A 55,191-nucleotide genomic window follows, 5' to 3' on the forward strand; every position below is an offset into this window, starting at 1 on the left:
TGAGGGTAGAGCAACTGCCATTTGTGAGTCGAAGCATCGTTTTCAATTATCGGGCCGGGAGGCCAGTAACCGTCGCGTGGCGCGGGTGTGAGCGGTAAGTACACATGCGGCTGCCAGTTGCGAGTAATGAAATCACCTGCCCGCTGCGCCATCACCGCAGCGGCTTTGAAGTCGTCGGGTTGTACCAGAAATCCTTGCCGGGGATAGACGTTGCCCCACATGTTGCCCGCGAGCTGACGACCGATCTCACGGACTCCCGGTAAGAGCGACTCGGGATAAAGGCTTTCAGGGATGCCATGACGCCAGGCCAGTGAGTCCAAAGTGCTCAAGTAGTAGGACGTGAACGCAGTGGCGCCGCTGGCGCAGGCGTAGCCGGATTGCGAGGCCAGTTGTGTGGTGGCCCAGCCACCGGGGTGGCCGATGCCATCAACATTTTTGAAACGAGGCAGGTTATCGCGTTGGGTGTTCGGCGTGATCAGGTTACCGCCACCTTCCGCACCGCTGATGGGAGAGGAGAGTGCGGCCATCTCGATCCAAGGATTGGCACCGGTGGTGGCATAGATCGAGACCACCAGTTCAGGAATGAAATGACGAACCTTGGTCGAGGTTTTAACCGTGCAGCCGAAGGGGGTACAGAGTAACCAGAAGCAGATGCCGACGACTTTGTACTCGAGGCAGTCTGGAGAAAGTACGGAGGCGGTAATGCTGCCGGTATCCAGCGCCACGCTCGACCCGGATGCCAGCAGAATGCTCAGCACCAAAGGATGTAACTTCTGGGGCGAAATATGCGGGCAGGCAGCAGACATGATCCAGGCTCTGGGTGTATGGCCTGGACAGGTTCAATGATCGAAAGAGGGGTGTCAGTGAGAAAGCCGAACGCAGGATAGTCGGTTTACAGCGACCTTCTAGATCAGCTGATAGTCATTCAGCGCTCAGCGTACGAGCAAGCGTGTCAGACTCGATGAGCAACTGATCCGTTTTGATCTCGAAAATGTTGGCGAGTTTGCAGAGGACCAATAACGATGGGTTGCCTACCCCTCGTTCGATTTGACTCACGTAGGTACGATCCACCTCGGCCATGAGCGCCAATTGCTCCTGGGTGAGATTCTTCACGCGTCGCATCGAGCGGATATTTTCCGCTAGTTGCAGACGGAGCTGTTCGTAGTCTTGAGTCATGCGCGCAAACTGCGCCTTGAGGGACTCTCAATCCACGGGATATAGTCTACATTGGCTCTGATTCAGGCTTTTTTGATGCTTAAGCCGAGTGTCAGTTTTGTTTCTATGCTGCTTAGAACAGACCGAGCATTAATAAATAATCGAAAGCTAAGGTGTCTATGGACGAAAATTACGTTTCAATTCCGGCGGCGGATGGTTGCCAGAGCCTTCTGACGCCGTGGGGCAGCGAATTTGCGCCTATGATCGAACGCGGCGTGCAATGCGCCCAGGCTTGGCTCGATACTCCCGGCGAGACTCCACTGTGGTGGGAGCTGGCCCAAACACGCAAGACCTTTCCTATCGGTGACTGCCAAGATGCTTTTGAAGCCGGATTCTTGTTGAGGATTCAGCAGCGGCTTCGAGGTGCATCGCAGTAACCGGCCGCTCGATTAGAGTGCGATACTTGAGTAGATTTCCCTATGCGGGTTCTATGCCTCGCGCTCTATCGATCCGTTCAGCTACCCGGTAAGCGGCTTCCAACTCCGAACAGCCAATGTTCTGCATCAATGTCCATCGCTCTGCTTTTTCCTCAGGTTCCGTCATGGCCAGGGCGAGGTAAAGGCTGGGCGGCACGGCTCGAAACAGCGTTTCGAGTTTCTTCGACAGCACCACTCCCTCGGTATATTTCCCCGGTTCTTTGCTGGCTGAGAGCAACAAAGATTTCTGTGCAGGCGTGAGCTTCTTGAAGCGTGCTATTTCTTCGATTTCCGCGGGCGGCATGTTCAAACAAATCCACCATTCGATCATGTTCAGCATGGTCTGCGCAGCGGAAGGAAAGTCGGCAAGGTTTTGCGTCGCCAGCCAGAACCAGGCTCCGAGCTTGCGCCACATCTTGGTTCCCTTGACCACGAATGGCGCCAGCAGCGGGTTTTTGGTGATGATATGGCCCTCGTCAGTGACCATGATGATCGGTCGGCCCAGGTACTGGTCGCGCTCGGCCAGGTTGTTCACGGTGTTCATCAGGCTGATGTAGCTGATGGACATCTGGGCCTCGTAGCCTTCGCGAGCGTAAGTGGCGAGATCGACAATGGTCACATCGCTTTCGGGCCAAGGTGTGCCTTCGCGATCGAACAGTTCACCCTCGAAACCCTGGCAAAACAGGTCGATAGACTCTCCCATTTCTTGGGCACGCTCACGACGCTTCTCCGGCAAGTGCGTATCGGCGGCGACTCGCAGCAACGCGTCGCGCACGTCGCGGGTCAGTACCTGGCGAATCGCCGCGGCACAGGTCTGCGCCGCATCGAGAATGCACTCGCGGATCAGACTGCGATCGGCTCGACTCAGGCGCGCCTCTTCCTTAGCCTCGCCGCCGGTGATCATCAGCCGGGCGGTGATTTCCAGTTCGCCAAGAACATCGCGTTGGTCTTCGCGACTTGCTACCGCCTCATCGTCCAGCTCATCAATCGACAGACTCGCCACCTGATCCGGTTGCTCGACCAGGCGCCAGGCATCGGCGAACGGGGCGAGACTGACCGAGGCGCCAGGTTTTAATTGGACCTTATTGACCGACAAGCCCTGAGTTGCGAAGTAATCACCCTGCAAGCCGAATGAGTTGCCGGCCTCGACGATAAACAGGCGAGGGCGGTACACGGCCATGACCTGCATCAGCAGAGTGACCAGGGTGGCCGACTTGCCGGCGCCGGTGGGGCCGAACAACAGCAGATGGCCGTTCATGGCCCTGTCCAGACGTGATAACGGGTCAAAGCTCAACGGCGAGCCGCCACGATTGAACAGGGTTATGCCCGGGTGGCCGGTACCGGTGCTGCGACCCCACACCGGGACCAGATGCGCCAGGTGCTGGGCGAACATCAGTCGCGTGTACCAGTTGCGCGTGTCGCGGGCCGGGTTGTAAGCCATTGGTAGCCAACGCAGGTAACTGTTGCAGGCGGCGACCTCATCGCCTTCGCGTACCGGTTGCAGGCCCGCACCCAGCAGTGCGCTGGCCAGGCTGACCGAGCGCTGGTGCAATTGCTGCTCATCGTGACCGCGTACGTAAAACGCCAGGGTGCCCCGGTACAGCTTGTGCTGGCGGCCGATGATCGCGCGAGCCTCTTCAACATCCTGGCGGGTCTGGGTCGAGGCCAAGTTTTCACCGATGGCTTTGCGTGCCAGGCGGTTCAGCTGCTCCTCGAGCACATCTTGGGGTTTGACCACCAGGGTCAGACTCATCACCGTGCCTTCGGGTAACTGGTCGAACAGCGCATTGACTGCATCGCCCTTGCGGGTTTCTCCGGTGAGTTGGCCAATCGACGGTGCCCGCCGCAGTTTGTCCACCACCATCACCCGATGGGGTTGCCCATCGAAAAACCAGAGTCCCTGTTGCACATCCGAACGCGGTTCGTTGAAAAACAGCCGCTCGGCGAAGTCGTGATCGAAGGGCAGTTCCAGCGACTCGCCATCACCTGACTCCGGATAGGCCACGCATTGGTAGAAATCCTCGAGCGCTTTATCCGTGAGCCTGGGTGCCGGATTGAACCAGGGCAACAACCAAGCATACAGACCGTGGCCATCGACTCGCGCCGATTGCACCCCGCATGCCTGCAACGAAGCCACGATACGTTCGCAAGCCTGTTGCAGGGATTGCACCGGGGTAAGTCCCATCTCCTCAATGCCAGCCTCAAGCCAGCGATAGATTACCAGGCGCACCCGCCGATTATTGCCACGCCAGGGTAGGCGCGTGACGGCCTTGTCTTCGAACAGACCTCCCGGCTTGGCGATGGCCTTCAGGTGACGACGACTGAGTTCCAAAAACGTTTCGGTGAAGACCGTGCCTCGCGCGCTGTCTTGAATATAATCGGTGAGCCGCGTCAGGTAGGGGGTGAAATCGTTATCGTCCTGGCAGAAAAACTGCGCCACCCAAGGCGCTTGGTCCAGTTCGTCAAAGCTATCCTGCAGGGCGTCTTCGAGGGCATCGCGGGCTGTCACAAGCCAATCGGGTTCGCGCCCTTCAGTGCCGATGGGCAGCAACTCGAACACCGCGCCCACCGAGCGATTGTCATCCAGCAGAAAACACTGCTCGGTGTCGAGGTACTCGACCCAAGGCAGGTGATCGGTGAAGCTGGGGTTGTGCGCGTAGAGTGCAGCTTCATCGGCCAGGGTCGCGCGAGGGCGCAATGGGTTGCGCCAGGCCTTCCACGCAGAAGTGCGCTTGCCCGAATCGGCGGTACGCACTACAGGTCTTCCTGACGTTCACCCGGCAATGCGTACTGCACCCGTTGGTAGAACGGAAAGACGGTGGAGTAACCCGGGACCGGCGCTTGTTCGGTACCACTCAAATGCGGATACACGTACAGAACCAGATCGGGATTGGGCAGGCGAGGGAACAAATTGTGGATCTCGTTCGTCGCTGTGCGCGTGTACGGTTCCTGGAGAGCCACGGAGAAATCTGCCTGGTCCAGCGGACGGCGTAACTGCTCCCGAGCATCCAGCAGTTGCTGCTGAGTACCTTGCGAACCGGCGCCGTTCCAGATCTCCAGCATGGTTTGCTCGCCATGGGGCAGTAGCGTCTCCTTGTCGGTGGAGCACCCCGTCAGGACTAAGCAAAGCACGCTAATCCAGGTCAGGCAGAGAAGCATGGTTTTTTTCATGGCGAACGCTCCGGCCCTTGGGCTCGTAGTCGATGGTGATTTCATGATCGAGGTGCAGGGCGACCTGTGCAGCCGGTGGCACGTACACAGCAGCAAAGGTCTCGCCATAGAGTTTGTTGATCCACTCACGGATGTCGCTGACCCCACCACTGAGAATTGAATTCAGCGCGCTATTGCCACTACTGCTGGTGACCCCGAGCGTACTGCCGCCCGAACTGATCACGCTGCTGTTGTTCTGCTCATCCCCAAGCAAGGCGGCGACACCGGCGCCGGCGGCAGTGATCAAGCTCTGGCTGCCGAGGTACTGTTGAGCGTTTGAGCGGCGCTCACCAGCGATGCAAGGAATGCCATACGGATCGGACAGGTAACCGAGTCCGCCGCGAATCTTGTCGGTGTTTGAGCTCTGGGTGGTAGAGGCATTGCGACTAGCTACTGCCTTCGGCTGAGGCACCGTGCGGATGGTGCCATCGGTAAACACAAAGGTAATTGACTCGACCTGTCCGCGTACGCAAGACAGAGTCCAGTCACCGGACGCCGTGCCGCTCATTACAGCGCCCGCAACATCCGGCAGGTCGATGCCGTTGGCGGTCAGGTTCTCCGGACCAACCAGCACCTTGAAGGGGTAGGGATCATTCACGGTGCCGTCCACTGGGATTCGGCCGATCAGCGCGGTCATGGCTACCGAACCCATCAATGTTGCGTTTTCGGGAATGGTGTAAACCGGCTTCGCGCCTTCGGTACGCTCAGCGGAGCGTGTCTGGTCGCGTTCACCCTTGGTGACCTCGCGTAACTGCTTTTGGCTGCGGTCGATGGCATTGTCCTTCAAACCCTCCGGTGAGTTGAAGGCAGTAGGCAAACTCAGGGCGGACATGGTCTTCGTTTTGCCCTGGGCGTCGGTGGGCAGAGCATCCGAGGGCTCAATCCACTGCAGTGCATCATTGACAGAATGCTGCCGTTCGAACTGGGAGCCGTCGCCCGGCTCAAGCCCCAGTCCGATAGGCATATCCTTGTCTTTGCCGGTCAGCCCCGATAGCTGCTCCTGCAATTGCGTCAGCAGACCGCGAGCCTGACGACTGTCTTGTTCCGCTTTGAGTCGGGCCTCGTTGGTTTGTCGGCGACCTTCGTCGACCTGTTGAGTCACGCTGCCAAGCGCCGTCTGGATACGCGAATCGACACTGTTTTCCCGCTCGCGCAGACGATTGTTTTCCGTCTGAAGCGAGTCGTTGTGTTTTTTCAGGCCGAGCATGTCGCTGCGCATGGCCTTCACCTGGCCGATCAGGGTGGCGACCGTATCGCGTGGGGTATCGCCAGCAACGCCGAGCGACTTGGCTTGCTCGGCGGATAACTGAAGATTGCTTTGATCAACCGAGTGCTCTGGAGAGGGAGTGCTACTTCCCGCGACCCAGGTTTTCAGGATGATCAGCGCCACGCCCAACAGCGCAGCCGGTACCAGCCATTTGAGCAATGCGTTAGCCTTCATCACCAGCACCTCGCGCGACGGGCGGAAGTAGCACGGCGTGTTCGAGGCCGGCACCGCGAGTGACGAGGTAGGCGATCGTGGTGTCTTCTGCACTGCCGACCTGCCCGAGGAAAGCATGCTGGAAAGCCGTGGCGAACAGCTTGGCCTGAAGTCGACGTGGATCGAGTTGCACCCTCTCTGAACCACGATTGCGCAACTTCACCGCCGTCACCCAGTAATCACCGAATCGCCAGGCGGCGATGGGTGTGCTGGACACGTTTTCGGTCGGCAGCAAGGTTGGCAGTTCGCTGCGCAGCTTGAGCGGGACGCGGCGTACGCCGGGTAGGGACTCCACGGTGCGTAGCGGCGCGTACAGGCTTTGCGCAGCGTAGCGCGTCAAAGCGACTGGGATTGGCGTACGTTCTGGAAGAGGGACGCTTTTAGATTCAGCCTCAGTAGCCTGCACCGAAGCATTCTTGAGAATACGCACGGGCTCCAGCGGTTGATCGCCAGGCGTGGCTGCGATGTCCAAGAGGATGATCTCGCCCGTCGCGACCGATTGCAGTTGTAATCGCGTAGGTGCAATGGCTTCGGACGCGCGCAGGTACAGCGTGCCACCGGTTGATTGCACACGCAGTTTGCCTGTCAGAGTTGACGGCAGGCCGACTCGAACATCCTCATCGATAAAGACCACTCGTTCCTGATTGGTCACCAGCGGGACCGTGAGAGGGAGGCGTTCCCAGCGCATCAACTCGACGGCCTGCGCTGCACCTCCCCATAGCATCAGTACGATGGCGAGCCCCGGGGGAGACATCCGCTTCATGGCTCACCTCCAGGCAGAGCGATTTTTTGCGGCGTGCCCTGATAACAGTCCAGTGCCAGCCCCCACTTATTGCGTTCGGGATCAAGATCAAAACGAACTACACGTAATGGATAACGCACCACCACCCGTTTCACCGGTTCGGCGGCGTAATACTCATCCGCGTTGAGGTCGAGCTTGACCAGCCAGCTGTCGCGATCGAGTTGCTTGACCCTGAGTTCCGGATCTTCGCTATAGCCTCGACCGAGAATTTCGTAGACGCCACGCACCCGCTGGCGGAGTTCGCCGGCGGCCTTGCGGTATTCGTAGTCGCCATCGAGGAAGGTCTTGCAAGCGGGTGTCAGGTAGGACTGCAAGCTATAGATGGCGCGGCGATAATCCTGCTCGCCATCGGAGGGCCAGCGGTTAAGTTGGCCGAAGATGTACAGGGCAAATGCATAGACATTCTCCGAGGGGATGTCCCACCACTTGCGCGTGCTACCCGAACGCAGGTCCGGGGGCACATGCACGGTCAGATCAGTCGGTGCCGAGCGCCAGCCATACCAAAGTCCAGCACATACCAAGGCGAGGATTACTACAGCCAGGCGCAGACTGAGGATATGAGCCTGTTGGGCATCGACTTTGTTCCGAAATCGGCTCATGACTGCCACCGGGACAGGGCAGGGCGCAATCGGAGCGAACGGCGAACCGTCCAGGCGCCGGAGTGGAGGACCAAATTGCCGCGACCCAGGCGCCAACGGCTGGTCAGTACCCATTCGAGCTTGCGGTACAACCAGGTCTCGGGACGGGCCCGTTTGGCCCGACGCAGTAGCGTGCCACCGGCAAATAACACCACCGTCATGCCTGCGATCATGCCGGTCGGTGCCACGGCAATAGAGGCGGTGGCGATCGCTAGAGGAGCGCCCAACAGCAGACCAATGACGGCGCCGATGCCGAGCGCGACCCACATCTCATCATTGGTCAAACCGCGCAACACGGCGGGATCACGATTGAGTCGCTCAGGCAGAAAGACCAAGGTGCCGTCGGCAAGGTGTTCGATAGTGTCATTCATGTCGATCTCACAGAATCGCGGCTGCCTTGGTCAGGAACCAGATGATGATCACCACCAACAGCGCTCCGATACCAACCACCGCGCCGAGGTCCTTCCAAGTTTTGCGCTGGTTCTGCACGTCGGCATAGACGGTCAGGGAGTGCCAGGCCACACCAAGAAAAGCGAGTAGGGCGATCAGCAGGCCGAGCAGGATGCCGCCGTCGTAGGCGTAGTTTTTGATCGTCTCGATCAACCCAGAACCTTCGCCACGCGAAGGGGCTTCCATGGTGGGAAGCTCGGCAAAAGCCAAACTTGGACCGAGCACCAGCAGCAGACCGATCAAGCGTTGGCTCGTACAATCACGCAGGTTGTTTTTCAGAAGGGCAAGGCACTTGAGCATGGCGGCGATCTCCTGGATTAGGACAGGGTGAAGAACATCAGTACGAGCAGGGCGAGCAAGACGCGCGCGGCGCTGCCGCCGAAGGCTCCAAAGCGCACATTGCCAGCGGCCCAACCACGGTAGGCCGTCCACATCACCCAGGCGCACCAAAGCAAAGCCAGAACGAGAACCAGGGACACCCACAGCGTCGAACTGCTCTGTGCCGAGAAACCGGAGGCGTTTTGGAACGCTGTGATCTGGGCGTCAGTCATGCTCATGGCGAGGACTCCGCGGACGGGATGTCGAGGCGGTAATCGCCGACCAATTCAACGGGGTCGCGTGGTTGAGCGCGGGAAGGGGAGAGATAGCCCTGCACACCAAGACGGATGCGCTGTATGTCTCGAATCAGTCGGTGGTAGTCGAAGCGATAGCGATCGTTGGGTTCAGCCGTGCTGGCTGCCTCAGCTTGCGTTGCAAGGCGTTCGAGAGTGTCTAGCTGCTGCTGGACTAGGCTGAGCTGATCCTGCTCAGATGCGGCATAGCTGCTGCCATGGGCGGTAGCCAGCGAGAGCAGTAACAAGCAGCGAAAGATGGTAGTTGGCATGATGCTGGCCCATATGGATATGGGAGCAGAATCAAGTTAGAGGTTGAGTTTTTCCGTAAGAAACATGAGGTCTGATGAATCGCTTTTTCTGGGGAGCGACTGAGGGTCGCCTTTACACAAGATTGTTTAGGCTTGCCGGTATCGAAGGGGCCAGCGCACAATCAGGCAGGCGTGCCTTGGGAAGCGCCGAGGGATCGACCTGCGACACCTTAGAAAAATATTTGGCATTGAGAGTCTTGAAGCGGTCAAGAAACTCTGTGCGGGCGATCTTGTGCGACTGGGCGACATAGTCTAAGAATCATTTAATGGAAGTTAGCTGATGAGTAAGGTGTTCCTAAGTCATAACCATGCGGACAAACCTTTTACAAGGCGTCTCGCGAACGATCTTCGCCAAGCTGGTCATTCTGTTTGGATTGATGAAGCCGAAATAAACATCGGTGACTCCCTCATAGGGAAAATTCGTGAAGGTCTTGATGAAGTAGATTTTGTGGCAGCGGTTTTAAGTGAGCACTCCATTGGTAGTGTTTGGGTGCAGAGGGAACTGGAGATCGCGTCAAACCGAGAGATTGAGGAGCGCAGAGTGGTTGTCCTGCCACTGTTGGTGCAAAAAGTGGCGCTGCCAGGTTTTCTGAAAGGGAAATTTTACGCTGACTTCACCGATCCCTCGTCTTACAAACCAATGCTTGATCTTCTACTTCGCGCGCTTGGCCCTGCAACGCCGGTAGAAAAGCCCGCAGAAGCTGAGATGGAAGCTCTAAGGAGCGAACTTGCCGTCATGAAGCATGCTTTAGATGATCTTTCTAAACAGAATAAAGCTCATCAGCATTTCTCGCTGATGCATAAGAGCCCCCTACTGGCTGAAGCTGTTGACCGTGCTAACCAGAAATTTCCGAGTCATGCGCCGATCAATAACACATACGCTTTTGAGGTTGGTAACACCGTGGTAACCCTGGATTACCTGCTTTGGGGTATTGGGAAAGCCATGAGAACGGGAGCTCACGTTCTAGAGGCATTGCTTTCAATGCACAACAAGTGGCAAGAGGCTCACTGCATGATCGAAGCATATGACGACCTACTCGCTAGCTATGACTAGGAAACGCGCCGATGAGCATACAACAATCACTCCGCGATTATGAAATCGCCCTCTGCGCAGCAGCTCGCAGAGTCGTAGCGGAAGGACAAAAATGGGCGAGCGACGTACCACAGGATGCTGGTGTTTACGTTCTCTGGAAAGATGCTAGCCCCGTCTACGTGGGGGAAACCTCATCTTTGCGTTCTCGTATGCGGGACTTGACTCGCGTTGAGAACCACACTTTCGCTCGGATTACGTGCGAGCAATTCAGCATAGCGCTTGCGGACAAAGTCGGTTTGCTCGGCGTGCTATCGAAAACCTACACGCTCTCCTTCATCTTGGTGCCCTTCGGCCGAAAGGAAGTTGAGGAATTCCTGATACTACGGTGGCGTTCGAGCCTCTTCAACAAACCAACGACGAGGTTGATGAAGGGCACTCAGTACAGCTGGGTTTCTGCAATCGTATCCAGCCCGGAAGCCTCCCTGATCTAGGAAACTCAATGAAAAAACGATCAGGGTAAGCGCGGTGCGATTTTCCAAGCATGGCGGTTAATGCATCAGCCGAATTGCGAGATTTGGCCGTACCAGGGCGCTGTTTCTTGCGTCCGCGAACTGACTAGGAAAGTCTGAATGCGATATGCCGACGTCAATGGGGTGAAGTCAGAGGCGCAGCCCAAAATGCAAGCTGTATGCCGAGCTTGCGGCGGTGAGCTTGTCGCTAAATGTGGCAAACATGTAATTTGGCATTGGTCTCATCTTTCCTTGGATACCTGTGATCGGTGGTGGGAAACAGAAACGGAATGGCATCGTCGATGGAAGGATCGGTTCCCGAAGGACTGTCAAGAAGTCATTCAATACGATGCACTGACGGGTGAAAAGCACATCTCCGACGTTCGTACAGAGCATGGCGTGGTTGTGGAGTTTCAGCGCTCGACTATCGACCATTCAGAAGTGAAGGCTCGCGAGAGCTTCTACTAGCGAATGGTATGGGTGATCGATGGGGCAAAAAGTGAATTTGATTGTGTGACTTTCTCGAATATGCGCACTCATCCTGATGACGATGGGTTTGCATTTTTTCGATGGTTTGGCAGGAGCAAATTGTTTCATCGCTGGCATACAACTACCCCAGTGTTCATCGATTTTGGTGATCAGTATGGGTTTTGGCGAGTATGTAGATTCGATCCTCAAAACAATGAAGGGGTAGCGCTTCTGGTAGACCGTTCGCTGTTCATCGCGGCGTTGGCTGAAGGGACCTCAGATTTCAGTAGAAATGGTGGGCCAGCATCCGCCTCTTGATTGATAGGAAAATCGATATGAAGCGAGTTTTGCTTGGCTATACGCTGGTGATCGCACTGGTGGGCTGCTCTGATCCTAGTGAAACCTCCAGCGGTACCAGCAAATACGTTGGTGCGTGGAGCAATGAACGCAGCAGCGGAGGATTGAAACTGGTCATCGATCAAGACGGCGGTCACTTTATCGTTAAGGAGTTTTTTGCAAAAAACAATGTTGTGCTCGGGGTAAGTGTTGGTGAGATTGCAGGCGGCTACCTGAACGCCAAGACAGGAATCGGCCCCAAGATTTTTTATTCCGCGAAGGATGACGCTCTGATAATCGAGCCGTCACCCACCTTGTTCTATCGGCTATCCCAGTAACGGAAAAGATCGCCCATAACACAGTTGATTAACGTGATACGTGCAACCGCCACGAAGTGGCGAGCAGGCGATAAGGAGCACCGTGGCGGTGCCGTGCTGGTATGGAATTGCGAAGTGTACGGCTAAAAACGAACTGCGTGATCCGGCAAGCGAGCGCCCAGGAGCCTGCGCCGTGGACAAGGCGGGACTGGTCTTTCCCTATAGACGAAGGCTCAACAACTATAGGACCCAATTCTGGCGCGAACAGTCTTGAACACCTGCGCAAACACCAGCTCCACGAACAACGGAAAAAGCTGAACGAAGCACTTAAAGATATTTTTTGAACGTTGTCGCTGTGATCGCTACTACTGCTCCAAGTATTACTGCACAAGGCAAAAAAATAGCTATGGGATTGAGCGAAAAGGGCAGGGATAGGTAAATAATCCAGGGCACAAGCAATAGTGGTATCACTGCTCGTTTTGCTCGGTGATAGACGAAGCTACTCTCTCGTCCAGCACCAAATTTGCGCAGGTCGCGACGCATCAAACCATCGATAAAACCGGTGAGAGAGGCCAGCAGAAACAAGGGCGTGGCCAGGACCAGAATGGTCAGGCGCACCACGAAGGTAAAGGTCACATACACCGCCGCCAGCACAAAATCTTCAATGCTCACGTAAAACTGGTTGATCCACCCCAGAAGCTTTTGTCCATGCTCGATACCCGCGCCTGCTGGGCAAAATCCGCAAAGCCAGTCTTGACCAGTAACCATTGATTGAGAAAATCCAGTACTTGAACAATCCTTCGCCCGGGTTGTTGGAGGATGAGTGAAGCTTTGAAGTGCTCGCTGAGCCAACCCAGCTCACTATTCAGCATGACCTGGCTGTGTCGCCAACCCTGATCGCCCCAGAACAGCAGCAAACCGGCGAACTCAATGAGGATCGAAAACAGCAACGAGGCGATCAGCAAGCCAATGATGCGTAAGACCAAGCCAATAACCGAGACGATCAATCCCGGGCGCTGGATCGGTTGTGGCGGCGTGTTCTGTACGGAAGTCGCCATCCTTTACTCCATTGCGCACCGTTAAGTTGATGCTGCCACGGCGCCTGCCGAATACGTGTTTGCTGAATCAAAACCTGTAGCGGGGCGGGCTACCCCACCTGATCCAGATCGAAGTTTGTGGTTGGACCGCCACCGCTTGCGCTCCACCATTGACCCGCCTGTTCGTTATAAATGGCCCGCATCCGTTGGGTAAGCTCCTGCAGGTCCTTGGGCATAGCATCGTCGTTGGAGGGTTTTGGCAACGGCATGCGGACTTTCCAGAGCTGGCCACCGGCCTGGAGGGAGAACATCTGCCCTTTGGGCAAACTGACGATGTGCGCCGGCTCGATCAGCGGCACGCTGGTGCTGCTGACATGGTCCTGTGAGGACGACGTGAAGTCCGTGTTGGCCTCAGGATCGGAGGTGTCGGTGGCACCCGACACCAGGGTCTTGGTCAGCACGTTAACCTTGGGCAACTGCTGGGTTAGTAGTTCAGCCGTAGGAGTTTCGCGCACCCGGAGGATTTGAAGGGTGTTGAAGTTACCAATGACTTGGCCGGCCTTGGCGCGGTTACCAATGCGTGCTTCGATATCGCTGAGGGTTTGGGTATAGGCCGTCACCTGGATGCCAGCTCCGCCACCCTTGTTGATCAGTGGGATGAACTCGTCGCCCATCAACTCGTTGAACTCATCGGCATGCAGGTTGATCGGCAGCTTGTCACCGCTGCTGCCCGATGCGGGCAAACCGTGGTCAATGCCATGTTTGTAGATGTGGCCCGCGACCGAGACCAAGTCGGCGAACATGGAGTTGCCGACGGCGGCAGCCACCTCGGCATCGGTCAGTGCATCCAGGCCGACGTAAACGATGCCGCGTTTTCGGATGATCTGCATCCAGTCGAAGATCGGCCGCGGGTCATCTAAATCGGTGTAGTTGGGGGCCAGTAACTGGGCAGTCTTGCCGGTGGTGAGTTTCTCCAGCAGCGGCAGTAGCGAGGCAACGATTTTGTCGAAGTAAGTACGGTCGTAGCGTACAGCCGAACGCAGCCCGTCCATTACTGGATCAAATACCCGCTTCACCGCCAGGTACTGCTCGATGGCCACCACGCGTTTTTCGCGTCCCACCATATGCCTGGGAATATTTTTCTCGGTGAGCTTGCCTTCAAGCTGGACGATCACTTCCCATGCTTTTGGATTAGTTCTGGCGAAAAATTGCTGGGCATACTCAATGAACAATGCGTCGATGTTGACCACATGCCGTTGGATTTGCAGGTAGTCCGGACGTCGGCCCAACTCGATCAGGGCGCGGGCGATGATGTTGACGAAACGCCAGGCGAACTCGCGAAACGCCGCCGAGTTACCTTCGCCACTGAGCTGCCCAGCGATGCGCGACGCCACTTCCGAGATTCGCCCGAAACGTCCCACGGCGTTGTAGCGGGCGGAGATCTCCGGCCAACCCAGATGGAACACATAAAACTCTTTCTCCCGACCGGCGCGTTTGGCTTCTACGTACATGCGCTTGAGCAGGTCGGCATCGCCCTTCGGATCGAAGACAATGACGACCTCATGTTCGACGCGATGGATGTCTTGGGTGATGTACACCTCGGCGAGCCGCGTCTTGCCAACACGGGTCGTGCCCAGCACGAGGGTATGTCCGACTCGTTCACCCAGCGGCAGACTGACTTCCGTTTCGTCGGGCTCAACACCATGCAACAGCGGTGAGCCACCGACTGGGTGTAAAGGGCGCAACGGATTAAAGGCGCTGTCCCAGGCCGTGACACGGGCCAGTGTCGAGAGCGGAAACGGTGCATGTTCTAGGCGACGTTCGAGTCCACGTGCCAGGCGGTAACGGGTCGGTTGGTCGACGTAGTGAGCGACGGCCGGATCCTGGGCCTCGACTAAGCGCTGGGTGTGCAGGCGGGTCCAGCGAAAGCCTCGGCCCATGAACAGACGTTTGCGGCTCACCGGAATCTGCCGGCTGGTCAGTTCGTAGCGGGGCAGCCGGCGGATATTGCGCCGATAGCGCAACACCTCCCAGGCTTGTCGGAGGCGGATCAAACCGAACAGGGCGTAGGCCAGAGCCGCAATCAGACCGAGTTCGGGTGATAGCGCCACGGCCCAGGGCGAATACACGCATAACACCGCCGCGGCGACGCAGATCGCCACGGTATACAGCTCGACCGCGGGCCGGAGCTTGGACTCCATCGCATGCTCGGCCATGATCCAGACTCACTGTTCCAGTGAGGTGGCTGTGATTAAGACAGGATAGTGCTCAATTTTCAGGCGAGAGGCGATGTCGTTGCCGTTGACCGGCAGGATGGTGATGCCCGGCGCGGCTGCTCGAATTCGGGCCAGGGCTTCCGTATCGGTCACTTCGACGGCGAGGCCGGCCGCCTGCATTTCTTGCAGTTCAGTCGCACGCTGATGCAGCCAAGCCAACGATTGGGGATCCTCCCCGACAAGGAAAAATGGCTGCAAGCCCGGCATGTCCAGGGTGCGAGTTGTGATTTGGCCTGGGCTCAAGTGAGAGCTGCGCACGGGCAGTATCCAGGTTTCATCGGCAAATGCAGATAGGTCTGCATGTATGGCCCGAGCAGGCTGGGTCTTGTTGTTTATTGGCGGCCTGGAAGCTTCAAACTGGGGGCGGGTGAAACCGCCAGGCTGAACTTCTGCAAACGACAGTCCCGGCTGGACGAGCGCAGCCAAGAGCACGGCGAAGTAATACGCACTGGGAATTCGCTTCATGGTGGTGTGCCCTGTTTAAAGGAAACCTGCAGTCGTTCGAGTTGTTGAGAAAAACCGGCGCGGTAGCGCGCGGCCGGCGTTCCTCCTGCCGGGCGGTGATATCGGCCAGCAGCTGACACCCAATCACCGGTGACGGCGTGATGCTCTTGCAGCAGCGCGGCAGTTACGGCCAGATTGCGGTAGGGTTCAAGGGCTTCGCAGGGACTGGAAAAATGCTGTCCGTGATAACCCAGGTTGATTTGCCCAAGCCCCGCATCGACGCGCTTGGCGTCATACCGAGCAAGCGCCTGAAGCAAGGCGTGACAGGCGGTCTGACGATTGGCGAAACGGTAAGAGCTACCGGCAATATTCAGCGTCCAGGGCCAGGGCAGCAGTCGACCACGGAGGCGGGCGCCACTCTCCTGCAGGGCAATCGCGAACAACACCATGGAAGGGATGTTGGCGTCATGCGCCACCAGTTGATAAGCCGGAGGTGGAAGTTCGTCCGCCCGAACGGCGAGCACTGTCAGCAGGGGCGCAATAGCAATCAATCGAGACGTTGCCATTGTCCATTCACCTGTTTAAATGTGACGGGTAATGGTCTCGGGGCTCCCAGGCTGAACCAGCGACCACGGTCATGGTTCAGTGTGATCTGCCGGCGTTGGACCTTGCCCGGATCGATGTCCGCTTGCCGAGCCCAGCGACGGACGCGTTCATCCTCGCCTTGGCTGCCCACCAGATAAATATCAAGCGCCGTATCACTGCTTTGCAGACGCTGCGCTTCGGCGGTGCACGCAGGGCAATGATCTTCGACAAACAGAGCACGGCGCGGCTCTACCGGTGAGCTAGCGGCGGGCGGGGATGCCATACCCTGAATCGGCAACAGTCCAGGAAGCAGCTTGGCCCAAGCTGCGGTGTAGGCGTTTTGGTAAGCCAACTCGCGCTCGGCACGTTTGGCTTCCAGCGCTACCTGCAATTCGGCATAGCGCTGACGCTCTTGGTCGTTCTCTGCTTCGACGCCGAGTGCAGTCAGCGGATCGAGATTTGGGCTCCAGTAACCACGCGGGCCGGCTTGGATCTGTTCGAAGCGTGTCCACTCCTGCTCCGTCAGCCCCCAGCCTGCCGCCTGTTCAGAGTGCGAACGCTCCAGCGGAGCAGACTGCGTGTCCTGGGTTCGTGACGGTGTCGTGACGGGGTTGCCCAGCGCAGCGCCCGTGCTCAGCAATGAAATGAAACAGACGATGGGGCTCAGCGGAGCTCTGTTCATGATCGCTTCTCAAGGGAGGTGCACGGTCTGGTCTGAGTGAGCGTTCACCGCGAAGATAGCCGCGTTCGGCTCCAGCACCTTCAGTTGCCATGTGCCGAACTGCTCGCCGTTGTGCAGCAACTGGATATCATTGAGCGAGCGACTGTCAGGAGGTGCGACCGCCAGAAAGCGCTCGCCACCACGGGACTCGACGCTCAACACTGAAAATGGCGGCAGGAGCGGGGCAGGCTTGGGCTGAGCGGTTTTTTTCGGCTTGGCCGAGGAAGGCGTCGGTGGTGGGAGTGGTGGCTGGCTTTTGAGGTCCAGGAGTTGCTGCTCGACGTGCTCAAGTCGTGCGCGTAGCGCGATCATGTCGGGTTCGGTAGCACGGGCTGCCAGACCATCGCGCAGTTCCTGTATCTCCTGCGCCCATTGATCCAACATCGGATCGAGGGTATTGGCCTGTTGCTCACCGGTATCGACCATCTGCTTCAGGTCTTTCAGTGCGTACTGCAGCTTCTCCTGTGCATCCAAGAGGGTGCTTGAATCACGTTGCAGGGCATTTAGGGTCTGTAGGCGTTGGGCGTTCGCATTTTCCAGCTCGGTCACGCGTTGATACTGGTTATACAAGCCACCACTCAGCCCGGAGACCGCCAGACAAAGTGAGCCGACAATGAGGGTTTGAAACGTCGAGGCTTTCATGGGCGTGCCTCCGGCTGATGGGCCGCGCTGGGTGCGAGCCGCACGACGGCAGCATTTTTTAGCCGTTCGAAGCAGACCGAACGGCTGACCTCATCGACCATGAGTTGCCAGGCGGGGCCAGCCAGTACTTGTAGCGCGTTGCGAAGTGAGATCGGGCCGAGCCGGTAATGGGCGGCGGGCAGAGGCCGGGTAAACATTATTTTTACTGGTTCGGCAGCAGGGCAGAGCGAATAACCTGAGCGCTTCAGCACGTAGTGCATCGCTTCCTGTACCGAGGGATTCAGGTTGGACGGAATGCTCACGTCAACGATTTGAGCGAGAAGATCACGTTGCTCTGCCGCGGGCTCGGTGCTGACCAGCGTATAGCGGCCATAGCGGAGCTCTGTCGGGTGACTCTCTTCGGCTGTACTCCTCGAAAGCTGGGCCCGATTGGAACCACCGGTATTCTCTGGACTAGTCGGCAATGGGGTGGGGATCTGCGCCGTGCAGGCGCTCAATAAACCCAGCAGGCAGATAGGCGTGAAAAAACGCTCCATGGAAAAAACCTCATGTCAGATTCAGTGCAGAACCTGACATGAGGTGAAGGAGCGATTCAGTGAGTAAGTTGATTCAAGACGGGTCGTGTTTAAGTTGAACGCGTTGCTATTTCGTCATAAATGGCGAGCCCATCCAAGACGGCAGCGTCGGGGTCGAAAATCACTAACCTCACGTCCGCCAATGCCGCCAGATACAGTACGTTGACCAAGGCCTTCGGCGCACCGGCGTCGAGCTGTTCTTGCCTCAACGACGAGTAAGGATTGCCCTCGATCTTAACCAAATTATCGTCAGTCCAGGGCGTGCCGATCAGCTTACATCCGAAGCCATTGCAGTCTCTCAGGGCGAAGGGTTCAAACAGCAGACCGGTTGGTCCAGTGTTGAAACTGCCAGCTCGGTGTTCCAAGTAGCGCAATGCATCTTCAGTGAGGTGTGCGGTACTGATTTCCCAGGCTCGACTGTAGTGTCCCGTTTCGAAGTTTAAGCGATGGACCATGGCTTGGGCTTCTTCGAGGGAGTACAGATCGCCGACGTGATGCCGCTCGCTGAGCATTTCACCATTCACGGCGTAGATCACTTGGCGCACCAGCCCGGTGGATTGGCAACGTTCATCCAACTCATCCGGAATCGATTGGTCTTCGCTGAGTATGGCGAAATCATCGCAGAACAGGCATGGGAACAGTTCTAGCGCATCGTCGGGAAGATGAGCTTGTGAGTCGTGTACGGAGCGAAAGCAGGGAGGGCAGTCGTTCGCGTAGGTGATCAGCAGCAGCCGTTCGATAGATAGATTGTCATAGCCGCGAGCGAATGGGTTTGAGGCCCCTAGCATGGCTGGGGTTTGGGTAGTGGAGTTCATGAGTATTCTCCAGGATGAAAATGAACAAGGCGCCCGAAGGCGCCTGTGAGGGTTAAAGCCAACCGTACTCGGCAAGAGAAAGTGGGCGGCCTTCACCCACGATGAAGTGATCCAGTACGTGAACTTCGATCAACGCCAAGGCCTCCTTCAAACGTGCGGTCAAGACGCGATCTGCCTGGCTGGGTTCCGTACAACCCGAGGGGTGGTTGTGGACAAAAATGGCGGCTGCTGCGTTATGCGCTAGGGAGCGCTTGACGACTTGGCGGGGATAAACGCTGGCGCCGTCGATGCTCCCGTGAAAGAGGATTTCGAATGCCAGAGCGCGATGGCAAGCATCGAGAAAAATCACACCGAAAACCTCATGCTCTTGGGGTGCAATATGCAGTTTTAGGTACGAGGCCACGGTGTCAGGTGAAGTCAGGCCGGGGCCGCGGGTGAACAGCCGACGATCCAGAATTTGCAGCGCTTCGTCGATCAGCTGGTTTTCCTGGGCGATGCGATCAGTCTCGACATCCGAGGTTTCAATCAGCGTGAATTGGGTGCTCATGGGGTACCTCCGAAGGGAACAATCCGGGGGTACACACTCGAGGGGAGTGGTGTCCCCGAGGTGGATATAGAATGACGGGCATTGCGCGATGACGCGCTGTTTACAGCCGAGTGAATCGGTGGCGTTGTCCATGCAGGTGTGAATCGCAACCGTCGCAGGGCAATGGGGAGAAGGTTCTTATGCCACAGCCAGTTTCGGGGTCGAAGTCGGCACTGATGGCATTAGCCGAACCAGCCCAAGATCGAGGCCGGCGATGCGTTTCTCGATCTCATCCGTCATGTAGTAGAGCGATAACGTGCTGTAGTCCTCGTAAGCCGTAGCGAAGAGGCAGTCGTCGCAAAGCCAGAAGGATTCCATATTGGTTCTCCTGTGCGGATTGAAGAAAAGGCGCTCGATTGAGCGCCTTGATGTAAACATCGTGGAATTGTTCAGGCGGACTGAACAGCACGTGTGGCGACACGGCGGGCCGTGCGGGGAGTGGGTGCAGATTCAGGTTCAATCCTGGATTCTGTTAGGTTTTCGGAATCCTCAGCTTCGGCATCGGCCAATGGTGGGGATGGCTCACTTTTTGGCGCTGGCTCAGCAGGTGCTGTTGCCTCCTGCCTGGCAGGCGCTTTGTATTCGTACGTGCCGTTGACCTTGATCCAGTCGATGTACAGCAGCCGACCTTTCAGGCTGGCGCCCGGCTGGCCTTGTTTATCGCCTTTCTCATAGAGAAATGGGTCAATCCACAGGTCGCCGATACGGAACGACAGCAAGACCTTTTTCTCGGCTTTGACGGCGTCCATATAGAGACGAATCAAGCGTTCAGCTTCGCCTCCAGCGACTTTGCAGTCGAAACGGGTGTACTCGACTGCATCGGTGGCACCGTGCAGGGCTGCGATATCGCAGGCCATGAACGGCTGGCCGCGGCGGACTTGTACTTCACGAACACGGTTGAGGTAGCCGATACCGACGGTGTGCAGATTGAAGTAAGTGGTCGCTTCATGGGATTGGTTGGTGTGGGCCATGGTGGTTCTCCTGTTTCAAGGGAAAACGGCGACGCACAGCCCCCTGAGGGGGAAGTGAGCCCCCGTCAGGGTGGGTTAGGTGAAGGCGAGCGATGAACGACTCGTCACCGGCAAGCCGATGACCATCAGAACGATGCGCCTGGGGAGTAGCGGTGCAGCAGAAGAGAATCTGCAGTAGTGGTCTGCGGACTGGGGATAGTGGGCATTCATCACCGCTGACGCGGTGATCGTGCGAGCCTCCGAATGCTGATCGCACTTGGGTAAACCACCACGAGCGTGGCGTAGCCTTGAAGGTTCAAGCTACCTGGGCTGGGCTGTCAACGACAGCGAACCACACCTTTTGTATAAGCCTGTCATAGGGGAGCGTCAAGACGCCCCAAGCCGTTTTTTTATGGCCGGAATACAGTGGAAATTACTGGACTGAAGAAAGTGAAGAATGGGCCTGGCTAGGGGCCAGGCGAGGAATAGAAAAGCCACCTTAGGCGGTCTGACGCAGTCGACAAGCTCCTCGCAAAACTTGATTTAACAGGGCCATGATTCGCCAACCGACCCTTATCGTGGCCTGGGTCGGAATACGCTGGCACGCATCCGCGCACAAAGGGTGCCCAGTATTTCCCCGGCGGGCTCCGGGACTGAATGCGATCGCGGTAGCGGATGACCGCTGCTGCCTGGCAGAAGCAACAGTGGTCATCCGCCACATTAATCCGGTCGAGCACAAAGCGGGAATGAAATTCCGCAGAAGAGAAGGCTCCGAACTCAGGGAGTCCGACCGAGCTACCCGGAGCGAATCGGTCTTGGGTCGCCGTAGCGATGATGCTGAGGCACTACAGCAGAGCGGGTGTGACGACGTCAAGCCAGTGTGCTGAGAGGTTATTTGCTACTGAGATGAGCGGCCAGCTGTTCGACGGTCGTCAGGATAAAGGCACGGTCGCGTTCTTGAAGGCCGCTCAGCAGGCCCGCGATCATCTGGCCCTGGTCGTTGGGGCGAGTGCTCGACTCCGTCAGCAGTTCATCCATCCGGCAGTCGAAGATGTCTGCCAGTTGCATCAGCTTGACCACGGAAAGCTCCACCACACCCCGCTCAAGGCGCGAAATGGCTTCGCTACCGATCCCCAGTCGTTCAGCCACCTCTTCCTGGGTCAGATTACGCTGGGTGCGGTGCTTCGCGATCATGCGTCCGATTTGGGCTTGGGTTGGATGTTTATGTGCCAAGTGATGAGTTCTCCAATTCAACCCGAATGGTTGAGCAAAGACCCGTTGACATGAACATCCTTAACAGTTGAGTATCGACTTATCGGGTTGTTATATTGACTGAAATACCTGTTTGTCGCGACGTGACATGTGTTCCTTCAGGAATCAGAGCCCGTAGTGACCAGTGAGACTGAGCGGTCTGATAGGACCCAATGGAGGAAAGGTTGAGCATGGATGAGCAACGCGAGAACGACATGGACTTGATCTGGGATCGAACACTGGAGCTGTTCATTAAGATCCATGATTGCCCTGATAACCCCGCACACCTCGACAGCCTTGTTCATTGGCTCAACGAAGATCCTGCTCACCTGAAAGCGTTCAACGAACTGGGGCAGATATGGATCGCGACAGGCATCGCGTTGGCCCGTGAAATCGGACAACCGCTAAGCGACTTGGAGAAGGATCAACTGCCGTTGATGATGCACTGACCCGTACATTAGCCCCCCGAAGATTCATGTGATCACCAACGGTGCGTCATGGCCGACGCGGCCCTTTGCTGATCGGCACAGTGCCTTTGCAGTTCGGGTAGTGGGAGCATGACCAAAACGGTCCTGATTTTCCCTTCCGCCTAAGCATTGAGGCGTTGCAAATGGGGCAGTGCGGTCCTGCTTCGACCGGTACCGACAAAGTGAGCGCTCCGGAGTGCTCGACCAACTGCGTAATCCAGTTCGCCTGCTTGGCAACGAATGCATCCAAGGTCAGACGTCCCGCTTCGATTTCATCCAGAGCTTGCTCCCAGATTGCTGTCATACCCGGATCCGCGACTGCAGCGGGTACCGCTTCGATCAGGGTATGGGCCGCTGCGGAGGCCGTTAACGCACGTTTTTTCTTCAGCAAGTAACCGCGATCAATCAACCCTTTGATAATGCCGGCTCGCGTGGCTTCGGTGCCGATACCGGTGGTGTCCCGAAGTTTTTGTTTCAGGCGCGGGTCGTTGACCAGCTTGGCGGCGTTTTTCATCGCCTTGATCAGATCGCCCTCGGTGAGCGGTTTGGGCCCAGTGGTGCGCATGGACTTGAGTTCGACGTCGTCCACTGCGCACTGTGTACCCTGTTGTAAGTCGGGCAATACCTGGGACTTTTGACCGGGTTCATCGTCTTCGGCGTTGTCGGAGAGCAAGCCTTTCCAGCCTTGGACGAGGATCTGTTTACCAACAGCGGTTAACCGTTCTTCGCCACACTCCAGTTCGACCTGAGTTCGATCAAACTCGTGATACGGCAGAAATTGCGCGAGGTAGTGGCTACGAATCAATTCGTAGACTTGGCGCTCTTGTTCAGACATCCGCCCAAGGTTCGCCGGTTCAGTGGTGGGGACGATGGCGTGGTGCGCGGTGATCTTGGCGTCGTTCCATGCTCGTGAGCGCAATGATCGATCGACGCTTCCGAGCGCTGGGCGTAACGAGGGATCCATTCTGAGCAGGGCATCGAATACTGCGGCTACCTCGTTGAACATGTTTTCTGGCAAATAACGGCAATCGCTGCGCGGATAGCTGGTGGCTTTGTGGGTTTCATACAAGGCTTGGGCGATGTTCAGGGTTTCCTGAGCGCCGAGTCCCAGCTTGCGTGAACAGACTTCTTGCAGTGTGCTTAGGTCGAAGGGCAGGGGCGGCGCTTCGCGCAAATGCTCAGTCTGCAACGAGACTACGGTGGCGGTCTTTCTGCTAGAAATCGCTTGGACGGTCTGACTGGCAAGCGCCTGCTGCAGGCAGCGACCGGCTTCGTCACGTCCTGAGCTTGGCGGTATCCACGACGCGATGAATGGTTGCCCCATTGAAGACAGGTGCACATCCACCACCCAGTACGGCACAGAGACGAAGCTGGCAATCGCGCGGTCTCGTTCAACCACCAAACGCAAAGTGGGCGTTTGGACGCGCCCAACCGACAGCACGCCGTCATAGCCCGCCCGCCGTCCTAGGAGGGTAAACAAACGACTGAGGTTCATACCAATCAGCCAATCGGCGCGGCTGCGGGCGAGGGCTGAGTGATAGAGCGGGAAGGTCTCCTGACTTGACTTCAGCGACGATAGTGCTTTACGAATCGACGCCTCGTTGAGTGCGGATAACCAGAGGCGCTCAACAGAGCCACGATAGTTGCAGAGCTCCAATAACTCGCGGGCAATCATTTCACCTTCGCGATCGGCGTCGGTGGCGATGACGACGGTGGTGGCTTCGCTGAGCAGCTGTTTGATGATTTTGAACTGCGCGACAGTCTTGGATTTGACCTCAACCCTCCACTGCGCGGGAATGATCGGTAGATGATCCAACGACCAGGTTTTGTACTGATCGCCATAGGCTTCAGGTGGGGCCGTTTCCAGTAGGTGACCGATACACCAGGTGACGGTTGTCTCGCGTCCGATCAAGCAACCATCGCCACGTCGGCTGGCTCCGAGAACCTTGGCGATGTCACGACCTTGGGAGGGTTTCTCGCAGATAAAGAGACGCATAGAACTGCTCCGGGTTGAGTTCGAAGCAGCGTTGTTGGAAACAGCAGTGGCGAGCTATGAGAAACCTGAATGGCAGGTTCCTCATATTAGTCGGTGAGGGCAATCTTGATTGGGGGCGAGGCTAGTACCTTGTAGTCACGTGGACCACAGTGCTTCACGAGCAGCGAGTAATGACAGGCCAGGAACTTCGCGCAAAGGCGCAATCTTTATGCCTCAAGTCAGTCATGCCGATGGTGGCTGCCCTCTGCGCTTTTTGGACTTTGACGCAGGCGAGCTGGCCTGGTCTGTAGTCTGCCCGACGGGAGCCGCAGACGAGGCTGATTCACTTGAGCGATCCCGCATGACCACGTTCTGCACGCGATGAGGCAGGATGCCGACACGACGCGCCTCGATCTTGAAGGTGACCCGCGCATTATCTTCACTGTCCTCCCACTCATCGCGCACGGTGCGGCCCTCGACCAACACGCGCATGCCTTTCTGGTACAGCGTGCTCCAGTGTTCAGCCTCGCGGTGCCAGAGCTCGACCGGCGCCCAATAGCCGCCTCGATCCTCATAGCTGCCATCGCGTGGCACAGGGTTGTCGAAGTACACATTCAGGCGCAGCAAACGCCGTGGCTCGTCATTGCCTGATGGGAACTCTTGGAACTCTGGCGCACTGCCGATGTTGCCTTCGCCGACGAAAAAAGTACTCATCGTGATATCTCCGCTGCTGGTGTGAACTGGCGCAGCAGCCGTTCGGCGCTGGCCATTTTGATCGCGCAGGTTGAAGCCTGACGGTAGAGCGAATGCACCACGCTCATCTGCAAGTTCAGTGCAATGCGCTCGCATTCGAAACGGTGCAATCCCTCGTGTACGGTTTGCGGCAAGGCCTTGTTGGAGACCTGGCGTTCCCAGACCGCAACGCCCATACGGGCGAAGTCACGGGTGCGCCATCGCAAAAAGGTGCTACCCGCGCTGGTGTTCTGCAGCACCAGTCGAATATCCAGCAGTGAGTAAGGGGATTGTCCGGCCTGCAGAGCCACAGCCTCCATCAGGCGACATAACTGCGCCTCGGTTTCCCTCGCCACCTGCACCAGATGCTCCAGCTCTCCCTTACCCTTAAATGGTTTTAAAAGGCCTTTTAGGGAGGCAGCGTGTTCGAGCTGTCGATAGGCATCCTGTGTGAGTGTTTCGAGGGGCATTGGTTGAGTCGGGATCACGGGGTTCATACTTCGTCCTCCGGCTCATCGACTGTCGCAGATGGCTCTACTGCTTCCTCTGCCAACGTGTCAGCGCCATCCTCTATCAAAGCGCCACGACGAATGAGGGGTGGCGCGAACTGGGAGCGGCGATGCCCCTCAAGGATGTCCATAGGGGGGAGTCCAAACTTCTCCATGGCCGCCAGAGCACGAGCGTTGTTCGCCGCCATGTCGTCACGGGTGACGCCTGCATGCCGATAGCGCTGCGCCTGACCGAACAGGCTGCGCAACAGGTGGGCGCCGTCGTCGATCCAGGCTTCCATGTCTCGGCGACCAATCAAGGCGGTGTGATGGGCCAACAGGGTGTGGCGCACCAGCGTGTCGTAGTCAGTCAGCAGGTAGATGGCGAGAAACCCCAATTGGCTGCCGATGTACAAGGGCAAGGTGACGGGGTGGATATTGAGGTTATCGCTCATGTCGATCTGCGTAGGCAGGTCCTGTCTGATCCGGTCCAACTGCTGGGTCAGTTCCAGCATCCCAGCCTTGGCCTGCGTCAATTTTTCTTCGAGCTGCACGATCGCCCAGTCGGCATAAGGATCGTCCTGCGCTGCGGCTTGTTTGATCAGATTGGTGACGCTGATGTAGCCGGCCATGCCCATGATCGAATGGACGCCTTCACGTGCGGTTCGACCTTGCCAGATACGGGCGGCGTGGTGGGTGTGCAGTGTCAGGGTGATGCTGCTGCGCAATGAGCCCAGGTTGAGCTGATAGTGATCGGCCACGGTGTTGTCCTCGCATAGGCTTGGACGGGAACGTTGCGACAGACGAAGGTCAAGGACAGCCGAAAAGCTGAATGCTGTCTGTTCGATTTGGTTCGAGGCGGTTGATTTTCGAGACGCTCGTCAGTGATGCCAGTGGCATCAAATCTACTGACGTCCAGGGCGTTTGCTGCGCAGCTGGCGTAGTTCATCCAGGCACGCTTGGGCGAGGGCAGAGGCGGGTTCGCCCTTTTTCCTAAGTTGGCGCGGGGGAGCGGGTGGCGGCTCTGTCATGGGTAACGATTCAGCCTGACCTGCCCAAGGGCGGAAATCGCCACTGAGCGCCCGCTGGATCAGGCCCATCAGATACGCCGCGGGTTTGCGGACGCCGCCCGCCGCACATCGCGCGCCCGCTTCGTTGAGCACCGCCTGCCGATCTGCTGGTTTTAGCTTGTTCAGCGTCACGGTGACGGCCTGCCGCTCGCTCAGACTCAGGTGCAACGGATCAGGCCAGTGCAGGTTATCCACTGCTGGGGTCGCGCGCGGTACAGTACATATACTTTCTTTTAATACAGTACAGGCGGCATTCGGATTCCGAACGGTGCCGGAAACATGGGCGTTCAGACCCGGTTCGGAATCCGAACGAGGTCCCGCATGATTCCGAACGCGGTGATCGCCACCCCGTTCGGGATCGTGTAACGCTTCATCGGGCGCCTTATCCAATCCTTGTTGTGTCCAATGCTCGCTCAAACTGTCGAGCCGGGTGGGGAGTCGACCCAAATCGATATCAGTGTCCTGACGAATCTCTTCCAAAACATGCTGAGCGACAATTCGCACAGCCTTGGTTGCATGGGTGAGGGCATGTCCGACCAGCTCCAGATAATCCTGATCCAGCTCCATGGCTTCGGCGGGTGTCAACGGCTCATCGTGCAGGACGTACAAAGAACCTTGCAGGCGTCCGCTGAACTGATCGCGGCCACGACTCACCAAGCTAAGCCAGCGCGTCAGCCTGAGCATCGTCAAGACGCGAGCGATGGTTTCACGGGAGGCTGACGTACCGTAGGGCACGCTCGACAGATAAGGCTGCAGATCTTCATAGCGCGGTGTGACGACGCCCTGACCGTGTAGCATGAGTCGAAACACCTGCCAGGCATTCCGTTCCAATGGCGTTAGCCGACTATCCAGCAGCAAGCGACGCGGCACGACTTCGTGAGATTGGCCACTGAACAAAAAGCCCGCCTGCAGTGACTGGTTGGAAGGAGGTTCACAGGTGGGGCGTGCGGGCCAACGTTCACTTAGTTGTTGGGTGCATTGCTGCAGGACACGCTGCCAGCGACCGGACGGGACAGTGTTCATGTTCCGTTGCTGTAATGGTCGATCTGCTGCCAAACGATGGTCAAGCTGATCTGTTGCTCCTCCGCCAGCATCATCATGGCGTCGAGCTGATCCTCAGCACCGTCCTGATCGCGTAGTTGGCACCAACGCTGCCAGAGTGCATGTTCCTGCGCCTCGCTCAAGTTCTGGGGACGGCCCTTACGGGTTTCTATCTTGAGCAGACGTCGACGCAGGGCGGTTTCCGAATGCGCCAAGCCGAAGCACTGATACATGATGGTACTGCTGGCACCGAGCTTGAGCGCTCGGTTGATCAGCCGCTCGTTCTGTTCGTCGCGTTCGGCCTGGTCGATCAACCGATGCAGCACCGGCGAATCAATCTTGACCTCAACCCAGGGGACGGTGGCATGGGCCAGGCGTGACAGTGTGGTCGGCGGTAAGGATTGCAACAGGTAGATCTCGTCTTCACCCAGTCCGAGGGCCTTGCAGCGTTGCAAGTTACCCAGGCGCAACTCGTGAAGGATCTGGGTCAGCATGGCCTGGTTGAGCACATTGAAGGACAGGTTCATGACAGCTCCCTTGGTGAGTCGTCTTCATGGGTAAGCGTTAAGTCGATTAGGCGCCGGGCTAAGCGAATGAGGCGATACAGTTTGATTAACAGGTAGTCGGGCAGTCGCTCCAGTCCTACGTCCACGGCGGGACGATCGGCCAGCGGGAGTTGATAGACCCCCAATAGCAGTTGCCCGAAAAGGGCTGAGGGCAATTGCTTGCGATCCTCCCAGTTCACTTCGTCTTGGGCGCGCAATAGGGCCAGGAGCAGAAGATGAACGCCCGTCGAACGAGGTGTCGCAAGATCTACCCGCTCCATATCTAGAGCAAAACCCAATCCTTGCTGCTGATCGATGATGCTCTCGGGACGTCCGGCATAGGCTGCCAGTTCCCGAGCCAGACCGGCGATGGCTAAGCGCAGTTGTTCGGGGGTATCCAGTGTTGGTGCGATGATCCAGATGTCGTCGATCGGACAGGTTGCGACGGTTTTTGTTGGTTCGGAGGCAGTGGCGCGATCAATCTGTCCGCGGATCTGCTGGACACGTGACGGAGGGCTGACTGCTGATACGACATTCGTTACGGGCAGCGTGAGCTGTTCCTCTCGCGCTGTTTCGGCCGGGGTCTTGGTTTCAGCTGATTTGGAATGCGGCTCGGAGGGGGAGGCTCGGCCGCGGGCTCATTGACGCTCTGCAGAGGGTTGCTCTCCGGGGGCGTGACGACAACGTCGGGCGCCCGGATAACCCGGTGGGTATCGCCCAGCTCAAGGGCCAACATGCGGTAGGACTGGCCGAGTAAGCGGCTCATGCGTTCGAGCAGCTCATCCTGGATTTGCTCAAGGTTGAAGGACTCTGGGTCGGCATCAAATTGCCCTAAGGTGTCGAGCCAAAACTCGGTAAACACAATGGCGTCGGATGGATAACGATTCCAGGTTCTTTCAGCCTGGCTACGCAGACCAATTAGGCGTTCAATTTTTGGTTTCCCCAACCCGGCATACAGGGTTTGTGGAATGGCGGGCAATAAATGTTCAAGAGTGTCCAGCATCCGGCTGATGTGCGACTGTGAAATGGGGTAGCCCCCACCAGCTAGGCGTCGCGCCAGCTCACGTTGTGAGAGTGTTGCGCCATCTGATTCAAGCATGGTCTTGAGTTTGGCCACTGCCTGAGCACGCTCGATGAAGGTGAGCTGACCGTGCAGATCGCTTTCGGCCAGATGACCGAGGAGGGCGCTGATTTCATCGGTCCAGGGGCGGAACAGGCAATGGATGCGGAAGAAACGCTCGTCGCGGGTTTCCTGCCACAGCTCACCAAGAATCGCCAAGCGCGTATTGCCGCCGTTGCGGATGATGAAGTGAGGTTCACCCGGGCGGCGGGTAATCGGTGGAGGTTGGTCCAGCCCGCGTTCACGGATGGAAGCCTTTATGTCGTCATAAAGCGGATTACGGATGAAGCGCGGGTTGTGCTCGTAGGGCCGCAACTGCTCCAGCGTGACCAGCATGGGGGTATCGATGATTGGATCGGATAGCCGCTCCAGTTCTGGACCCCGAGGAAAATGGTCCAGGTTTAGTTTTTCGGTAATCTCCTCCTGACTGAGCTTCTTCATTTGAACAGCCTCAGTTAACGCCGGTTATGCAAATGGTCACCGACCTCGAACTTAACGATCTCGGCTGTACCCGAACCTTCGAAATGCCGAGACAGTTCCGCGAGAAACCGACCCATGGCCGAGCGCCCACGCTGCAGGCGAAAGACCACGGTGCAATATTCCTCGCTAGGCGGATGATCTTGTCGTATGGATGGCTGAACGATGATGGGAAACTGATCCAACATCAAAAGACTCCTCGCCAAACGCTGTTGGCCTTGAGGTTGAACAAACAAAATGACCTGGCGAGAAATACCGGTTTCGGTATTCGCCTTATCGAACCTCTGCGTATCTGCTAACCCTAGAAATCGCCTCGCGCCATTCCGGAAACAACTCGATGGCCAGCGCTTGCATGGTTTTCAGCGCTGATTGCGAGCGTCGTTCATGTGACTGGCGAGTCTCGATTCGGTGGGCTGGTAGACCAAGAGAGGCGGCATTGAGGTAAGCCACTCGGTCTGGAACTGCGGTGTCTAGAACAGAAATGTTGGGAGCTCCAGCGAATGACTCGTGCAGGCCACGAATGATCATTCGCGTGTCTACTCGGATGCTATTTACCTGGTTCAGCAGTAGTCGCAACGGTGGCAGCGTAATACCCAAGTGACGAAATGGTTCGAGGTCAGTGAACAGTCTCAAAGTGCCGCGACTCAGTTCGCGGGCGGCTAGCATTTCCGGTGTGATGGGGGAGAGGGCGATATCGCAGGCGAGGATGGCCATCTCCAACAGCACGCTACGTGCGCCTTGGGTGTCGATCACAAGCAGGTCATAACGGGGGCGAAAATCGTCTAGCAAATTGCGTAGCCGTAATCGCCCGTCAGGGGCGTGTAGCAGTAATGTACTCAACTGGCCTTGAGCGTCGTTGGAGATGATGAGGTCAAGCCCCGCAATCACGGTCTTGGAAACAATCTGCGCAGGCGTTGTTAAGTTGAAAGCAATGAGTTCGTAGGCGCCAGCAACAGCCTTTTGGCTCAAGGCGTAATAGCTGGAGAGGGTGGGTTGGCTATCCAGATCGAGCAGTAGCACGCGTAGACCCGCATCCGCCAGAAGACCGCCGAGATTGGCGGCTACTGTGGTTTTGCCTACGCCACCTTTGGTGGACACCACTGATACCACGCGCATGGCATCAGGCCTGCTGCGCCAAACGCTCATTGATCCATTGCTCGATCTCCAGCGAGTCCCAGCCAACTGCGCGCAGCCCAATGCGTTTGGCTTGAGGGAATTTACCTTCCTTCATCAAGTTGTAGATGTGCGCGCGCTTGAAGCCGGTTTTTCGCTCCACCTCGTCACGCCGCATGATATGACGCTCTAGCGATGGTTGATTATCAGAAGCGTTCGGGGCGGTTTGGGATAACATGTCGACACTCCGTGGCGCTGCGTGCGCGTAGTGAGAAGTGACCAGAATTGAATAGCAAAAAAGGACGAGAGTCATTGCGCCGCAACGGGAGTGATTGCAGCGCAATCCGTCTCATTGATTTATGAGGCTGCGCTTACCAGCAGCAAATTTTTCGTCCAACGTACGCTTGGTTATGCCCGGTACGTTTTTATAGTGAGCGGTTAGCGCGTCAACGATGGCCGCTTGGGATTGGAAAACTGACAATGGTTTTCCAGACGGGGACTTATCGAGAAACAGGTTGACCATCGACCCGATAATGTTTAGATAAACGGCTTCGCTACGATCGCTGACTTTATGATTAGTCTTGAGCAAGTGATGTATGTTCTTTCTTTCTAGTCCAATGGCTTCTAGATCGCTAAGTAATTGCTCATGAGCTGCCTCCAAAGCCTTTAGTTTTACTTGCAGTGCTTCTCGATCCGCTTGCAATTCTAAGTATGTTTCAATGCTAATGCCATTTTTTTGATGGAGGGGCTCCCCAAAGAGAAACTCTGGTCGTTGATCAGGATAATATCGCGACATCCAACATTTTAGATCAGTGTGACGGACGGTTATGTGGTCGTAATTAACGGGAGTGCCAATGGCCACCGGTACGCCGAAACATCCATAAGCGAGCTCCCCATGTTGAATGGCATCGAGAATTTTTTCCGTGTTTACATGCAGGCAGGGCCACTGCGGGAAATTAGTTTTGAGCCTGCTTGGACAGTGCTGAGCCACTTCGAGTATTTCTCTTTCATAGGTGGTCAAGTTGCACCAGCGCAAGGCTGCATCAACGGGTCTGTAAAAGAGTTTTGCATAAAGGTTACAGCTTTGGTTTGCGTACATAACGAATCACTCCATTGAGATGTTTTGCTCCTTAGCTTGCAAGTGAACGTATGGTTATTTGGTGTGCTGCGAATCCCGAGTCTTAAAGAGAGGGGGTTGTCGCCACGGTTGAGATATATGATGATCGTTTCGTAATGGTGTATTTATATTTTGTATGATTGTAGAAGAGGTGATTTATTGGTGTGTTTGTGGGATTTGTTATTCGTCGTGTGAGTTCTCTTGAGCTTGGCAGAAAAAAATGGGGTTGAGGTCCGCGGCGTTGACGGGGTTGCAAGTTTTAAACCGCGAGGTTGTTTTTTTGTATAATGCTCTTATGGGCCAGATTTATCTGATATTATTATCAATGGATGCAATTTATAAAATAAAACTCTATTTTTATCATGATGCTACGTTCGCTTCTCGCAAAAATGTCAAAATATTGATTTTTTACGCCATATTGGACTTCGGGCTCGCCATTATTAGGATTGGGTCGATGGTATCAGAGGAGGGCGACGGCGCCAGGTGCCCGAACTGTTTCTCCGGGACTTGGCGACGTTCGCGAAAAATTTAGAACAGTGAATATACGGCGATTGTAGTCAAGCAAAGGGCATCACCACACAGTACATCTGCGGCTTCGCAGAACCTATGGCCGCCTACTGAATGAGCAATGCGGATAGGATATAACGCCCTAGCCGACCTTCTCGCCTCACATTTGAGACGAGCCCAGCGCCTGGCTCAGATCGTCGATAAGGTCTTCAATCGCCTCGATGCCTACCGACAGACGAATCATTTCGGGCTTCACGCCAGCCTTTGCTTGTTCCTGCTGGTTCATTTGCCGATGGGTAGTGGAAGCCGGATGGCAGGCAAGCGACTTGGCGTCACCGATGTTGACCAGTCGCTTGAAGATTTGCAGAGCATCATAGAAGCGCACGCCTGCGTCATAGCCGCCCTTCAAACCAAACGATAGGATCGCCGACGGTTTACCCTGCATGTATTTTTGTGCCAGTGCGTGATGAGGATGGTCCGGGAGACCGGCGTAGCTGACCCATTCCACTTCAGCATGGCTCTGCAGGAATTGCGCAACTTTCAGGGCGTTGTCGGTGTGACGCTCCATGCGCAGCGCGAGCGTTTCCAGGCCTTGCAGCAGCAGGAACGCGTTCATGGGTGCCAGTGCCGCGCCGGTGTTGCGCAATGGCACTGTGCGTGCGCGCGCGATGAAGGCGGCGGGCCCGAACTTCTCGGTATAAATCACGTCATGGTACGCCGGCTCGGGCTGGTTGAGGCTGGGGAATTTTTCCGGGTATTGGGTCCAAGGGAAATTGCCGCTGTCGATGATCACACCGCCCAGGGAATTGCCGTGTCCGCCGACGTACTTGGTCACGGAATGCACAACGATATCGGCCCCAAACTGAATCGGCTTGCAGAGGATAGGCGTAGCCACCGTGTTGTCGACCATCAGCGGTACGCCGCGGGTGTGAGCAGCTTCAGCCAGGGCTTCGAGATCAATGATGTTACCCGCCGGGTTGCCGATGCTTTCGCAGTACACCAGCTTGGTGTCGTCGTCGATCAGTTCGGCGATAGCCTCGGCAGAGTCATCTCGGGCAAAACGCACATCCACGCCAAAGCTTGGCAACAGGTGTGCGAAGAGAGTGTAGGTGCCGCCATAGAGCTGTGGAGTGGTGACGATATTGTCACCTGCGCGGGTTAACGTTTGGATCGCATAATGGATTGCCGCGCTGCCGGCCGATACGGCCAGCCCTGCCACGCCGCCTTCGAGGGCGGCCATCCTTTGTTCCAGCACATCATTGGTGGGGTTCATGATTCTGGTGTAAATGTTGCCCGGCACGTCCAGGTTGAATAGGTCAGCACCGTGTTGGGCGTTATCGAATTCGAAAGCAACATTCTGATAAATAGGCACTGCGACAGCCTTGGTGGTCGGGTCCGACTTGAAGCCATGGTGCAGCGCGATGGTGGCGTCTTTCATGATTGGTATTGATCCCTTTAAATTGTTCCGGATTTTGCGGCACGAAGATTTTTGTCGAAGTCGATTATGCCGACTTTCGAGTGCTTTGACCCGGTAAGTCCAAATCTGCCGAAGGGGGGGGCGCCCACAACGCTGCGCGCAGAATTTATGTGAAGGCGTTCCACAATTTCTGGTGATCACGCGTTCGCGGCATGACATTAAACGCAGATCAGACAGCACACAATCTCCAGACACGAGTCGCCGTCATGACTTTGCCAGGAGGTGCGGGCAACTGCGTCCTGCGACTGTTTAAGGATCGTCTTGGACTCATGCGCGAGTGCATATCAAATCGGGGCCGCGTACGAACTGTGAGTACATGCGGAGCTCGGAGGATTTTTGGATTTTGGTTTGTGGCAGCGCCTTCTCAGAGCCGCGGAGTAGTCTTACCCTTCAGTGTTCAAGGTTTTTTCAAAGTAAAGTTTCGTACATCTGGAAGCTAATAACGTTAGAAGGGTCTGCAATGATTCAGAGGAAAAGTGATTATGCATTGAGGCTGCATCAATCCAAGTGAATTTTATAATCCAGCTGTTGAGGTTTGTACTTTGCGTGAGATCGTACTCAACGCATTGTGGCGAAAGTCTTTTTATGTTTTTTAGTCGCGATAAGATCTCCATGTGCAGGTTGTTATCCAATTTTACTTGTAGCTCGATTGTGTTGATTGCCAGTTTGGACATGGGGGAGTCTCTGACGCTGAACATGAAGGAAGGTATCCAAGCGTGTTATCTATACGGTGTTAGATGCTAAGGTTTGATCTCCAAGTCTTAGTCTCTGTCGCCTCTGAACAGGCTATTTGAGGTGGGGTAATTTAAAGAAAATTTTTCATGAGGAAATGACAAAATATTGATCATGTCCGCCAGATTTTGGCGGATGTCGCTTCAAGGCGATCAAGCTATTTAGCTCTTTGCTATTGATAGGTGAGATGACGCTCAGGATTGGGGAAGGCGTTTTTTGCCAAAAATATCGCTGCGTAGTGAGCGTTGGCAACGTTATTCGGTCGAATTGAAGCGTGCGCGATGCTCCTTGGGGGTGATGCCAAAATTCTTCACAAACCTTCTGATGAGGGTTGATTCACTACCTAGCCCGCAGTACTGGGCTATGGTTTTGAGTGGTTTGTTTGAGCTTGTAAGCATATCGCGGGCAGCGTCTAGTCGGAGCAGTTCCACCATTTTGCTTGGTGTTTTTTGCATCGATTCCGAGTATTTGCGTATGAAGGTTCTTTCGCTCATATTCATGAAGTTTGCGAGCACTGGTACTGTTAAATCGGTGCTTAGGTTTTCACTAATCCATGCATGCAAATCTGAGAATTGACTGCTCTTCGATTGCAGGGTTAGGGAAGAGCTGAATTGATTCTGATCTCCAGGGCGTTTGAGGAACATTACCAGATATCGAGCAACCTCCAGCGCAACGGTATGTCCCAAATCTTTCTCGACGATCGATAATGCTAGATCAATCCCTGATGTCACACCTGCTGATGTCCATATGTGGTCATCATTAATAAATATTGGGCCTCGTTTAATTATTATTGATGGAAAGTTTCTTTCCAGTTCGTCGTACGCCGACCAGTGAGTGGTTGCTTTCCGGCCGTCAAGTTTTCCGGCGCAGGCTAGTGCGAATATACCAGTGCAAACAGAAATCAGGCGCTCGGCTTTGTCTACATGGTTTATGAAGTGTGTGACGAACTTCGGGTCTTTACAGAAATCATATATGCCTGGTCCGCCGGGTACAATTAAGGTGTGCGGTGAAGAGGTTTCTGCTTGCAGCGTTTCAGTGTTTATTGAGAAATTTGAGCATATCTCAGTGGTTGGATCTAACGCTAAAATGGAAATCGTATACGGTTGATGGTTTTGGCGGGAGAAGCGGTTGGCTGCCGTGAACACGTCGAGAGGCCCTGCCAAGTCAAGCAAACTTACGTTCGGGTAGGTGATGAACTGTATGGATTTGGGGCGCATAAACAGCTATTCCAAGAGGCAAAGACTGGACACGTTCACTGACGACTTACGGAGCAATTTTGAGCACTCGATCGCCCTCTCGCAATAGATATCTATGCGCTTTTTCGGAACATCGTCATGATTTTTTGATGGACGGATTGCCTGAGCGCTAAAACAAGGAATTGCCCTACCTCGAACGCAGGTTGAGAAGGCGCTGCCTGGCGGCAATAGGCGTTACATTTAGCTCGGCAACGGCTGCAGAGAGCTTCGATATCACGACGGCTTAGAGAGTTCGCAACGCTCAAAGTCACCAGGATTGCGCCGTATTGCCAGTCGGTGCTGCTTGGCAGGGCGTCACTACTTTGGAAAAGAGAGATCAATTGTAACGAGCGTCGGCTGCGCTGCAGGTGGCGGCTCAACCTTAAGCTCGTACCCGATCTCTCTGACAATAGAGCCGCTTTGCCTCAATCGTTAGGTTTTCATGGTCTGGGCAAAGCTCTTCGGCCTCTACTTCGTGTCAGCGATGTTTTTCATCGCTTGCCAGCCATGGGTAATACCTCCACCAGCACGAAGGGCCGTCGCCACCATGATTGCTTCAGCCACATCTTGCTTCGACGCACCCGCGTTGACTGCTCGCTTGGCATGGTCGGCAATGCAGTAGGAACACTGTGTAGTGACGGCTACTCCCACGGCGATCAGCTCCCGTGTGGCTAGGTTAAGGCTGCCGACATCCTTGTTGAAGACAGCTTTATCGAAGTTGAAAAAAGCTGCGACCATCTCGGGAGCGGCGTCTTGCAGGTCGCCCATGTAGTTTGCGTCAGCCTGATGGTTGTGCATTTCGGAGTACCTTTGAGTTCGGTGTTAAGGAGTGGAGGTAAATTCGAAGCTTTCATTGTTCATCTGATGCGAGCTTCATGCGGTGGCCAGACTCGAGTAAGTTGAGCCCGCGCAGCGTCAATGCCCTGCCGGTCGGCGTTTGCGGCTCGTATGCAGCGAGACAGGAAAGACGCTCGGCTGCACGTTGGTTGAGCCAATCGGCTGATCGCCCCTTCTTACCCATCTCTTTCAGGTCTAAGTAGAGTGCTCTGATAACTCGTCGCTGAAGCCATGTATGTTTGGGCGGCCCTATAAGATCAAATCCTGCGTATAACAAGCCGAGGCCTGCTGCGATTCCCAATCCAGTGGACAGGCACTGATCAATTGCGAATGTCATGTAGTTGCTTGGCTGAACAAGCACCGCCAGGGTGAGGCAAAAACCGAGACCGTAAGGTGCGAGTGACGGTGAAGTCATGCTCATCAGCCCCAGAAAAAGAGGTGCAGAAAGCACCAGTATCAACATCTCGAAATCGCCCGAACCCTGCGCAAGCGAACTGAGTACAAACAGGATGGCAATAGGGATGGCAATCAAGGCTCCCCCCAGTAACTTGGCGGTTGCCACGCGCGGCACTGGGTGTGAGGAGAATGCCTGGGAGAGCAAGGCAGGTAGCACGATCATCATGATGAGTGCGGCTTGTTCGCCTGACAGAATCCATATGGCGATAGCGCTCAGGAAAACAAGTGAGCTTCGCAGCGCCGCTCTCAGTCCGACGAGCCAGTCACGATGTCGATTGAACCGTGGAAAGCGCTGCGTCCCGTGCGATCTTTCAGCGATTGAATCGCAGGCCCCATGCATCGCTGAAAGTGCCTCGGATACTTTCTTCAGGCTCTCTGCCTCGAGCGAGCTGCAGCCATGAGCGTGGTGATCGACGAAACGGGCCAGCATCTCCGATAAACGCTTTGGGTTATCACTCAATATGCGCTCGATGGTTTGTCCCCATGCAACGATGGTCAAGGCGTTGCTGGCGGCGAGTAGGGCTGCATCGATATTGCTTGCCAGTTCATAGCGTCCTGCATTGGCGTCATCGTTTATGGAAGTGGACAAGGCGATGATGCCTATGCGCTGCTGATGGACAGCTGCTGGATTTGATTGAGCGTGAAGAATCGCCGAGACGTGGGTGAGGCTCAAATCCCGTAGGCGATTCATACCCGTCTCCAGCACCTTCTGCACCTTGAAGGGATAAAGCAGGACGCTGGTCAGGATGGCACTGCTGGCTCCGACCAGAACTTCGCTCAACCGAGCCCGAATCACCATAAAGATCGATCCGCTGCTGGTATTTGCAGGATCGGCCAAGGCGAAAAGTACAATCAGAATCGCTGTAACACTCACTAATGACGTTGCGAATACAAAATTGACATGCCGCATGGTCGAGGCGATTGTAGAAGTGACGGCAACGCACAGCGCGAGTGCTCCAATAGCTAACACAGGATATGGCGTCAAATTGTCCAAGATCAGTACCGCTATCACGGCGCCAACCGTTGATCCCAGAGCAAGGCATGCCGCTTTTTCGATGACCAATCCGGCCTCGGGGCGAGCCTGGAGCATCATTGACGCCACCATCGCCCAGAATGGCTTGTCCAGATCCAGGCTCATCGAAATCGCTAGAGCGAGCGTAACGGCACACAGCCCCTTGCAAGCGAATACCAAGCTGCGCAAGTCAGGCGCCAAGTAGTGCTTCAGTGCGTCTCTCATGGTCTGCCCCTCTCAGTGGGGCGCTGATGAATCCTCACCGATGCGCTCATGCCAGCGATCAAGCGCGTGCTCGCAGCGTTCGCCTCCAGCTTTATGTCGACCGGTATGCGTTGCGCCAGTCGCACCCAGTTGAATGCCTGCTGTACTTGAGGCAGCAACATTGGATCTGCTTGTGTGTTGGTATTGGCGACGCCTCTGGCGATGCTTTGGACGCGGCCACTAATCGAAGGCCCTCCGAACATGAACGACACCTCGGCCATATCCCCCTCACGTATATCGAGAAGCTTCGTTTCCTCGAAGTAGGCAGTCACGTAAAACGAATCGTTTTTGATGAGTGAGAAGGCGGGAGCCCCCTGGGCTACGTAGTTGCCTTCCTGCAATCTGACGTTGGTGATCGTACCGTCAGCTGGCGCAACCACGGATGTGCGGGCGAGGTTGATCCTCGCGGTTTCCCACTGCGCCTTGTTGACCTCATATTGGGATTTGGCCAGCAAGACTTGGGAGTGGGCGTTATCCAAATCCTCAGCGCTTATGGCGTTGATCCTGGCCAATGGAACACGGCGGCTCTCCAGAAGTGCTGCAAGCTCCCAAGCGTGCTTTGAGTGTTCCATTCGGGCTTTCGACTCGTTCACGAGGGAGCGATAACGGACGGGATCAATTTCAAAAAGCAGATCGCCTTTATTTACCACCTGGTTGTCTCGCACTTCGAGCCTGGTCACCCAGCCCGCTACATCGGGTGCTACGACCACTACATCGGCCCGAACTCGCCCATCTCGCGTCCAGGGTGAGAGTTGGTAGTGCTTCCATGTCCACGACCCCGCCAGCACCGCGCAACATGAGATCAGTAACGTCACGCAGACCCGAATTGCCGAATTCATTTCCATCCACCATCGAGAAAGGCGAGGGCGCTGGCGATGTAGAAGACGAATAGGGAAAGCCCCAGCCATGAGCGCTTCCAAATCCATTGCTGTATTGCCCATTGCGGAATGAGCACATACGTAATCCAGGTCAGGGATGCCGCAGCGCCAACGCAGATCACCATTGGGGTAATCAGCAGGCCTGCGACTGAAAATTCACGCAACATCGTCAGCCTCGCACTTGTGATGTATCGCAATGCGGTAACTGTACCGAAAAATAATGTTGTATCGCAATATGATACAGTGACCGAAAAAGTGGAGGTGTCCATGGACGAGCGGGTTCAAGCAGGCGTCAGCGATGAGCGTAGTGGGGGTATTCAGGTCATTGCACGCGCGGCAAAAATTCTGAATGTATTGGGAAGAAGCGCTGGCGGGATGAGTTTGGGCGAAATAGCCCAAGCTGTAGATTTGCCTCGCTCAACGGTGCAACGCATCGTAGGAGCGCTCGAAGAGCAGGGAATGATTCGTACTGAAGGCGCTGGCGGAATCAGCCTTGGCGCGGGTTTGTTGAGGCTCGTCGCGAACGCCCATGTCGACCGTATGACCGTCGTCCGCCCTTGGCTGCATAAGCTGAGCGAGAGGGTTCAAGAGACGGTTGTCTTTTCTAGACCTGCCGGAATCCAACTGATCGTTGAGGATCGTGTAGTTGCTGATCGTGAGTTGCAGGTGATGCCACGCCTTGGCCAACTGGATACGCCACTCTATGGAACGTCTGCTGGACGGGCTCTTCTCGCTTTAGACCAAGATGAGGATGTGAAAGAGTTGTTTGCAGCTGAAAGCGCTACCCAGGGAAACACGTCGGAATTCCAGAGTCTTTTCAATCAGCTGGCCGATATTCGGAAAACAGGGCTTTCAAGCGATCACGGCGAACTCATTGAGGGCATCACCACTACAGCAGTCGCGCTAGATACCGTGTTAGGCCGTTTCGCAATATCAATGCCCATCCCCACATTGCGTTTCGAAAGGAATCGCAGTGTTTACGTTGAGGAGTTATTGAGCTGCAAGCAAGGGTTGCTCAAAGAAATAGGTATAGACGGCTAACGCGCGAACGGAGAGTTCCGAGAGGTCAGCCTGACCGATCCCGAGGCCATGGAAACGTGGAGGGTTGCCGCCGCCATCAGCTTATTTATGCGTTTACGATGAAAGCCAGGGCCCAATGGGCCCCGGCAAGTTTTGTCGTCACGCGGTCAGGCCGAGAGGTAATCTTCCACCGACTTGACGGTGGCGTAACCGAACTCGAACGCTGCCATCATCGTGGCGTGTGCGTGAGCAGCAGGAACGTTAACACCACCAAATGTGAGATCCAGGGTGGCGCAGGCGTCATGCAGCACCGTAACGGGGTAGCCCATGTCTGCCGCCGCGCGCACTACGGCATCGATGCACATGTGACTCATTGCACCGATTACCACGAGTTCCTCGATGTCCGCTGCTTCCAACTGCTGCTTAAGATCCGTTTCCCGGAAGGCGTTGATGTGTGCTTTTACAATCACAGGCTCATTACCCAGAGGTGCAACAGCGGGCTGGGTTTGCGCACCGTTCGAGCCTTTGACGAAGATTGGAGCGCGTTCATCGTTGGACTCATGCCGTATGTGAAAAACCGGAGCTCCTATATCGCGCGAGTGGCTGATCACTCGGACAGCATTCGCTACAGCAGCTACGATGCCGTCTAACGGTAATTTGCCTGTGGGCAGGTATTCATTTTGCAGGTCAACTACTACAAGGCCACGTTTCATGAACGATCTCCGGTCGAATTATCCGAGCTAAGCATGCGGCTTGAAGGTTGAAGTCGACAGATAGAACACCTGCATTTCCAACCTCAAAAAATTTAAGTCAGAACTCCAGTGATGCGCCATCTTCGGGTATCTCTACGCGACTCTCGATACCGTGCTCTTTGACGTAAGTGCGCAATTCCTTGCGGGTCAGCGACATGTGGTTGACTGCGTCCATGTGCACGGCAACAATTTTGGCGTTTTTTGCGGCCTGTGAAGCGCGCAGAACATCCTCTTCACCCATGATGATCGCGCCCTCGAACCCGTTTACCTTCGCTTTCCCGGCGTTGAGTACGATGACTTCAGGGTGATATTTCTCAATAGTTTGGTCTACCTCTTTACGCCAGATAGTGTCGCCGGCTAGGTAGAGAGTTTTGTAGCCTGGCGCTTCAAACACAACGCCCATGGCCTCGCCTAGAAGTTTGGCGAGTGGGGGAGCGGCATACATTTCGTCGGTGCCGTGCTGACCACCTGCTTTGGTGATTTTGACGCCGCCGAATTCCGCTTCGTCTGTCAGAACGCGTACGTTCTTGAACCCTTGCGAGCGAATCAGCTTCGCATCGTCCTCATGCTGCGTGAACAGCGGGATGTCTTTCGGCAGCGCTTTTTGTGCGGCATCATCCCAGTGGTCGAGATGCGTATGAGTGACGATGACGGCGTCAACACCAGAGATTACTTTTTCTGGCGACTCGGTCAGATCGACAAGTGGGTTGCGCAGGTTACTACGGTAGGTATTTTCAAATCCTGGGTAGGTTCCCTTTTGGGACAGCATCGGGTCGATCAGAAAGGTTGTGCCACCGTAGGAGATTTTTACCGTTGCGTTACGAACTTGCTGCAAGTCGACTTTATGGGCCGCGTCCGGGGAATTGGGAGTGTCGGAGCTCGCAAATGCGGGTGAGGCCGCGGCAGTGCAGGCAAGGCTAAGGGCGATTGGAAGTGTTTTAAAGTTCATCTCGTTAATCCTGTTATTGCATCAGTGACTCTATTGTTGCCCAATGCTCTGGGACTCAACAGTGGCCTGAATGACAGATTCCGATATAATTGGGCCACGATACCTGCGCTGTTCTCGAATATGAGGCTGACTGATGCAATCCACACGCGTTGCTGTTCTGGCTTTTGACGGTGTCAGCCTGTTTCATCTTTCCGTGCCTGGAATGGTGCTAGGAACAGCTCAATCCGCCCCCGGTGAACCTCATTACGAGGTCAGTTACTGTGCAGAGACGCCGGGAATGGTGATAAGCGACCAAGGCATAGGCTTAGCGGTCGATCATGGCCTGGAACTGATGGAGACATCCGACGTAATTGTCATTCCGGCGTGGGGCGATCATTCTGTCGCAGCGTCTGCGCAGCTTGTGCAAGCCTTACAGCGTGCAAATGCCCAAGACAAGCTCATCGTCGGGCTATGTCTGGGAGCATTCGTGCTCGGCGATGCAGGACTTCTTGATGGCAAAGAAGCAACCACTCACTGGGCAGTCAGAGACGAGTTTGGGCGACGGTTCCCAGAAGTTCGTTTCAGGCCTGAAGTGCTGTATGTCAGTGATGGCAACATCATCACCTCTGCGGGAACTGTGGCAGCAATTGATTGTTGTCTGCATCTAATACGTCAGCGACTCGGTGCTGATGTTGCCAATCGCACTGCGAAGATGCTGGTGACGCCGCCGCACAGGCAGGGAGGCCAGGCTCAGTACGTAGAGCATCCTGTGCCGCAGCTGTCTAGCGAGACTCATTTGTCTAATGTACTGGCGTGGGCCCGAATGAACCTTGCGAGTGATCTGTCGCTCGATTTGCTGGCGGACATGGCGAAAATGAGTCGGCGCACTTTTACCAGGCGATTTAGGGAGGCGACCGGCAGCACCGTCTCAAAATGGTTGAATGCTGAGCGAGTCGCCAGAGCACAACAGCTGCTCGAAACGACCGACTTACCTATCGAGTGTGTCGCCGGTGAGGCGGGTTTCGGAACGCCTTTGTCGTTGAGACAACAGTTCGGCGTTCACCTTGGCACTTCACCCTCTGAGTATCGGCGAATGTTTTTCCGTGAAATGAAGCCAGGCCCGAAGGCGGGCGGCAATGAGCACACGGCCGAGTCATTTACCCATTCCCAGGTAAAAGTTTAATCATGCCTCGTGGCTCAGGCAGCAAGATTCCTGACGACAGCGAGCAGCGCCTGCAGCGGATGTGAGACGGTTACTCCATCCTGTCGTTTCACCTGGCTTCGGCAAGAATATCCGTCGGCCACTAACCGGCCAGAAGCATTAAATCTTTTCACAAGCGGCGCCCAGGATTGTTTGTAGATCACTACAGAAGTTCTGGTGTTCTTCGTCTCATGCCCATAGGTGCCGGACATGCCGCAGCACCCGCTGGCTTGAACGCTCATTTTCAGTCCCATGCGCTCATAGACTTGTTGCCAAAGGACGATGCTGTTTGGCTCATTTGTCTTTTCAGTGCAGTGGGGAAGGAAATGATAGGGATCGGCATCTTTCACAATCTGCGACTGTGGAAGCATATTGGCGAGCCACTCCTGCGGCAGTAGTACGGTAGGAACCTTGTGACTGCCAAGCGTCTTCGCATACTCCTGGCGATACACCAACGTCATCGCGGGATCGAGGCCCACCAGCGGTATCTCGTGCTTCTGAAGCTGGTGCAACGCTTCACCGTTGAAACGTGCGGCCTTTTCAAAAGCTTTTCAACTAGGCTTCCAGGAACCCAGTGCCTTTCATCGTGCGTTTAAGAAATGGACTGGGGAGAGTCCCGGACAATATCGCCTGCGACTTCAAGCGTGTGCCGATGAATCTCAAAGTTCTGAACCGTCATGAAAAAGAACGGGGCTATCGGTTGTGATGGCTGGTCGGAAGACTAATTGATTCCACAAAGTAGTCCCGTATAAATATGGCGGTGACATGTAAGCGCTGCTAGCGGGCCGTTCGCGTGTAGAACGGCCAGCTAATTGCGTCATGTTCGACCATAGCGCTGCAGCGCTATGGCACTTTGCTCGTCAATAATTCCACTGCATAGCGACCTCCAGGCTGCGCGGCTCCCCCAGGTAATATTGGGTGTTGCTCTGGTGGATGAAACGGGCGTAGACCTCGTCGGTCAGGTTACGTAGACGCGCGCTGAGCTGCACGTGTTTGTCCAGGTCATGGACAAACAATAGACGGTGTACGAAGGCCCCCACGTCGTATTGGCGGTATTGGCGTAGACCGACGATACGTAGCGCACGTCGACCCCAAGTTGCCAGTCAGGAGCCACGTCATAAGTCAGCCAGAGATTGGCTACGCGGTCGGGAATGTTCACCGGATTCTTGCCTTTGCGCGAGAACACAACACCGGCGATGGTTTCATTGAACTCGTCGTACTCAGCCCTTACCCAACTGAAGTTACCGGCCGCCAATAGCTTGGGCGTGATCTTGAATGAAGCGGCCAGCTCTATGCCGGTGGAGGTTTGTTGACCCGCTTGTTCGGTGGTGTTGGGCACCGTCGAGGAGGGGACGGAGATGTTCTTGCGCACGATGCGGTAGGCCGCGGCGGTGGCCGAGCCGCGACCGTCAAGAAAATCGAACTTGCTGCCCACCTCGAATTGGCGACCAGTGCTCAAGTCGAAGTCGCTCACCTGGGCAATGGAGGCGCTGGTAAGCGTCCCTCCCGGCGGCTCGGCCGAGGTACCGTATTGGGTATAAAGGCTGACATTCGACGTCAGGTCGTACACCAGGCCCAGGCGTCCCGTGATTGCATCCCAACGCTTGTCGAGCCTGGCCTGCGCCGCATGATCGACGATCTCGAAGTCGATATGGTCATAGCGCAGCGCAGTGATCAGCGCCAGTTGCTCGGTCAGGCGCGTGCGGTTCTCGACGAACGCCGACGAGGTATCGGTCCACGTGCTGCGATCTTTAGTGCGCGGTGCATCCATCCCCGGAATGTCCAGGAAGTGGCCCGGCTCGAAGCCATCTGGATCGATGGTGTCGAAGGCGCCTTTGGACAACGGGTAATTGGTTTGCTGGTTGGTGTTGTAATCCACGCCCAGCGCCCAATCGCTGGCCAGGCCGAACAGTTGAGCCTGGTGAGTCAACTCGATTCGGTCACCGTTGACCTCCTGGTCGTGCCGCTGGCGGTAACCGCCGGAGCGGGCGATGGCGCTGTTGTCGCTGTTATAGCGGTAGACCTCAAGGTTGCGGTAATCGCGCTGGCCATCGTAGTGGTAGAAGGTATTGCGCAACTGGGTATTGTCGTCCAGCTGGTAGTCCGTGATCGAGCGTATCCAGCGGGTGCGCTGCTCGTAGCGGCCATCCTCGACGTTGTAGTTGTTGAAGCGGTTGAGCAGGTTTTGGCACCACCTTATCCTTGAGGCAACAATTCGGCGTTCAGCTCGGCACCTCGCCTTCTGAGTACAGGCGAATGTTTTGTCGTGAAATGAGCCCGGTCCAAAAGACGAGCAACAGTGAGCACACTGCCGAACTGTCTAGCTAATGACTGGAACCGAAAAGCTTCAGTCATTATCGCCCCTAGAAATCTACGGTCACTCCGGTATAAAACGCGCGACCATCACCTGGCGAGTGGAGGGATGCCTGAGCACCGTCCGGGTCGTACCAGACGTATTCGTAATATCGGTTTGTGAGGTTCTTCAGTTGCAGATCGACGCTCACTGACCGCGTTACCTTGTAGGTTGCGCCAAGGTTCATCAGCACGTAGCCGCCATAAGTTCCCTTCGTGTTTTCCCGTTCAAGGTAGTAGTTAGTCTGACCGTTCATCCAGGCAGTCAGCTGTAATGCAGGTGTCGCGTCATAGCTGATGCCCACGTTGTATAGGTGATGCGGGATATGGTCGATTTCCTGACCTTCGCTGTTAGGCAGAGTGGCGCTCGGCTGGAGGATTTTCGAATACTGCCAGGAGTACGCCATCCATATTTCGGTGCGATCGTTTGGGTGCAGGTTCATCTGCAAGTCATAACCCCACCGCCGAGTTTCACCAACGTTGTCTGACTCACCACTCGGGTCGTTCAGCCGGCGACTGACTTCACCTGAAGCCTCTTGCTGCCAATAGGCAACACGCCCGTCCACCCAGTCAGCCGGCGTGAACTTGATTCCGGTTTCCCAGCCTTCGTTGATCGACGGTGCTAGGTCGGTATCCCTGGGCGGAATCTTATAAGCCGCAGCCCCGGTGCCCACTTGAAAGGTACGTCCCCAATTCGCGTAGAAGCTGGCCACATCCCACGGCGAATACACGACGTTGATTTTCGGCTGTTTGATCAACCCGTAGTCGTTGATGTCGTAGTCCATGCCGGTCATCTCATTGGTGAAATCGCCTTGGATCTTGTCGACCCGATAGGCCGGTATGATCTTCAGAGATTCAAGCGGTTTGATCTCGGCCTGGACATAAGCGCCATAGGTATCGAAGTCGAACTGCTGGTCGCGCGTAGTCGCCAGACGCGCACGGTCTTTGGTGCGATAGCGCTCACTTTTGTTTTGCTGCTGTTGTATGTCTGTACCACCTTCCAGGGCGAAATCGTAAAGCCAACTGACTTCCGGGCGCCAAGTCAGAGAGGTGAGCGCCCCATATTGCGTTTCGTAGTTGTCACGCTCCTGCTGCGAGCTCGAACTCCAGTATTGTGTCCAGCGCCTGTCATCGAAGGTGTTGACGTAGCTCTTCGCTGACCAGGCAAGGGTGTCAGCCAGGTCTGTATCGAAATGCAGACTGACCTGGTTCATGCGCCGGGTGCCCTTGTCGGTTGAGTTGAAGCTGTTAGTCATTTCCGGATGATGTCGGGCATCATCCTCAGCCAGATAACCTGGCTCCTGAGCCTCGGTTTCGTAATGACGAGTGACCAATCCGATGCGGTAGCTGCCGTCGTCCGGCATATAGAACCATTTGCCTGACATTGAGAACTTGTCTGCCTCGGCATGATCCCGGTAGCCATCGGATTTTTGATAGGCGAAGAAGTAATTCTGAGTCCAGTTGCTGCTCTCAAAGCCCTTGGCGATTTGGGCTTCCTGAGTATTGAAGCTGCCATAACGCAGCCGCGCCTTGTTGTAGTCGCCACCCGTGCGGGTCAGCATATTGACGTTGCCAGCAATGTTATTCAGTCCATAACGCGCATCACTGGTGCCACGCACCACCTCGATGCTGTCCAGCTCCATGGGGAAAATCATGTCCATGTACGGCATGTTGCCGTCATTGCTGTTGCTCGGAATGCCGTCGATCAGCAATTTGACCGCGTTCACTTCCCCTTCGCCATTGAAGCCTCGAAAGGAGATTTTGCCAGAGGTGGTGCCTTGATTGAACTCGGTCAGCATCACCCCAGGCGCGCGGCTGAACAGCTCCCAACTGTAGTTGACCGGCATCTTTTCAAGGATGTCAGCACCCAGAATATCAACTGAGCTAAGCACGCTACTTGTGCTTAACGGTCCGCTGGCGGAACCTTGAATGCTGACTGCACCCAGGGTCAGGGTCGAACTTTCGACTCTGCTGGCTTCAGCTAATGCCACTGACATCGGGCTCAACGTGAGCACGCCTATTGAAAACAGGGGCCATAGGGGACGGTGCACAGACAAACGCGTTGCGGGGCGCAAAGTAGTTGAAGCAGGCATAGCACGCACTTCCTGATGATCAAGAAACTTTAAGGGCGTTCAGCGTCCATCGCAGGTCGCTAAAGAATTTAAAGATGGCAGCACCGCACTGTTAGCGGTGTTGTGATCAGGCGAAGGGGGAGGCGCGTGGACTCAAGCTGGGCCAACGGATCCGCGGATGCAGCGTCGGCAATTCAGGGTTTTCGAGGGCAGCGTTGGAAGTGTACTGCGGGAGAAAGTGCCGGTAGTAGTTGGACGGTAACGCTGCCAATCCTGCATGGCCGCAACAACAGTCGCCATGCTGCATGACAGGTTTCGACTGGGGCAGCTGCAAGGCATCAATCATCTTGCCGAGGTCTGCTGGCAAGGCCCTCAAGTTCCCGCCCGAACAAAAACCACCCCAAAGCATCAGGCGCACGTCCGGCGTCTGCATCGCACGACTCATCGGCATGGCGAACAGATTGAGTAGTACGGCCAGACAGGCAATCCAGGGACAAATGCGTTTCAACGAACCCATAGATGAAATCGCCGCGAAGGGGCGGCTATTTAGCCCGCTTTAATGACTGAAGTAAATTTTACCCGGGTGCGCCATATCGCCTCAGGTCATTGGAGAGGCAGGAGCGAGGCTCCATCCAAACCATGCGCCTGCCCCAACTGGTAAGCTCGGCCACCAATTTGCAGGATGAATGGCTATGTCATTACGCGCGCTTCGAACACTGCTTGCCATTGCCCAATACGGTTCTTTTGTTAGAGCAGCGGACGCCGTGCACCTGACCCAATCAGCTGTCAGCCTTCATGTTCGGTCTTTGGAGGAGGATTTCAATACACGCCTGTTTGACCGCTCACGACGGTTGCCGGTGCTGACGGATGCAGGCCATATTGCCGTTGAGCGCGCGCGAGAAATTCTAGCCCTATACGACGGGATCTCCTCCGAGATTGGAGGCGACACTGAGTTGCGCGGCAGGCTCAGAATCGGTGCCATTCATACAGCGCTGGCGAGCGCCTTGCCCCTCGCGTTGTCGGCAATGCGTGCTGAGCATCCTCACCTGCGCATTACTGTTGCGTCGGGAATGTCCGCTGAGTTGGCCACGCGCGTGGAGGCGGGCGAGCTTGACGTTGCGATCACCACGGAGCCGGTGAAGCCACACCCTTATGGCCTGGCAAGCACGGTACTTTACGAGGAAGGGTTCTGGATCATCGCGCCGGTGTCTCATGCGCATGAGGACTTGAAGCTTCTACTCAAAAGCCAGCCGTTCATTCGATTTGATCCTCGCGCCTGGGCAGGTCGAACGATTGAGCGAGAGCTTCGCGCTATGCGGCTGCGCGTGCAGACCAGCATGGAACTGGATAGCCAGGATGCGATTATCCAGATGGTCTCAAGCGGACTGGGCGTATCCATCATTCCACTCTCTGGACATCAAGTCGCAAGCTTGAAAACACTGGCCGTTGGGCCGTTCGGCATGCCTCAAAAAACCAGGCGCGTGGTATTGCTGGAGCGCGAAGATCGTCCCCTTGGGCGACTGGCGGTAGCCCTGGCGAACGCGGTGAAAGCGCATGTCTTGCACGATAAACCATGAGTAATACTTGTTGATTGCTGAAGTTTAAAACGTTTTTATTTTGGAGTCCGACCTCTTATCGTGGTCCTCGTACAAGTGAGTTCTTGAGGGCACCATGATCACTGGACCTGCCGTAGACATGCCGCTGATGAGCCGACTGATTGTGGGATGTGAACCGTCGGCACAAAAAACCAAGGCACGCGTATGACCCTTTCCTTGTTGACTGCCTTGTTGCCCATCGCACTACTGATCGTGCTGGGCGCGTGGCTCAAGCGTCGTCAATTTCTGACGGATACTTTTTGGGCACAGGCAGAGCGCCTGGCGTATTACGTGTTGCTGCCTTCTCTTTTCTTTCACGGACTGGCGACCGCCAACCTTGATGGCGTGCCCTTTCAAAGCATGGTTTCGGTGCTCGTATTCTCGACTGTGGTGGTATCGCTAATGTTGTTGGGCGCGAAGTCGCTGATCACCATGGACGATGCTGCGTTCACTTCGGTTTTTCAGGGTGGGATACGTTTCAATAACTACGTAGGCGTGTCGGCAGCCGCGGGCCTGTTCGGTGTGCAGGGTATAGCCCTGGCAGCGGTCGCGAACGCGGCCATAGTGCCCAGCGTGAACATCCTGTGCGTAATGGTATTCGCGAAGTACGGGTCAGCCGGCAGGATGCCATTTAGCAAAGTCCTCAAGCAGTTGGCATTGAACCCACTGATACTCGCGTGCTTCGCCGGCGGATTGATCCAGGTCTCGGGCTGGGGACTGCCTGTCGGTATTGAGCCGATGCTCAAGGCCTTGGGACAAGCGTCACTGCCGCTCGGATTGCTCTGCGTTGGTGCTGCGCTTGAGTTCGGAAGCATAAGACAATGGTTTCGCCCGGTGGGTTACTCGTCGCTGACCAAGTTTATAATCATGCCACTGGTTACGCTTTTGGCGTGCCACCTATTCGAACTTGAAGGAAAGGCCGCGGTTGCAGCACTTCTATTCCAGGCACTGCCCACAGCCTCATCCTCCTACATCATGGCAAGGCAATTAGGGGGAGACGCCCCCCTTATGGCTGGGATCATCGCTTGCCAGACCATGCTGGCAGGATTAGCACTTCCAGCGGTTATCCTCGTGATGGCCCAGTGGGTTTGAGTGTCAAGTGTTTACAAACATTGAGTAAAGTAAGACCGACAAGAAAGCGCCTCTGGTTCGATCGAGTGTGTCAGGTGTTACTCATTGACAAACGAGAGATGAGCAGACCACTTCAGGAAACTTTGCATCTGCCCCCCTCGAACACCGTACTCCTGTTTGGAAAACGACTTTTGCTGCCGCGACACCGGGTCGAGTTATGAAGCGAGAACATGAGTTGGTGCCGGGCGGCCAAACCCTTCGGGTTGATCGCCTTCACGCGTTAGGCACAGCCCATAATGCGCTGTGCCTAACACAGTTTCATGAGTATTCGATAATCTGCTGGCTACGTAACATATTGAACCTCGCAAAGCCTTCTTCGAGATCGGAGATAAGATCAGATGGATCTTCAAGACCGATATGAAGCCGCACCAGGTGCCCGTCGACTTCCCAAGAGGTCGCACTTCTGACGGGTTTGGGGTCGGCAATCATCGCCAAGCTTTCAAAACCACCCCAAGAGTAACCAATTGAAAACAACGATAGGCTATCCAAAAGTGCATCTGCCGCTACTTGTGTTGAAGGTTTGGTCACGAAGGAGAGTAAACCGGACGCTCCTTTAAAATCCCTCTTCCATAACTGGTGCTGAGGGTGAGATTCTAATGCAGGATAATAAACCGCTTTCACCTCCTCGCGTGTCTCCAACCACTTGGCGACAATCGTAGCGTTTCTGTAATGACGCTCCAGTCGCACATCAAGTGTTCTCATGCCCCGGAGCGCCAGCGTCACGTCATCTGGACTCGCAAATAAGCCCATGCTGAAATGGAATCGTTTGAGGCTGTCCCACGCGCGCTTGGAGGCTGATACGGTGCCAAGAACCGCATCGGAGTGACCGACGATATATTTCGTAGCTGCCATGATGGACAGATCAACACCAAGTTCCAATGAAGGAAAGTAAAGCGGGGTGCCCCAAGTGTTGTCTGCAATAACTAGGATGTCATGATCATGTGCAACCTTGGCTATAGCAGGGAGGTCTTGTATTTCCAAAGTCAAGGAGCCAGGAGATTCGGTATAGATCGCTTTAGTGTTCGGCTTGAGCAAGTCAACGATTCCGGCTCCTATTGTCGGATCGTAAAACGAGACCTCAATCCCCAGCCGTTGACCCACCTGCTCACAAAAAGCCCTTATCGGCGCATACACATTGTCGGCAACTAGCAGATGATCCCCAGTTCCCACGACAGACAGTATGGCAGTCGTGCATGCCGAGAGCCCTGAAGGACAAAGAACCGTGCCTTCCGCTCCCTCCAACTGCTGGAGGGCCTGAGTCAATGCCTCTGTCGAAGGGTTATTCCACCGGCCATACGAATATTTTTGGCGACCCTCGCGCATCGATTCCGATGTAGGAAAAGCTACGGTGGAGCCCCGGTAAACCGGTGTATTCACGAAACCATGATGCTGATTGGGGTTGATAGAAGCATGGGCGAGCAGGGTTTGCACGGTTTTATATTTCTTCATACAGGCTGCCATTTCTTGAGTAGTGGGGGCGTGTCGTTGCGCGTGTCACTGAGATTAAAGTACTAAATTTATTAAATGTCTACCATCTGGTTTGCGTTTAGTAAAAACGTCTTTAGAAACAGAGGGTTATCCTTGTATTATAAAATCTATTGCATGGCTACCGAGTAGATGGTAGGTTTTTCGTGCCTGATGGTTTCGGCCTTTTCGAACGAAATGTGATGCTTATGGCGCGCGAGGACATTTCTAGAGCGAGGCCTAATAACCGTAATGGTGAAGGCGCGGTGCGCTCTCTTTCTTCTCTTTGAAGCTGGGGAGGAAAGACTTAAGTTTGCAAGGGATAAGAAAAATAACTGCAAATTAATTGTTTGGGTGACACATGAAAAAGAAAAACGTACAGCCCGCTCCAGCCGTTCAGTGTGAAAGCGAATTGAGAGACAGATCAAACTGGCTTGACTCTCATGAAAGTGGCTACTCAAAACACCTAAAAAAACGCCATGTGCAGATGATGGCACTCGGCGGAGCTATCGGCACTGGGTTGTTCTTGGGAGCAGGGGCCAGACTTCAAATTGCCGGGCCTGCACTTGCGGTGGTGTATTTAGTGTGTGGAGTTTTCGCCTTTTTCATACTAAGAGCATTGGGTGAGCTGGTTATGCACCGCCCTAGCAGCGGGAGTTTTGTATCTTATACTAGAGAGTTTATGGGGGAGCGCGCCTCCTTTGTAGCGGGCTGGATGTACTTCTTGGTTTGGGCACTAACGGGTGTAGTTGACATAACAGCGATTGCGATATACATGAAATACTGGAGCGTTTTTTCGGACGTTCCACAGTGGATATTCGCGCTTAGCGCCTTGGGCGTTGTGACATTGATGAACATGGTTGGTGTCAAATGGTTTGGTGAAATGGAGTTTTGGTTTGCTGTTATTAAGGTGGCAGCTATCAGCATTTTTTTGATTGTCGGCTCGTTTTTTTTTGCAACTGGCCACGAGGTGGCGGGGCACATCCCGGGTCTGCATTTGATCTCGGATAATGGAGGTGTTTTTCCCCATGGCTTTCTGCCGGCGATTATTATCGTGCAAGGCGTAATTTTTGCTTATGCGAGTATAGAGTTGGTGGGAACCGCTGCTGGTGAGACGGCAGATGCCAAAAGGGTCATCCCTAAAGCAATCAATGGCGTGGTTTGGAGAATAGGGCTTTTTTACGTAGGCTCGGTATTCTTGCTAGTCACTGTATTGCCGTGGACGGCCTACAGCGCTAATGTCAGCCCTTTCGTGACGTTCTTTGAAGCGCTCGGCATTCCTGGAATTGGCTCCGTTATGAATATCGTTGTAATGACTGCCGCACTCTCTAGTCTGAACTCAGGCTTGTACGCAACGGGGCGGGTACTGAGATCGCTAGCCATGGGAGGATCTGCCCCCAAGATGTTTAAACGTATGAGCACCCAAGGGGTTCCCTATATGGGGATCTTAGTGACAATGGGGATCAACGTATTTGGCGTGCTATTGAATTTTCTAATTCCGTCCCAGCTATTTGAGCTGCTGCTTAATCTAGTTTCTCTGGGGATCCTTTCCACTTGGGCATTCATTGTACTTTCTCAAATAATGTATCGTCGTGCGGTGAAGAGAGGTGAAGCCGAGATGGTCTCGTTTAGAATGCCAGGTGCTCCGTTTACTTCTTGGCTGACCCTGGGTTTCTTGCTCGTAGTGCTGGTGCTATTGGGTTTCGATTATCCTAATGGAACATATACTGTTTTATCTATACCGGTAGTCGCTGGAGCTCTAATGCTGGGTTGGGCAAAGGCCGTCCGTTCCAAAGCCGTGCGCTCGGAAAAAATAGAGAACAGTTCGAGCCATGTAGGAGTATAGCTTAATGCCAATGAGAGCACGGTTTATGACGTGCTTTCATCGCTTTAAGTTGAATCGTTGCTGTAAAGCAGTTAATATGCGTGTGTCAATAATGCAAGGTAAGATTTATGAGTACTCGTTCTGACCTTTTAACCACTGCCGAGCTGTTGCTGCGTACCAAAGGGTACGCTGCATTTAGCTATGCCGATTTGGCTGACGAAATTGGTATAAAAAAGGCGAGTATTCATCATCACTTTCCTACAAAGGAAGGGCTTGGAATTGCCGTTATTGATAGCTATCTTTTTAGGTTTGTGAAGAGTCTAGAATTGATAAATGAAGAGAGCACCGACACGATCGTTCGGTTGAGAGAGTTTTCTAAGCTGTTTATTGATAGCTCAAAAAATGGAATGCTACCCTTATGTGGTGCGCTCGCTGCCGAACTTTCTGCTCTGCCGGACAGTCTTAAGGATTTGACTAGGAGGTTTTTTGAAATCCATATTGCTTGGTTGGAAAATAATCTCGCATTGGGTCAATCTGAAAAGGTTATAAAGGCGGATCTTAATCCCAGAACAGTTTCACGGGCGATATTGAGCTTGCTTGAGGGTAGCAGTTTTGTATCTTGGGCGCTCAATGATACAGTTGTTGATCAGTCTGGGTTTGATTTGATATTGAATAGTATTGTCGTTTCGTAATATACACAGAGAATCAGATTACCAAAATCAGTAGGAAGCCTTTCACGTTGTGTTTGCCCATCTTATTAGGTGGGCTTCATATTTCTACCCCCTCTGCAGTCCACCTCAACAGCTGATCTAATCCCACAAATAGGTTTTCTGTTCGCACACACCTTCCAAGCGTTTCTCCGCCTGTCAGATCGGACAGGCGGTACTTCGCCATAAGCTACGTTTAATTAGGGATAGGAGCTGATCGCACCGTTAGCACGTGGGAGGTGGGGTACCAGGTCAAAGAATTTTATTGCTAGCAAACCTACTAATAGGTAGGATTGCTGTGCGTAACATTTATCCAGCCAAAAAATGCGTTCAATAGAGGGTTTTTTAATGACAACTAATCTGAATGGTATTGATGTCGTAGCTCTGCAGCAGTTTGCTCAAGGTGTTGCGGAGGATGCGAATAAGCGTCACGCGAGCTTCAACGTCAATACCCAGTGGAAAGGCCAGACGCGCTCTGTGGCGAAAGTCAGCCGTTACAGCTTAGCCGGTGAAACCTATTCGCGTGATTTCGAAATCGTCGCCGATGAGCCAATTGAACTGTTAGGTCAGAACTCGGCGCCAAATCCTCAAGAGCTGCTGATGGCCGCGCTGAACGCCTGTATGGCGGTAGGTTACGCAGCTAACGCAGCCATGATGGGCATTAAAATCCACAGTCTGGAAATTGAGACCGACGGCACTCTCGATTTGCGTGGTTTTCTGGGCATCGACGAGAGCGTAAACCCAGGGTACGACCAAGTGCGGGTCGTAATCCGTCTTCACACCGATGCACCTCTTGAGCGTGTAGAAGAACTGCACAAAAATGTAATTAAAACATCAGTTAATTACGCGAATTTCTCCAAAGCCATCCGCATGGTGCCAACCCTCGAGGTTCGTGAGGACTGATAATTATCAGATCTTTCATC

54 protein-coding genes and 8 pseudogenes (1 of these 62 cut by a window edge) are annotated in these 55,191 nt (G+C 55.1%); 16 read left to right on the forward strand and 46 right to left on the reverse strand.

Going from position 1 to position 55,191, the window contains the following annotated elements:
- Positions 1–806, reverse strand: partial view of a TIGR03756 family integrating conjugative element protein gene (locus KI235_RS10855; RefSeq protein ID WP_212795691.1) — the 5' portion only. The gene continues 151 nt to the left of window position 1, outside the view; only the first 806 of its 957 coding nucleotides appear in the window; the start codon lies at positions 804–806; its stop codon lies off the left edge, out of view.
- Between the two features lie 115 nt (positions 807–921).
- On the reverse strand, positions 922–1,176 hold the full coding sequence (locus KI235_RS10860; protein WP_137204796.1) for a helix-turn-helix transcriptional regulator: 255 nt from the start codon (positions 1,174–1,176) through the stop codon (positions 922–924).
- A 158-nt stretch (positions 1,177–1,334) separates the two neighbouring features.
- Between KI235_RS10860 and KI235_RS10865 the strand changes: the two genes are divergently transcribed.
- Positions 1,335–1,592: a LasR-specific antiactivator QslA gene (locus KI235_RS10865; RefSeq protein WP_212795692.1), complete on the forward strand. Its 258-nt coding sequence runs from the start codon at positions 1,335–1,337 to the stop codon at positions 1,590–1,592.
- A gap of 40 nt (positions 1,593–1,632) precedes the next feature.
- On the opposite strand, the gene KI235_RS10870 is transcribed toward KI235_RS10865, so the two are convergent.
- From KI235_RS10870 to KI235_RS10910, 9 genes are read right to left on the reverse strand one after another with little or no spacing between them, the layout of a single operon-like run.
- Positions 1,633–4,386, reverse strand: a complete 2,754-nt coding sequence (locus tag KI235_RS10870) for a conjugative transfer ATPase (RefSeq protein WP_212795693.1) — start codon at positions 4,384–4,386, stop codon at positions 1,633–1,635.
- Entirely contained in the window at positions 4,386–4,802 is a 417-nt protein-coding gene (locus KI235_RS10875) for a TIGR03751 family conjugal transfer lipoprotein (protein ID WP_212795694.1), read from the reverse strand. The genes KI235_RS10870 and KI235_RS10875 overlap by 1 nt, the downstream gene beginning before the upstream one ends.
- Positions 4,765–6,282: a TIGR03752 family integrating conjugative element protein gene (locus tag KI235_RS10880; protein ID WP_212795695.1), complete on the reverse strand. Its 1,518-nt coding sequence runs from the start codon at positions 6,280–6,282 to the stop codon at positions 4,765–4,767. The genes KI235_RS10875 and KI235_RS10880 overlap by 38 nt, the downstream gene beginning before the upstream one ends.
- Positions 6,272–7,084 carry a TIGR03749 family integrating conjugative element protein gene (locus KI235_RS10885; protein WP_212795696.1) on the reverse strand — a complete coding sequence of 271 codons (813 nt, stop codon included), beginning with the start codon at positions 7,082–7,084 and terminating at the stop codon, positions 6,272–6,274. Before KI235_RS10885 ends, KI235_RS10880 begins: the two co-directional genes overlap by 11 nt.
- Positions 7,081–7,722, reverse strand: coding sequence for a PFL_4703 family integrating conjugative element protein (locus tag KI235_RS10890; protein WP_212795697.1), 642 nt, complete (start codon positions 7,720–7,722; stop codon positions 7,081–7,083). Before KI235_RS10890 ends, KI235_RS10885 begins: the two co-directional genes overlap by 4 nt.
- On the reverse strand, positions 7,719–8,132 hold the full coding sequence (locus tag KI235_RS10895) for a TIGR03750 family conjugal transfer protein (RefSeq protein ID WP_212795698.1): 414 nt from the start codon (positions 8,130–8,132) through the stop codon (positions 7,719–7,721). Before KI235_RS10895 ends, KI235_RS10890 begins: the two co-directional genes overlap by 4 nt.
- Before the next feature lie 7 nt (positions 8,133–8,139).
- Positions 8,140–8,511, reverse strand: a complete 372-nt coding sequence (locus KI235_RS10900; RefSeq protein WP_212795699.1) for a TIGR03745 family integrating conjugative element membrane protein — start codon at positions 8,509–8,511, stop codon at positions 8,140–8,142.
- A gap of 17 nt (positions 8,512–8,528) precedes the next feature.
- On the reverse strand, positions 8,529–8,768 hold the full coding sequence (locus KI235_RS10905) for a TIGR03758 family integrating conjugative element protein (protein WP_039011262.1): 240 nt from the start codon (positions 8,766–8,768) through the stop codon (positions 8,529–8,531).
- Complete coding sequence (locus KI235_RS10910) at positions 8,765–9,094, reverse strand: RAQPRD family integrative conjugative element protein (protein WP_039011263.1); 330 nt, start codon at positions 9,092–9,094, stop codon at positions 8,765–8,767. Before KI235_RS10910 ends, KI235_RS10905 begins: the two co-directional genes overlap by 4 nt.
- Positions 9,095–9,413: 319 nt before the next feature.
- Between KI235_RS10910 and KI235_RS10915 the strand changes: the two genes are divergently transcribed.
- From KI235_RS10915 to KI235_RS30375, 5 genes and pseudogenes are all read left to right on the forward strand, one after another.
- Complete coding sequence (locus KI235_RS10915) at positions 9,414–10,187, forward strand: toll/interleukin-1 receptor domain-containing protein (RefSeq protein WP_039011266.1); 774 nt, start codon at positions 9,414–9,416, stop codon at positions 10,185–10,187.
- 11 nt (positions 10,188–10,198) lie between these two features.
- Positions 10,199–10,657: a hypothetical protein gene (locus tag KI235_RS10920; RefSeq protein ID WP_212795700.1), complete on the forward strand. Its 459-nt coding sequence runs from the start codon at positions 10,199–10,201 to the stop codon at positions 10,655–10,657.
- A gap of 138 nt (positions 10,658–10,795) precedes the next feature.
- Complete coding sequence (locus KI235_RS30370) at positions 10,796–11,143, forward strand: competence protein CoiA family protein (RefSeq protein ID WP_244864291.1); 348 nt, start codon at positions 10,796–10,798, stop codon at positions 11,141–11,143.
- Between the two features lie 335 nt (positions 11,144–11,478).
- Positions 11,479–11,817 (forward strand): hypothetical protein, encoded by a 339-nt coding sequence (locus tag KI235_RS10930; RefSeq protein ID WP_039011268.1) that lies wholly within the window; start codon positions 11,479–11,481, stop codon positions 11,815–11,817.
- A 15-nt stretch (positions 11,818–11,832) separates the two neighbouring features.
- A pseudogene (locus KI235_RS30375) lies at positions 11,833–12,013 on the forward strand (hypothetical protein); the annotation flags it as partial.
- Positions 12,014–12,123: 110 nt separating this feature from the next.
- Here KI235_RS30375 and KI235_RS10935 read toward each other — a convergent pair.
- The 12 genes and pseudogenes from KI235_RS10935 to KI235_RS10990 form a co-directional block, all read right to left on the reverse strand.
- Positions 12,124–12,854 (reverse strand): annotated as a pseudogene (locus KI235_RS10935) (TIGR03747 family integrating conjugative element membrane protein).
- A gap of 89 nt (positions 12,855–12,943) precedes the next feature.
- Positions 12,944–15,049, reverse strand: a complete 2,106-nt coding sequence (gene traD, locus KI235_RS10940) for a type IV conjugative transfer system coupling protein TraD (protein WP_212795701.1) — start codon at positions 15,047–15,049, stop codon at positions 12,944–12,946.
- Between the two features lie 9 nt (positions 15,050–15,058).
- Positions 15,059–15,574 (reverse strand): integrating conjugative element protein, encoded by a 516-nt coding sequence (locus KI235_RS10945; protein ID WP_212795702.1) that lies wholly within the window; start codon positions 15,572–15,574, stop codon positions 15,059–15,061.
- Positions 15,571–16,119 carry a lytic transglycosylase gene (locus KI235_RS10950; protein ID WP_212795703.1) on the reverse strand — a complete coding sequence of 183 codons (549 nt, stop codon included), beginning with the start codon at positions 16,117–16,119 and terminating at the stop codon, positions 15,571–15,573. The genes KI235_RS10945 and KI235_RS10950 overlap by 4 nt, the downstream gene beginning before the upstream one ends.
- Positions 16,101–16,820, reverse strand: coding sequence for a TIGR03759 family integrating conjugative element protein (locus KI235_RS10955; protein ID WP_212795704.1), 720 nt, complete (start codon positions 16,818–16,820; stop codon positions 16,101–16,103). Before KI235_RS10955 ends, KI235_RS10950 begins: the two co-directional genes overlap by 19 nt.
- Before the next feature lie 9 nt (positions 16,821–16,829).
- Positions 16,830–17,501 carry a chemotaxis protein gene (locus KI235_RS10960; RefSeq protein ID WP_212795705.1) on the reverse strand — a complete coding sequence of 224 codons (672 nt, stop codon included), beginning with the start codon at positions 17,499–17,501 and terminating at the stop codon, positions 16,830–16,832.
- Positions 17,498–18,037, reverse strand: a complete 540-nt coding sequence (locus tag KI235_RS10965) for a PilL N-terminal domain-containing protein (protein WP_212795706.1) — start codon at positions 18,035–18,037, stop codon at positions 17,498–17,500. Before KI235_RS10965 ends, KI235_RS10960 begins: the two co-directional genes overlap by 4 nt.
- Positions 18,038–18,126: 89 nt before the next feature.
- A complete protein-coding gene (locus KI235_RS10970) occupies positions 18,127–18,891 on the reverse strand; it encodes an ABC transporter substrate-binding protein (RefSeq protein WP_212795707.1) in 765 nt (254 codons plus the stop codon).
- A gap of 52 nt (positions 18,892–18,943) precedes the next feature.
- Entirely contained in the window at positions 18,944–19,438 is a 495-nt protein-coding gene (locus KI235_RS10975) for a JAB domain-containing protein (protein ID WP_212795708.1), read from the reverse strand.
- A gap of 100 nt (positions 19,439–19,538) precedes the next feature.
- Positions 19,539–19,795 (reverse strand): annotated as a pseudogene (locus KI235_RS10980) (hypothetical protein).
- A 71-nt stretch (positions 19,796–19,866) separates the two neighbouring features.
- Complete coding sequence (locus KI235_RS10985) at positions 19,867–20,448, reverse strand: STY4534 family ICE replication protein (protein WP_212795709.1); 582 nt, start codon at positions 20,446–20,448, stop codon at positions 19,867–19,869.
- 870 nt (positions 20,449–21,318) lie between these two features.
- Positions 21,319–21,660: a helix-turn-helix transcriptional regulator gene (locus KI235_RS10990; RefSeq protein ID WP_039011292.1), complete on the reverse strand. Its 342-nt coding sequence runs from the start codon at positions 21,658–21,660 to the stop codon at positions 21,319–21,321.
- Positions 21,661–21,869: 209 nt separating this feature from the next.
- Here KI235_RS10990 and KI235_RS10995 point away from each other — a divergent pair, with 209 nt between their 5' ends.
- Complete coding sequence (locus KI235_RS10995) at positions 21,870–22,127, forward strand: hypothetical protein (protein WP_039011294.1); 258 nt, start codon at positions 21,870–21,872, stop codon at positions 22,125–22,127.
- A 46-nt stretch (positions 22,128–22,173) separates the two neighbouring features.
- On the opposite strand, the gene KI235_RS11000 is transcribed toward KI235_RS10995, so the two are convergent.
- The 16 genes and pseudogenes from KI235_RS11000 to KI235_RS11070 form a co-directional block, all read right to left on the reverse strand.
- Positions 22,174–24,141 (reverse strand): DNA topoisomerase III, encoded by a 1,968-nt coding sequence (locus KI235_RS11000; RefSeq protein ID WP_212795710.1) that lies wholly within the window; start codon positions 24,139–24,141, stop codon positions 22,174–22,176.
- Between the two features lie 222 nt (positions 24,142–24,363).
- Positions 24,364–24,834 carry a single-stranded DNA-binding protein gene (locus KI235_RS11005; protein ID WP_027912502.1) on the reverse strand — a complete coding sequence of 157 codons (471 nt, stop codon included), beginning with the start codon at positions 24,832–24,834 and terminating at the stop codon, positions 24,364–24,366.
- Positions 24,831–25,349, reverse strand: a complete 519-nt coding sequence (locus tag KI235_RS11010) for a DUF3158 family protein (protein WP_212795711.1) — start codon at positions 25,347–25,349, stop codon at positions 24,831–24,833. Before KI235_RS11010 ends, KI235_RS11005 begins: the two co-directional genes overlap by 4 nt.
- Positions 25,346–26,101: a PFL_4669 family integrating conjugative element protein gene (locus KI235_RS11015; RefSeq protein WP_212795712.1), complete on the reverse strand. Its 756-nt coding sequence runs from the start codon at positions 26,099–26,101 to the stop codon at positions 25,346–25,348. The genes KI235_RS11010 and KI235_RS11015 overlap by 4 nt, the downstream gene beginning before the upstream one ends.
- Before the next feature lie 144 nt (positions 26,102–26,245).
- Positions 26,246–27,433 carry an STY4528 family pathogenicity island replication protein gene (locus KI235_RS11020; RefSeq protein ID WP_212795713.1) on the reverse strand — a complete coding sequence of 396 codons (1,188 nt, stop codon included), beginning with the start codon at positions 27,431–27,433 and terminating at the stop codon, positions 26,246–26,248.
- On the reverse strand, positions 27,430–27,978 hold the full coding sequence (locus KI235_RS11025) for a DUF2857 domain-containing protein (protein WP_039011304.1): 549 nt from the start codon (positions 27,976–27,978) through the stop codon (positions 27,430–27,432). Before KI235_RS11025 ends, KI235_RS11020 begins: the two co-directional genes overlap by 4 nt.
- Positions 27,975–29,557, reverse strand: a pseudogene (locus KI235_RS11030) (ParB family protein). The gene KI235_RS11025 and the pseudogene KI235_RS11030 overlap by 4 nt, the downstream one beginning before the upstream one ends.
- 14 nt (positions 29,558–29,571) lie before the next feature.
- Complete coding sequence (locus tag KI235_RS30675; protein WP_348532469.1) at positions 29,572–29,781, reverse strand: hypothetical protein; 210 nt, start codon at positions 29,779–29,781, stop codon at positions 29,572–29,574.
- A gap of 85 nt (positions 29,782–29,866) precedes the next feature.
- Positions 29,867–30,709 carry a ParA family protein gene (locus KI235_RS11035; RefSeq protein WP_081352467.1) on the reverse strand — a complete coding sequence of 281 codons (843 nt, stop codon included), beginning with the start codon at positions 30,707–30,709 and terminating at the stop codon, positions 29,867–29,869.
- Between the two features lie 4 nt (positions 30,710–30,713).
- Positions 30,714–30,944, reverse strand: coding sequence for an AlpA family transcriptional regulator (locus KI235_RS11040; RefSeq protein WP_025214457.1), 231 nt, complete (start codon positions 30,942–30,944; stop codon positions 30,714–30,716).
- Positions 30,945–31,055: 111 nt separating this feature from the next.
- On the reverse strand, positions 31,056–31,805 hold the full coding sequence (locus KI235_RS11045; RefSeq protein WP_025214456.1) for a hypothetical protein: 750 nt from the start codon (positions 31,803–31,805) through the stop codon (positions 31,056–31,058).
- Positions 31,806–32,490: 685 nt separating this feature from the next.
- Positions 32,491–33,768, reverse strand: a complete 1,278-nt coding sequence (locus KI235_RS11050; RefSeq protein WP_053187176.1) for an aminotransferase class V-fold PLP-dependent enzyme — start codon at positions 33,766–33,768, stop codon at positions 32,491–32,493.
- Between the two features lie 1,025 nt (positions 33,769–34,793).
- On the reverse strand, positions 34,794–35,756 hold the full coding sequence (locus KI235_RS11055) for a helix-turn-helix domain-containing protein (RefSeq protein WP_025214454.1): 963 nt from the start codon (positions 35,754–35,756) through the stop codon (positions 34,794–34,796).
- 486 nt (positions 35,757–36,242) lie between these two features.
- Positions 36,243–36,572, reverse strand: a complete 330-nt coding sequence (locus tag KI235_RS11060; RefSeq protein WP_025214453.1) for a carboxymuconolactone decarboxylase family protein — start codon at positions 36,570–36,572, stop codon at positions 36,243–36,245.
- Between the two features lie 52 nt (positions 36,573–36,624).
- Complete coding sequence (locus tag KI235_RS11065; protein WP_212795714.1) at positions 36,625–38,304, reverse strand: FUSC family protein; 1,680 nt, start codon at positions 38,302–38,304, stop codon at positions 36,625–36,627.
- Positions 38,301–39,182, reverse strand: a complete 882-nt coding sequence (locus tag KI235_RS11070; RefSeq protein ID WP_025214451.1) for an HlyD family secretion protein — start codon at positions 39,180–39,182, stop codon at positions 38,301–38,303. The genes KI235_RS11065 and KI235_RS11070 overlap by 4 nt, the downstream gene beginning before the upstream one ends.
- 108 nt (positions 39,183–39,290) lie before the next feature.
- On the opposite strand from KI235_RS11070, the gene KI235_RS11080 reads away from it, so the two are divergent.
- Positions 39,291–40,262: an IclR family transcriptional regulator gene (locus KI235_RS11080; RefSeq protein WP_244864292.1), complete on the forward strand. Its 972-nt coding sequence runs from the start codon at positions 39,291–39,293 to the stop codon at positions 40,260–40,262.
- Between the two features lie 146 nt (positions 40,263–40,408).
- On the opposite strand, the gene KI235_RS11085 is transcribed toward KI235_RS11080, so the two are convergent.
- Together KI235_RS11085 and KI235_RS11090 are read right to left on the reverse strand one after the other, a co-directional pair.
- Positions 40,409–40,954, reverse strand: coding sequence for a cysteine hydrolase family protein (locus KI235_RS11085; protein ID WP_025214448.1), 546 nt, complete (start codon positions 40,952–40,954; stop codon positions 40,409–40,411).
- A gap of 97 nt (positions 40,955–41,051) precedes the next feature.
- Positions 41,052–41,942 (reverse strand): MBL fold metallo-hydrolase, encoded by an 891-nt coding sequence (locus tag KI235_RS11090; protein WP_025214447.1) that lies wholly within the window; start codon positions 41,940–41,942, stop codon positions 41,052–41,054.
- A gap of 133 nt (positions 41,943–42,075) precedes the next feature.
- On the opposite strand from KI235_RS11090, the gene KI235_RS11095 reads away from it, so the two are divergent.
- Entirely contained in the window at positions 42,076–43,104 is a 1,029-nt protein-coding gene (locus KI235_RS11095) for a helix-turn-helix domain-containing protein (RefSeq protein ID WP_025214446.1), read from the forward strand.
- 14 nt (positions 43,105–43,118) lie between these two features.
- Here KI235_RS11095 and KI235_RS11100 read toward each other — a convergent pair.
- Positions 43,119–43,670: pseudogene (locus KI235_RS11100) on the reverse strand ((Fe-S)-binding protein); the annotation flags it as partial.
- Here KI235_RS11100 and KI235_RS11105 point away from each other — a divergent pair.
- A pseudogene (locus tag KI235_RS11105) lies at positions 43,669–43,803 on the forward strand (helix-turn-helix domain-containing protein); the annotation flags it as partial. The pseudogenes KI235_RS11100 and KI235_RS11105 sit on opposite strands and share 2 nt — an antisense overlap.
- A 179-nt stretch (positions 43,804–43,982) precedes the next feature.
- On the opposite strand, the pseudogene KI235_RS11110 reads toward KI235_RS11105, so the two are convergent.
- Positions 43,983–45,298: pseudogene (locus tag KI235_RS11110) on the reverse strand (TonB-dependent receptor); the annotation flags it as partial.
- Positions 45,299–45,300: 2 nt separating this feature from the next.
- Here KI235_RS11110 and KI235_RS30380 point away from each other — a divergent pair.
- Positions 45,301–45,450: pseudogene (locus tag KI235_RS30380) on the forward strand (GlxA family transcriptional regulator); the annotation flags it as partial.
- A gap of 35 nt (positions 45,451–45,485) precedes the next feature.
- Here KI235_RS30380 and KI235_RS11115 read toward each other — a convergent pair.
- On the reverse strand, positions 45,486–47,567 hold the full coding sequence (locus KI235_RS11115; protein ID WP_025214444.1) for a TonB-dependent receptor: 2,082 nt from the start codon (positions 47,565–47,567) through the stop codon (positions 45,486–45,488).
- Between the two features lie 106 nt (positions 47,568–47,673).
- Complete coding sequence (locus KI235_RS11120; protein WP_025214443.1) at positions 47,674–48,063, reverse strand: DUF2946 domain-containing protein; 390 nt, start codon at positions 48,061–48,063, stop codon at positions 47,674–47,676.
- A 175-nt stretch (positions 48,064–48,238) separates the two neighbouring features.
- On the opposite strand from KI235_RS11120, the gene KI235_RS11125 reads away from it, so the two are divergent.
- Positions 48,239–49,123 (forward strand): LysR family transcriptional regulator, encoded by an 885-nt coding sequence (locus KI235_RS11125; RefSeq protein WP_025214442.1) that lies wholly within the window; start codon positions 48,239–48,241, stop codon positions 49,121–49,123.
- A gap of 183 nt (positions 49,124–49,306) precedes the next feature.
- The gene (locus KI235_RS11130) at positions 49,307–50,233 is read left to right on the forward strand and encodes an AEC family transporter (protein ID WP_025214441.1); all 927 of its coding nucleotides are present in this window, start codon (positions 49,307–49,309) and stop codon (positions 50,231–50,233) included.
- A 297-nt stretch (positions 50,234–50,530) separates the two neighbouring features.
- On the opposite strand, the gene metC is transcribed toward KI235_RS11130, so the two are convergent.
- A complete protein-coding gene (gene metC / locus KI235_RS11135; RefSeq protein WP_025214440.1) occupies positions 50,531–51,721 on the reverse strand; it encodes a cystathionine beta-lyase in 1,191 nt (396 codons plus the stop codon).
- 376 nt (positions 51,722–52,097) lie between these two features.
- Between metC and KI235_RS11140 the strand changes: the two genes are divergently transcribed.
- The 3 genes from KI235_RS11140 (at position 52,098) to KI235_RS11150 (ending at position 55,171) form a co-directional block, all read left to right on the forward strand.
- Positions 52,098–53,582 (forward strand): amino acid permease, encoded by a 1,485-nt coding sequence (locus tag KI235_RS11140; RefSeq protein WP_025214439.1) that lies wholly within the window; start codon positions 52,098–52,100, stop codon positions 53,580–53,582.
- A 107-nt stretch (positions 53,583–53,689) separates the two neighbouring features.
- On the forward strand, positions 53,690–54,253 hold the full coding sequence (locus tag KI235_RS11145) for a TetR/AcrR family transcriptional regulator (protein ID WP_025214438.1): 564 nt from the start codon (positions 53,690–53,692) through the stop codon (positions 54,251–54,253).
- A gap of 363 nt (positions 54,254–54,616) precedes the next feature.
- On the forward strand, positions 54,617–55,171 hold the full coding sequence (locus tag KI235_RS11150) for an OsmC family protein (protein WP_025214437.1): 555 nt from the start codon (positions 54,617–54,619) through the stop codon (positions 55,169–55,171).
- The last annotated feature ends 20 nt before the right edge of the window (positions 55,172–55,191 follow it).

Source organism: Pseudomonas sp. St386, assembly GCF_018325865.1.
Taxonomy (GTDB): Bacteria; Pseudomonadota; Gammaproteobacteria; order Pseudomonadales; family Pseudomonadaceae; genus Aquipseudomonas; species Aquipseudomonas brassicacearum.

What these genes read in the sequence shown, in the direction of transcription:
- traD (WP_212795701.1), bottom strand. Translation starts at nt 15,049, where the DNA reads ATGGCCGAGCATGCGATGGAGTCCAAGCTCCGGCCCGCGGTCGAGCTG.
- KI235_RS10865 (WP_212795692.1), top strand. Translation starts at nt 1,335, where the DNA reads ATGGACGAAAATTACGTTTCAATTCCGGCGGCGGATGGTTGCCAGAGC.
- KI235_RS10860 (WP_137204796.1), bottom strand. Translation starts at nt 1,176, where the DNA reads ATGACTCAAGACTACGAACAGCTCCGTCTGCAACTAGCGGAAAATATC.
- KI235_RS11035 (WP_081352467.1), bottom strand. Translation starts at nt 30,709, where the DNA reads ATGCGCGTGGTATCAGTGGTGTCCACCAAAGGTGGCGTAGGCAAAACC.
- KI235_RS11060 (WP_025214453.1), bottom strand. Translation starts at nt 36,572, where the DNA reads ATGCACAACCATCAGGCTGACGCAAACTACATGGGCGACCTGCAAGAC.
- metC (WP_025214440.1), bottom strand. Translation starts at nt 51,721, where the DNA reads ATGAAGAAATATAAAACCGTGCAAACCCTGCTCGCCCATGCTTCTATC.
- KI235_RS11140 (WP_025214439.1), top strand. Translation starts at nt 52,098, where the DNA reads ATGAAAAAGAAAAACGTACAGCCCGCTCCAGCCGTTCAGTGTGAAAGC.
- KI235_RS11095 (WP_025214446.1), top strand. Translation starts at nt 42,076, where the DNA reads ATGCAATCCACACGCGTTGCTGTTCTGGCTTTTGACGGTGTCAGCCTG.
- KI235_RS10965 (WP_212795706.1), bottom strand. Translation starts at nt 18,037, where the DNA reads ATGGAGCGTTTTTTCACGCCTATCTGCCTGCTGGGTTTATTGAGCGCC.
- KI235_RS11045 (WP_025214456.1), bottom strand. Translation starts at nt 31,805, where the DNA reads ATGTACGCAAACCAAAGCTGTAACCTTTATGCAAAACTCTTTTACAGA.
- KI235_RS11065 (WP_212795714.1), bottom strand. Translation starts at nt 38,304, where the DNA reads ATGAGAGACGCACTGAAGCACTACTTGGCGCCTGACTTGCGCAGCTTG.
- KI235_RS10910 (WP_039011263.1), bottom strand. Translation starts at nt 9,094, where the DNA reads ATGCCAACTACCATCTTTCGCTGCTTGTTACTGCTCTCGCTGGCTACC.
- KI235_RS30675 (WP_348532469.1), bottom strand. Translation starts at nt 29,781, where the DNA reads ATGTTGGATCAGTTTCCCATCATCGTTCAGCCATCCATACGACAAGAT.
- KI235_RS10890 (WP_212795697.1), bottom strand. Translation starts at nt 7,722, where the DNA reads ATGAGCCGATTTCGGAACAAAGTCGATGCCCAACAGGCTCATATCCTC.
- KI235_RS11085 (WP_025214448.1), bottom strand. Translation starts at nt 40,954, where the DNA reads ATGAAACGTGGCCTTGTAGTAGTTGACCTGCAAAATGAATACCTGCCC.
- KI235_RS11000 (WP_212795710.1), bottom strand. Translation starts at nt 24,141, where the DNA reads ATGCGTCTCTTTATCTGCGAGAAACCCTCCCAAGGTCGTGACATCGCC.
- KI235_RS10920 (WP_212795700.1), top strand. Translation starts at nt 10,199, where the DNA reads ATGAGCATACAACAATCACTCCGCGATTATGAAATCGCCCTCTGCGCA.
- KI235_RS11125 (WP_025214442.1), top strand. Translation starts at nt 48,239, where the DNA reads ATGTCATTACGCGCGCTTCGAACACTGCTTGCCATTGCCCAATACGGT.
- KI235_RS11010 (WP_212795711.1), bottom strand. Translation starts at nt 25,349, where the DNA reads ATGAACCCCGTGATCCCGACTCAACCAATGCCCCTCGAAACACTCACA.
- KI235_RS10900 (WP_212795699.1), bottom strand. Translation starts at nt 8,511, where the DNA reads ATGCTCAAGTGCCTTGCCCTTCTGAAAAACAACCTGCGTGATTGTACG.
- KI235_RS10915 (WP_039011266.1), top strand. Translation starts at nt 9,414, where the DNA reads ATGAGTAAGGTGTTCCTAAGTCATAACCATGCGGACAAACCTTTTACA.
- KI235_RS10875 (WP_212795694.1), bottom strand. Translation starts at nt 4,802, where the DNA reads ATGAAAAAAACCATGCTTCTCTGCCTGACCTGGATTAGCGTGCTTTGC.
- KI235_RS11050 (WP_053187176.1), bottom strand. Translation starts at nt 33,768, where the DNA reads ATGAAAGACGCCACCATCGCGCTGCACCATGGCTTCAAGTCGGACCCG.
- KI235_RS10970 (WP_212795707.1), bottom strand. Translation starts at nt 18,891, where the DNA reads ATGAACTCCACTACCCAAACCCCAGCCATGCTAGGGGCCTCAAACCCA.
- KI235_RS10885 (WP_212795696.1), bottom strand. Translation starts at nt 7,084, where the DNA reads ATGAAGCGGATGTCTCCCCCGGGGCTCGCCATCGTACTGATGCTATGG.
- KI235_RS11130 (WP_025214441.1), top strand. Translation starts at nt 49,307, where the DNA reads ATGACCCTTTCCTTGTTGACTGCCTTGTTGCCCATCGCACTACTGATC.
- KI235_RS11120 (WP_025214443.1), bottom strand. Translation starts at nt 48,063, where the DNA reads ATGGGTTCGTTGAAACGCATTTGTCCCTGGATTGCCTGTCTGGCCGTA.
- KI235_RS11070 (WP_025214451.1), bottom strand. Translation starts at nt 39,182, where the DNA reads ATGAATTCGGCAATTCGGGTCTGCGTGACGTTACTGATCTCATGTTGC.
- KI235_RS10880 (WP_212795695.1), bottom strand. Translation starts at nt 6,282, where the DNA reads ATGAAGGCTAACGCATTGCTCAAATGGCTGGTACCGGCTGCGCTGTTG.
- KI235_RS10945 (WP_212795702.1), bottom strand. Translation starts at nt 15,574, where the DNA reads ATGAAGCGAATTCCCAGTGCGTATTACTTCGCCGTGCTCTTGGCTGCG.
- KI235_RS10955 (WP_212795704.1), bottom strand. Translation starts at nt 16,820, where the DNA reads ATGAACAGAGCTCCGCTGAGCCCCATCGTCTGTTTCATTTCATTGCTG.
- KI235_RS11145 (WP_025214438.1), top strand. Translation starts at nt 53,690, where the DNA reads ATGAGTACTCGTTCTGACCTTTTAACCACTGCCGAGCTGTTGCTGCGT.
- KI235_RS10960 (WP_212795705.1), bottom strand. Translation starts at nt 17,501, where the DNA reads ATGAAAGCCTCGACGTTTCAAACCCTCATTGTCGGCTCACTTTGTCTG.
- KI235_RS11025 (WP_039011304.1), bottom strand. Translation starts at nt 27,978, where the DNA reads ATGAACCTGTCCTTCAATGTGCTCAACCAGGCCATGCTGACCCAGATC.
- KI235_RS10995 (WP_039011294.1), top strand. Translation starts at nt 21,870, where the DNA reads ATGGATGAGCAACGCGAGAACGACATGGACTTGATCTGGGATCGAACA.
- KI235_RS10950 (WP_212795703.1), bottom strand. Translation starts at nt 16,119, where the DNA reads ATGGCAACGTCTCGATTGATTGCTATTGCGCCCCTGCTGACAGTGCTC.
- KI235_RS11040 (WP_025214457.1), bottom strand. Translation starts at nt 30,944, where the DNA reads ATGTTATCCCAAACCGCCCCGAACGCTTCTGATAATCAACCATCGCTA.
- KI235_RS10895 (WP_212795698.1), bottom strand. Translation starts at nt 8,132, where the DNA reads ATGAATGACACTATCGAACACCTTGCCGACGGCACCTTGGTCTTTCTG.
- KI235_RS11055 (WP_025214454.1), bottom strand. Translation starts at nt 35,756, where the DNA reads ATGCGCCCCAAATCCATACAGTTCATCACCTACCCGAACGTAAGTTTG.
- KI235_RS11090 (WP_025214447.1), bottom strand. Translation starts at nt 41,942, where the DNA reads ATGAACTTTAAAACACTTCCAATCGCCCTTAGCCTTGCCTGCACTGCC.
- KI235_RS10975 (WP_212795708.1), bottom strand. Translation starts at nt 19,438, where the DNA reads ATGAGCACCCAATTCACGCTGATTGAAACCTCGGATGTCGAGACTGAT.
- KI235_RS10985 (WP_212795709.1), bottom strand. Translation starts at nt 20,448, where the DNA reads ATGGCCCACACCAACCAATCCCATGAAGCGACCACTTACTTCAATCTG.
- KI235_RS30370 (WP_244864291.1), top strand. Translation starts at nt 10,796, where the DNA reads ATGCGATATGCCGACGTCAATGGGGTGAAGTCAGAGGCGCAGCCCAAA.
- KI235_RS11020 (WP_212795713.1), bottom strand. Translation starts at nt 27,433, where the DNA reads ATGAACACTGTCCCGTCCGGTCGCTGGCAGCGTGTCCTGCAGCAATGC.
- KI235_RS11005 (WP_027912502.1), bottom strand. Translation starts at nt 24,834, where the DNA reads ATGAGTACTTTTTTCGTCGGCGAAGGCAACATCGGCAGTGCGCCAGAG.
- KI235_RS10930 (WP_039011268.1), top strand. Translation starts at nt 11,479, where the DNA reads ATGAAGCGAGTTTTGCTTGGCTATACGCTGGTGATCGCACTGGTGGGC.
- KI235_RS11080 (WP_244864292.1), top strand. Translation starts at nt 39,291, where the DNA reads ATGAGCACATACGTAATCCAGGTCAGGGATGCCGCAGCGCCAACGCAG.
- KI235_RS10905 (WP_039011262.1), bottom strand. Translation starts at nt 8,768, where the DNA reads ATGAGCATGACTGACGCCCAGATCACAGCGTTCCAAAACGCCTCCGGT.
- KI235_RS11150 (WP_025214437.1), top strand. Translation starts at nt 54,617, where the DNA reads ATGACAACTAATCTGAATGGTATTGATGTCGTAGCTCTGCAGCAGTTT.
- KI235_RS11115 (WP_025214444.1), bottom strand. Translation starts at nt 47,567, where the DNA reads ATGCCTGCTTCAACTACTTTGCGCCCCGCAACGCGTTTGTCTGTGCAC.